This is a genomic window from Streptomyces phaeofaciens (assembly GCF_014648915.1).
GTDB lineage: Bacteria > Actinomycetota > Actinomycetes > Streptomycetales > Streptomycetaceae > Streptomyces > Streptomyces phaeofaciens.
Genome location: NZ_BMSA01000007.1, coordinates 57,552 through 111,095, shown reverse-complemented (window position 1 = coordinate 111,095; position 53,544 = coordinate 57,552). Strand labels below are relative to the sequence as shown.

Genomic DNA, 53,544 nt, shown 5'->3' with positions numbered 1-53,544 from the left:
ATCCTGCTGCCCGCCGAGCACCTGACCCCCGAGACCGCCGCCCTCCTCCAGAGCCACATCGACCGCATCCAGTCCCGGATCGACTGCCTGGCCCGCAACCGCGACCGGCTGACCGCGTATCTGGCGGCGGTCCGTCCGGGGACGTAATTCCGTTGTGGGGGCGGGGCCGGGATGCTGGAGTGGCCTCCATGGATCTTGCCGCTGTACTCGCCCTGTACGACCGGGACATGCGCGAAGGCGCCCGTCCGGAGAGCCCCGACGCCCGGATCGAACGGACCGGGGGAGTGGTCCGGCACATCGGCGGCGAGGGCGGCTGGAACGGCGTCCTGTGGTCCGACCTGGACCCCGGGAACGCCGACGCGGCGATCGCCGAGCAGGTCGCCCACTTCACCGGTCTCGGCCGTGAGTTCGAGTGGAAGCTGCACGGGCACGACCGGCCCTCCGACCTAGGACGACGGCTGGTCGCGGCCGGCTTCACGGCCGACCCGGAGGAGACCCTGATGATCGGGGAGACGGCCGACCAGCTTCTCGACGCCGAGCCGCCCGACGGCGTCCGTATCGTGCCCGTCACCGACCGGGCGGGCGTCGACCTCATGGTCGAGGCGAACGAGAGGGCGTTCGGCCGCGACGGCGGCTGGCTGCGGGACCTGGTGCTCGCCCGGCTCGCGACCGACCCGGACGGCATCGTCGCCCTGGTCGCCCTGGCCGGGGACGTGCCGGTCAGCTCCGCGCGGATGGAGATGATCCCCGGGACCCGGTTCGCGGGCCTGTGGGGCGGCGGCACCGCCCAGGAGTGGCGCGGCCGTGGCGTCTACCGTGCCCTGATCGCGTACCGCGCCCGGGTCGCCGCCGAGCGCGGCTACCGCTATCTCCAGGTCGACGCCTCCGACCAGAGCCGGCCCATCCTGGAACGACTCGGCTTCGCCGCGCTGACCACGACGACGCCGTACGTCCACGGGGTGTAGCGCCCGTCCCCCTCAGTCCAGCCCGAAGGAGTCCGCCAGGGCGTCGATCTGGGCCGCGAGCAGGGTGTCCCCGGTGTGGCCCATGCCCTCGAACTGGCCGGACACCTCCAGGCCGACGGCACCGTGCAGGGAGGTCCAGCCCAGTACGCCGCCGGCCAGGGCGGCTCCCTCCGCGCCCGCCGGGACGTGCGCGCGGGCCCACTCCGCCACCACCGGGTCCTTCGCCGCCCACTCCGTCATCTGCGCCACCATCGGGCGCACCGACTCCGACGGCTCGGCCGCCGCGAACGCGGGCAGGAACGGGCCGAGCACCGCCCGGGCGCTGTCCAGTGTGTCCGGCGGCGCGGTGTATCCCGGCACCGGCGTGCCCTGGATCAGCAGATAGCGGTGCGGCTGGGCCACGGCCCAGCTCCGGCAGGCCCCCGCCAGCGCGTGGAGCCGCGCGCGCGGCCGCGACTCGTCGAGTGCCCCCGCGGCCCGCCCGACGGCCGCCGCCAGATCGGCGTACGCGTCCCGGATGAGGTCCGTGAGCAGGGCGTCACGACTGTCGAAGTACCGGTACAGAGCGGGCCCCGACAGGCCGACCTCCTTGGCGATCCGCGTCAGGGCCACCGCCGCCGTACCGCCCTCGGCGAGCTGCCTCAGCGCGATGTCCTTGATCTCCGCGCGGGTCTGCTCGCGATACCTGGCCCTGGGGCTCTGCGCACCGGCCGTCATGGACGGCTCCTCTCGTTCGACGGGCTGTGACACACCCTAACGAACCACTGACCGGCCCACTGTTGCTACACCCAATCGAAAGAGTTACAGTCTCTAACTGTTGCGACTGGACATCAGGAACCTGATGTCCAGGCCGCCGGGAAACCCAGTGACCAGTGAGAGGACACCGTCATGTCTGCCGTCACCCCCTCCACCGCCCCTTCCGCCGCTTCCGGCCGGCAGGTTCTGCACGCCGTGCTGGGCGCCGGCCCCGCGGGGACCGCGCTCGCCCGTGAACTCGTCCGCCGGGGGCACGCCGTCCGGCTGGTCGACCGCAAGGGGGAGGGGCCCGGGATCGACGGCGTCGAGCGCTGCGCCGCCGACGTCGCCACCGCCGAGGGCGCGCGGGCCGCCGTGGCCGGCGCGGCGGTCGTGTACCACTGCGTCAACGTCGGCTACCACCTCCAGGTCGAGGTGATGCCCCGCATCCAGGACGCCGTCCTCGGGGCCGTCGAGGCGTCCGGTGCCCGGCTGGTCGTCCTCGACACGCTCTACCCGTACGGCGAGACCGGGGGAGCGGTGATGACGGAGGACAGCCCGTGGAAGGCGACCAGCCGCAAGGGCCGGATGCGGGCCGAGCTGGACGAGAAGTACCTCGCCGCGCACCGCGAGGGCCGGGCCCGGGTGGTCCTCGGCCGGTCCGCCGACTTCGTCGGCCCCGGTGTGCTCAACTCCTCCCTCGGCGGGGCGGTGTTCCCGGCCGCGCTGACCGGGGGCCAGGTGGTGGGCCTCGGCGACATCGATCTGCCGCACAGCTACACCGGCATCCAGGACGTGGCCGCCGGGCTGGCCACCCTCGGCGAGCGCCCGGAGGGCGACGGCCGGGTCTGGCATCTGCCCACCGCGCCGGCCGTCAGCACGCGCGCGGTCCACGCGATGATCGAGCGCCGGACGGGCCGGTCGCTGAACGTGCTGGTGGTCGAGGAGCCCCGCCCGTTCGGCGCGTTCGACGAGCAGTTCATGGCGGAGTACGCCGAGATGTTCTACCAGCACACCGAGCCCCAGATCGTGGACTCCTCCGCGTTCGAGAGGGCCTTCGGGGTGGCGGCGACCCCCCTGGAGGAGACGCTGGACGCCACGCTGGCCTGGTACGGGGAACTGCTCGCGGGGCAGTGAGCGGGGCGGCGGTCGGGGCGGTGGTCGGCGCGTCGACCTGGGTGGTGGCCGGAGCGCGGTCGGAGTGCGGTCGGGGCACGGTCGGGGTGCGGCCCCGCCCGGAGCCCGGCGCCCGGTCATATCCTGGTCATGTCAGGCGCGGAGCCCGGCCCGGTCGCACTCGGCGCCGGACCCCGCCCCGCTCCCGTTTCTGCCCCGCTCCCGCTTCTGCTCAGCTCCCGCTTCTGCTCAGCGCCGGGCCTTGACCCGGTCGAGTGCCGCGACGCCGACCGCCGCCAGGCCGATCTGTATGAGCCACTCGATCCAGTCGACCCCGTCGGTGTCGGCCACGCCGATGCCGGCGGCGAGCGCCGAACCGATCAGCGCGGCCACGATGCCGACGGCGATGGTCCACAGGACACCGATCCGCTGGCGGCCCGGAATGGCCAGCCGCCCCAGGACACCGATGACGATGCCGATGAAGATGGCACTGATGAGGCCGTCGATCTCCATCCTCGCCCCTCCTCTGTTTGACCCGATGTCCTGCGTGTGCCCGCCGGAGACCGGGACAGTCCGTTCCGGGGCCGGTTGTCGACGGTATGGCGGGCGATATTGCCGCCGCTTGATGTTCAACCTTCCGCTGTGCCATGTACATTTCAATAGTTCCACGCGTGTAGAACCCTCGAACGTGGCGTCTACGCGCGCAGATCGGCGCCCGCACCCGCCTCTTGTCCCCACCCCTCACGGAGGTAAGCCGGATGCTCGGATCGCAGAGATCCCGCCGCAAGGTCACCACCCTCCTGACCGGCCTCGGACTGCTCGTCACCGGAGCGGCCCTCCAGGTCTCCACCACCGCCACCCCCGCGCACGCGGCCACCCCCCACCGCGTCCTGTTCGACAACGCCCACGCGGAGACGGCCGGCAACGCCGACTGGATCATCTCCACCAGTCAGCCCGACCCCCTCGGCCAGGACTCCTCCCCGTCCGCCGAGACCGACTGGACCGGCGCCCTCTCCTCCTGGGGCGTCGATCTCCAGGCGACCGGCGACTACAGCCTCAAGACCCTGCCCTCGGGCTCCAGCCTCACCTACGGCGGGACGGCGACGACCGACCTGGCCAACTTCGACACCCTGGTCCTGCCGGAGCCCAACACGCTGTTCACCACTGCCGAGAAGACGGCGATCATGAACTTCGTGAAGAACGGCGGCGGTCTGTTCATGATCTCCGACCACACCGGAGCCGACCGCAACAACGACGGCGAGGACGCGGTCGAGATCCTCAACGACCTGATGACGAACAACAGCGTCGACTCCACCGACCCGTTCGGCTTCTCGATCGACTCCCTCAGTGTGAGCTCCGGCTACCCGGCCGCCATCAGCGACAGCACCGACCCCGTGCTGCACGGCTCCTTCGGCACCGTCACCAAGAGCCTGATCGCCAGCGGCACCACCGCCACCCTCAAGCCGGCCGACAACTCCAGCGTCAAGGGCCTGCTCTACCGCAGCGGCTACTCCGGCAACACCGGCGCCTTCTTCGCCACCAGCACCTTCGGCAGCGGCCGCGTCGCCTTCTGGGGTGACAGCTCGCCCGTCGACGACGGCACCGGCCAGTCCGGCAACACGCTCTACGACGGATGGAACGACACCGGCGCCACCAACGCCCCGCTCGCCCTGAACGCCACCGAGTGGCTCTCCGGCGCGAGCGGCGGCGACGACGGCGGTGACGACGGCGGCTCGGGCACCTGCACCGCCGCGCAGCTCCTCGGCAACAAGGGCTTCGAGTCCGGCGCCACCACCTGGAGCGCCACGAGCGGCGTCATCACCGACTCCGGCAGCCAGTCGGCCCGTACGGGCTCGTACTACGCCTGGCTCGACGGCTACGGCACCGCGACCACCGACACGCTCTCCCAGCCGGTGACGATCCCGTCGGGGTGCACCACCGCGACCCTCAGCTTCTACCTGCACATCGACACCGCCGAGACCACCACCAGCACGGCCTACGACACCCTGAAGGTCCAGGTCCTCAACAGCTCGGGGACCGTGCTGAGCACCCTGGCGACCTACTCGAACCTCAACGCCGCCGGCGGCTACACGCAGCGCTCCTTCGGTCTGGCGAGCTATGCCGGGCAGACGGTGACGCTCAAGTTCACCGGTACGGAAGGGTCCACCCTCCAGACCTCGTTCGTCATCGACGACACCGCGCTCGACGTCGGCTGACCACGACGTCGGCTGACCACGACGTCTGCTGACCACGGCGGCGGCCGGGTCCGGGAGCGGCCCCGGCCGTCGCCGTCGTGCGGTGACCGATTGACGTGCAGGCAATCACCTGCATAACGTGGAGTGTGCGATCGGGAGACGACCCGGGGACCGACCCGGGCATGGACATGGTCTTCAAGGCGCTGGCCGACGACACCCGCAGACGGCTTCTGGACCTGCTGCGTGAGCGCAACGGCCGGACGCTGGGCGAACTGTGCGCGCCCATCGACATGGCACGTCAGTCGGTGACGCAGCATCTGGCCGTCCTGGAGGCCGCCAACCTGGTCGTCACGGTGCGGCGGGGGCGGGAGAAGCTGCACTACCTGAACCCGGTCCCGCTCCACGAGATCGAGGAGCGGTGGATCGGCAGGTTCGAGCGCCCGCGGCTGCGCGTGCTCTCCGACGTCAAGCGACGAGCCGAGGAAGCCATGACCGACAAGCCGACATTCGTCTACGTCACCTACATCGCCAGTACGCCGGAGAAGGTCTGGGACGCCCTCACCGACGCCGACCTCACCGCCGTCTACTGGGGCCACAGCAATGTCTCCGACTGGCGGACCGGCTCGCGCTGGGAGCATGTGCGCATCGACGGCTCCGGCATCGCCGACGTCGTCGGCACCGTGGTGGAGAGCGAGCGCCCGACCCGGCTGGTGACCACCTGGACCGAGCCGGAGAACGAGGGGCGCGAGGACATGTACTCCCGGGTCACCTTCGACCTCCGGCCGCACGGCGACATCGTCCGGCTCACCGTGACCCACGAGGACCTGCGCACCGAGCGCGACGTCGCGGACGTGTCCCTGGGCTGGCCGGCCGTGCTGTCCAACCTCAAGTCGCTCCTGGAGACCGGCCGGCCGCTGCCGCAGGAGCCGTGGTCGGTGCCGGCGGAGTGAGGTACGGACGCGGGCCGGCCGGTCCGCGGGGACCGGCCGGCCCGTCTTCCCGGCCTCTCGGCCTTTCGGCCTCTGTCGGAACTACGGCTTCGGGACGCTCCTCACCGCGGTGAGGGCGCACATCGCACCGAGGATCAGTGCCAGCGCGCCGATGATGATGTTGTTCACCACGACACCGGCGTCAGGGCTGTCGCCGACGATCCAGGGCGCGATGATCATCCAGACGCCGAGCGCGCACATGGCCCAGCTCAGGCCGTACATGCGTGCCGGGGCCGCGGTGAACCCGAGGGCCAGCAGGCCGATCGCGATCCCCACGATCAGGTTGTGGGTCACGAGGTCGGGCTGGCTGGTGGTGTAGTGCAGGATCCACGGGGATACGGCGCAGTACAGACCGAGCAGGAACACCGGTCCGTCCACGAGCGCCACATCACGACCACCGAGCATGCGGTCGTACCGTGCCCGCATCTCGGAAACATCGGGGTGAGTCGACATGTCACCCCGGGTGGGCGAGACGTTGGCCATGACTCGTCTCCTTTGACTTGCAGGCCTGACCGCGTCTGGTGCGGTGTGCGGTAAGCGCCGCGCAGGTTCATTCTGCGCTTATTTGGCCTTTATGTGTAGAGGTGGGACGGGGTGCGCAGAGGCCCGCCCTCGGAGGGCACCGACACCCTCCGAGGGCGAGGGGAGCCCTGTCGGACTCCCGGCGGCCGCACCGAGGGGATGGGGCGGCCCAGGGGTACTTCCGGCGGTGGACGACCTTCGGATGCACGTGGACGCGCTCCCGGTGCGGAATATGCTCGGGCCGGGGATGCAGCGTTTGTGCGTCGAATGGGAGTTCGGTCGGAGCGGGGGGCGCTCAGCCGTACGCCACCGGTTCCAGGCGGCCGCGCAGTCGTTGCAGGCCGCGCCGGGCGTGGCTCTTGACCGTGCCGAGGGGCCAGCCCGTGCGCTCCGCGATCTGGGTCTGGGTGAGGTCCTCGTAGAAGGCCAGCCGCAGGACCCACTGCTGGGGTTCGGGGAGCCGGGCGAGTTCGCCGCGGATCAGAACGCGTTCGAGGGCGGCCTCGGGACGCTCCCGGTCGGGGTCGGCGAGCGCGAGCCTGGCCCCGGCCGAGACGACGAGGTACCGGCGGCGGGCCCGGGCGGCGAGCGCGTCGGCGATCCGGCGGCGGGTGATGCCCACGATCCAGCCGCCGAGCGAGCCGCGCTCGGGCCGGTAGCCCGCGCGTCCCCGCCACACGCCGAGGAACACCTGCTGGGTGACGTCCTCGGCCTCCTTGGCGTCCCCCAGCGAACGCCAGGCCAGCGTGTGCACCATGGTCGACCAGCGGTGGTACACGGCGGCCAGGCAGGCCTCGTCGCCCGCCAGCAGGCCCCGGGCGAGTTCCTCGTCGGAGGGCGGCACCTCGGCCGCGGGCCCCTCGGTGGACGGGGCGGCGGACACGGTGGCGGACGGGGCGGCGGACACGGTGGCGGTCGGCTGCGGGCTCATGACGACGGCTCCTCATGTCGGGCGGGCTGTCCTCGGGCCGGTGCGGCCATCCTGCGAGCCGTACGGCCACTGCCTCAACATGCGTCGTTTCTGCGTCGTATCGCCGATATCGTCGCCCCATGAGCAAGTCCCCGAGCCGCGACAAGACCACCGGCAGTACCGACAGCGCCGACGACGACCACACCGGTGAGGCCGATGAGGGCGGTGGGCCCGGTGAGGGCGGCGCCACCGGGCTGACCACCGGCTCCCTGGCCCGCCGGCTCGGCGTGGCGCCCACCACCCTGCGGTCCTGGGACCGGCGTTACGGCATCGGGCCGGCCGTCCGCGCGGACGGCCGGCACCGGCGCTGGCGGCCGTCCGACGTGGCCGTCCTGGAGGCGATGTGCCGGCTGACGTCGTCCGGGGTGCCGCCCGCCGAAGCGGCCCGCGCCGCGAAGGAGGGCGCCGGCCGGCCCGTCGGGGACGCGCCGGGCGCGGTGCGCGAACGGACCCGGGCGGCCGGTGCGCTGCCGCTGGGCGGCGATGTCCGCCAGGAGTGCCGGGGCCTGGCCCGGGCCGCCGTACGGCTGGACGCGCCGGCCATGGCGGAGCAGCTGGACGAGGCTGTCGAACGGCACGGGCTCACTGTCGCCTGGCAGGAGGTGATGGTGCCGACCCTGCACGCGGTGGGGCGCAAGTGGGCGTCGTCCGGGGACCGTTACGTCGAGGTCGAGCACCTGCTGTCCTGGCATGTCTCCACGACCCTGCGCCGCGCCACCCGCCCGGCGGTACCGGGGAGCGCGGCGGGTGCGCCGGGGCCCGTGGTGCTGGCCTGCGTACCGGGGGAGCAGCACACCCTGCCGCTGGAGGCGCTCAACGCGGGACTCGGCCGACTGGGCGTCCCCACCCGGATGTTCGGCGCGGCCGTACCCGCCGAGGCGCTGACCGCGGCCGTGCAGCGGCTGGGCCCGGTCGCCGTCGTCCTGTGGGCCCAGGCCCGCTCCACCGCGAGCCCGGCCCTCGCCCGGCATCTCGCCGGAACCCGCTGGGGCGTCAGCGGGGCCCGGCGCACGCCGGCCGTGGTGATCGGCGGGCCCGGCTGGGCGGGCCGTTCGGCGGCGGGACTGTCACGGCCCACCGGGCTGCACGACGCGCTGGAGACGCTGGCCGGGGTGTACCGGACGGCGTGAGGCGCGCCCTGTGTGACGCCCCCGCCGTCCGGGGTCAGCCCAGCTTCTTCAGCAGCTCCGCCGCCAGCGGGACCGAGGAGGCCGGGTTCTGGCCGGTGATCAGGTTGCGGTCGACCACCACGTGCGGCGCCCACGGCTCGCCGACCTCGACCTCGACGCCGGCTTCGGTCAGACGGTCCTGGAGAAGCCACTCGGCCTTCTCGCCGAGGCCGGCCGCCAGCTCCTCGGCGTTGGTGAAGGCGGCCACCCGGTAGCCCGCGAAGGCGTTGGTGCCGTCCTCGGTCACCGCGGCCAGCAGCGCGGCCGGGCCGTGGCAGACGACGGCGAGCGGCCTGCCGGAGGCCAGGGCCCCGGCGAGGAGGCGGCCGGAGGCCGCGTCGACGGCCAGGTCCTCCATCGGACCGTGCCCGCCGGGGTAGAAGACGGCCGCGTAGTCGCCGAGGTCCACGTCCTCCAGCCGGACCGGCCGCTCCAGCTCCGTCATCGCGGCGAGCCCGGCGGAGATCCGGTCGGCGTTCTCCTGCCCGCCGTTGACCTCGGCCGCGAGGCTGCCCTTGTCCACCGGCGGGACGACACCGCCGGGCGTGGCCACGACGATCTCGTGACCGGCCGCCCGGAACGCCGTGTAGGGGGCGACGGCCTCCTCCGCCCAGAAGCCGGTGGGATGCAGGGTGCCGTCGGCGAGGGTCCAGTGGTCGGCGCCGGTCATCACAAAAAGGATCTTGGCCATGGGGAGTCTCCGGAAGAATCGGGTCCGAGGCTCCGGCAGCGGAGCGTCGGCGGGTGCGGACACCATCGAACCTAGGCCGCCGAGACATAGGGATCCAATGAGGATTCCAATCTCGGCCATAGGGTTTTCTATGGGTCGTGCCGGAATACTGGGAGCCGTGGAACACACCGACCACCTGGACCTCAATCTCCTGCGCACCTTCCTGGCCGTCTACCGCTCGGGCTCGTTCACCGGTGCCGCGCAACTGCTCGGACTGTCGCAGCCGACCGTGACGACACAGATGCGCACCTTGGAGCGGCAGGCCGGCCGGGAACTGTTCGAGCGGCGCCCGCGCGGCGTCGTCCCGACGCCCGTCGCCGACGAACTCGCCGCCCGGATCGCCCCGCCCCTCGACGAACTCGCCTCCGTGGCGGGCCCGCACCCCGCGACCGCCGGCCGGGCCGACCCCGTGCACCTGGCCGGGCCGGCCGAGCTGCTGTGCAGTCGTGTGCTGCCCGCCCTCGCGCCGTTGGTGGCCGAGGGCGTCCGGCTCCGCGTCGCGACCGGCCTCACCGACCACCTGCTGGAGGAACTGCGGGCCGGACGGCACGACCTGGTCATCGCCACCACCCGCCCGCGCGGCCGCACCCTGACCGCCGCACCGCTGATGGACGAGGAGTTCGTGCTGGTCGCCGCCCCGGTGTGGGCCGGGCGGCTCCGGGAGCGGCTGGCCGCCGAGGGGCCCTCGGTGCTCCACCCCGTGCCGCTGGTGACGTACGCCGAGGATCTGCCGATCGCCCGCCGCTACTGGCGGCACGTGTTCGGCCGCCGGCTGTCCTGCCCGGCCGCGGTGACCGTGCCCGATCTGCGAGGGGTGCTCGCCGCGGTCGTCGCGGGCGCCGGCCTCACCGTGCTGCCCCGCTATCTCTGCCTCGACGAACTGGCCTCCGGCGCGCTCGTCCCGCTCCACGAGCCGGAGGACCCGCCGATCAACACCGGCTTCCTGGTCCAGCGCCCCGGCTCCCTGGAGAACCCCGATGTGCGGCGGGTCCGGGAGCGGCTGCTGAGCGTCGCCCGCACCTGGTGAGGGTCCCGTTCCGCCGAGGACACCTATCTGACTAGTCAAAAAAGTGAGTAGGGTGGGCGCGGAGAGACACTCAGCGAACGGGGGCCCGCCCATGGCCGGTACGGAGACGACGCGAACCTCGCAGAGCGCGGGGGGCGAGGAGAGCACGCGAGGCGAGGACAGCGGCGACACCACGGCCCCGCCGTACGCGCGCTACGTCGCCCTCGGCGACAGCCAGACCGAGGGGCTCGGGGACGGCGACGACACCGTCGGCCTGCGCGGCTGGGCGGACCGTCTCGCCGAACTGCTCGCCCTGCACCACCCCGGCCTGCGGTACGCCAACCTGGCCGTACGCGGGCGGACCGCGGGCGAGATCCACGCCCAGCAGCTCGCCCCGGCGCTCGCCCTGCGCCCCGACCTCGTCACCGTGGTCGCCGGGATGAACGACCTGCTGCGCCCCCGCTTCGACGCCGACGAGGTCGCAGGCCACCTCCGGGCGATGTTCGCCGCGCTCACCGGGCAGGGCGCCCGGGTCGCCACGCTCACCTTCCCCGACCTCGCCCGCATCACCCCGCTGGCCCGCCCGCTCGCGCCACGGGTCGACGCCCTCAACACCCGTGTCCGGCAGGCGGCGCAGGAGTACGGCGTCGTCGTCGCCGAGACCGCGCACCACCCCGTGGTCACCGACCCCCGGCTGTGGAGCACGGACCGGCTGCACGCCTCCCCGCTGGGCCATGAACGGATCGCCGCCGCCATGGCGTACACCCTCGGGCTGCCCGGCAGCGACGACACCTGGAACCGCCCGTTCCCGACCCCGTACCCGGCGCCGGCCGGCTGGCGGGCCGCCCGCGCCGAACTCCGCTGGGCCGGCGGCTTCCTGGGCCCCTGGCTCGGCCGCCGCCTGCGCGGCCGCTCCTCCGGCGACGGCCGCACCGCCAGACGCCCGGACCTCCTGCCCTGGGCTCCTTAGGGAGCGGCCCTGTTCTCGTCCCGTTCGCGCGCCCGCCGGAAGCGGGCGAGGCCTTCGGAGAGGTCGACGAGCGGGTCCGGATAGTCGAGCGCCGCCCGGTCCAGCCCCGGCAGCTTCCACGGCTCGTGCACGGCCGGCCCCGCCACCTCCGCCAGTTCGGGCACCCAGCGCCGTACGTACGCCCCGTCCGGGTCGTACCGCTTCGCCTGGGTGACGGGGTTGAGGACCCGGTTGGGGCGGGAGTCGGTGCCCGTGCCGGCCATCCACTGCCAGTTGAGCTGGTTGTTCGCCATGTCCCCGTCGACCAGCAGGTCCAGGAAGTGCCGGGCGCCGACCCGCCAGTCGACGTACAGCGTCTTCGTGAGGAAACTCGCGGTCAGCAGCCGGCCCCGGTTGTGCATCCAGCCCTCGTGGCGCAGCTGGCGCATCGCCGCGTCCACGACCGGGTAGCCGGTGCGGCCCTCCCGCCACGCCTCGATGTCCTCGGACGCCGTCCGCTCCGTACGCCAACGGTCGCGCTTGGTGCGGTAGTCGGCGGCCGCCGCGTCCGGCCGGGCGGCCAGCACCTGGCGGTGGAAGTCGCGCCAGGCGACCTGCCGGACGAACGCCTCGGCGCCCGGACCACCCGCCGCGCGCGCCCGGTGCACCAGCTCGACGGGGGAGAGGGTGCCGAAGTGCAGATGCGGCGACAGCCGGGAGGTCGCGTCGCCGAACAGGTCGTCGTGCCCGTCCTCGTAGCCGGCGATGCCCGAACGCAGCCAGGCGGCGAGCCGCTTGCGGCCCTCCGTCTCGCCCCCGGCCGCCAGCCCCGGCGACAGACCGGACAGCCCCCGGCGCGAGGGCACCGGCTCCGAGCCGATCCCGTCCGGCACCCGTACCTTCCGGGGCGCGCCCAGCGTGTCGCGCTGCCGCCACCGCGACCAGTGCCCGAAGTACGGCGTGAACACCGCGAAGTGGTCCGAGGAGGCCGGGGCCACCGCGCCCGGGTCCACGGCGGAAGTCACCGTGTCGTGGACGTGCAGCCGCACCCCCTCCGCCTCCAGCGCCCGCCGCAGCCGCACCTCGCGCAGCTGGGCGTACGCGCTCACGTCGGCCGCCAGATGGACCTCGTCGGCGTCCGCCTCGGCCGCCACCCGGCACACCTCCGCCACCACGTCCCCGGAGCGCACCACCAGCCGCCCGCCCCGCTCGCGCAGCCCTTCGTCGAGGTCGTGCAGGCAGTCGGCGAGGAACGCCAGCCGGTTCGGGGCCGCGAACCCGGCACCGGTCACCGCCCGGTCGCGCACGAACAGCGGAACCACCTCCCGCGCACCCTCCAGGGCGGCGCGCAGCGGCGGATGGTCGTGCAGCCGCAGGTCGGAGGTGAACAGGACGACCGAGACGTTCATCGACGGGCTCCGGGAGAGGAGGGACGGGCCATGCGCTTCTTCCGGGGAGCGGCGCCCCGCGGATGCGCCGGGCGCCGGCCGGTGCCGGTGGTCACCCCGCGGGCGCCGGCTCCCGCGCCGTCGCGTCCGCCACCGCCGCCCGGGCGATGTTGCGGGCCATCCCGCCGAACACGACCGCGTGGAAGGGCGACACGCTCCACCAGTAGGCGTGCCCGAGCAGCCCGTGCGGATGGAACAGGGCGCGCTGGCGGAACCGGGTGCGCCCGGTGTCGTCGGTCTCCGCGTACATCTCCAGCCAGGCCAGGCCCGGCAGCCGCATCTCCGCCCGCAGCCGCAGCAGCCGCCCCGGCTCGATCTCCTCGACCCGCCAGAAGTCCAGCGAGTCGCCCACCCGCAGCCGGGCGGCGTCCCGGCGCCCCCGGCGCAGGCCCACCCCGCCCGCCAGCCGGTCCAGCCACCCGCGTACGGCCCAGGCGAGCGGGAAGGAGTACCAGCCGTTGTCCCCGCCGATACCCTCGATGACCCGCCACAGCGAGGCGCGCGGGGCGGCGACGCACAGCTCGCGGCGGTCGGTGTAGAGGCTGCCGCCGGCCCAGTCGGGATCGGTCGGCAGCGGGTCGCTGGGAGCGCCGGGCAGGGAGGCGGACGACCAGCGGGTGGCGACCTTCGCCTCGCGCACCCGCCGCAGGGCGAGCCGTACCGCCTCGTCGAAGCCGACCGGATGGCCGGGCGGATCCGGCACGTACCGCGCGATGTCGTGCTCGTGGCAGACCACCTCGTGCCGCAGCGACTCGGTGAGCGGCCGGGCGATCGACGCGGGCACCGGTGTGACCAGGCCGACCCAGTGGCTGGACAGGCCCGGCGAGAGCATCGGCACGGGCAGGATGATCCGCTTCGGCAGCTCCGCGACGGCGGCGTAACGGATCATCATCTCGCGGTACGTCAGGACGTCCGGGCCGCCGATGTCGAAGGTCCGGTTGACGTCCCCGGGCAGCCGGGCGCCGCCGACCAGCGCGCGCAGCACGTCCCGGACCGCGACCGGCTGGATCCGGGTGTGCACCCAGCTCGGGGTGACCATCACCGGCAGCCGTTCGGTGAGGTAGCGCAGCATCTCGAAGGAGGCCGAACCCGAGCCGATCACCACCGCCGCCCGCAGCACGGCCGTCGGCACACCGGACGCCAGCAGGATCCGGCCGACCTCGGCGCGCGAGCGCAGATGCGCCGACAGCTCCCGCTCCGGGACACCCCGCGGGGTGAGTCCGCCCAGATAGACGAGGCGGCCCAGGCCCGCCTCCCGGGCCCGCTCCCCGAAGATCCGCGCGGCCCGCCGGTCGGTCTCCTCGAAGTCCCCGCCGGTGCCCAGCGCGTGCACCAGGTAGTAGGCGACATCGGTGCCCCGCATCGCCCGGGCGACCGATCCGGCGTCCGTGACGTCGCCCTGGACCACCTCGACGTCATCGGCCCAGGGGTGGTCCCGCAACCGTTCCGGGGAGCGGACGAGACAGCGCACGCGCACCCCCGCCGCCAGCAGTTCGGGGACGAGCCGGCCGCCGATGTAGCCCGTGGCACCGGTCACCAGACAGAGCGGCCCGGTGCCGCGGTCGTCTTCCGCCATCGCTCCTCGGCCCTTCGCGTCGGTGTTCCCCCACCGATCACTTCCCCCCGGAGAGCGGTCATGGATGCGCCGACCGGCACGTCACCGCGCGATCGGGTGAACAGCGACGGGCGACTACGCTGACGGCGTGGCCACAGCGAACGACCAGGAACAACAGACGGGGCACGGGGGGTCCGGCGCGTCCGCGCCCCGGACCGACCTGCACGCCTTCGCCGTCGCACTGCGCCGGATGAACGGCGAGATCAACCGCCTGGTGTACGCGTTCGCGGGTGACCAGGGACTGCACGCGACGGACGTCCAGGCGCTCGCGGCGATCCTGGACGCGGAGACGCCCATGACGCCCAAGGGCCTGCGCGAGCACCTCGGGCTGACCTCCGGGGCCGTCACCGCCTGTGTGGACCGGCTGGAGCGTGCCGGGCATGTGCGCCGGGTGCGGGAGAGCGCCGACCGCCGTGTGGTCCACCTGTACTACGCGGCCGACGCGCGGTCGGCCGCCCGCACCCACTTCCGGCCGCTCGCCGAGGCGGCCGAAGCGGCCCGCGCCCGGTTCACCGACGACGAGCTGGCCGTGGTGGTGCGCTTCCTCGCGGCGATGAACGAGGAACTGACGAACGAGGGCCCGGGGACCGGCACGTCCGGCCCACGCTGACGGACCCACGCGTCCGGCGCGGCCCGCATCCGGGGGCCGCGTTCCGGCGGAAGAGTACGTACCCCCTATGATCACGCACATTGACAATGTCAATCATTGAGATTGTTTTTCATCGAGGAGCCTGGAGCACCATGTCCACCACCCCTCGACGCGCCCGCCGGCTCGTCCCCCTTCTGCTGATCGCCGTATGGCTCGTCGTCGGAGGCGTCCTCGGACCCTTCGCCGGACGCCTCGGTGAGGTCGCCACCAACGACCAGGCGGCGTTCCTGCCGCGCAGTGCCGAGTCCACCGAGGTCGTCGCCGCCCAGCGGGCCTTCCGGCAGGACGAGACACTGCCGGCGATCGTGGTGTGGACCGGCACCGGCCTGGCGGAGCGGCGTGCCGAGGCCGGCCGGGTCCTCGCCTCCCTGACGGGCACCGACGGGGTCACGGGACAGGTCTCGCCCGCGGTGCTCTCCGAGGACGGCGAGGCGCTCGAAGGCGTGGTGCCCCTGCGCCCCGACCTGGGGGACGGCCTCGCGGGCACCCTCGACCGGATCCGCTCGGCCGCCGAGACCGTCCCCGGCACCACCGTGCACCTGGCGGGCCCCGCCGCCGGCCAGGCGGACCTGGCCGACGCCTTCGCCGGCATCGACGGCCTGCTCCTCGTCGTCGCGCTGCTCACCGTGCTGGTGATCCTGCTGCTCGTCTACCGCAGCGTCCTGCTCCCGCTGGTCATCATCGTCGCCGCGGTGCTCGCCCTCGGCCTCGCCTGCGCGATCGTGTACGCGCTCGCCGACCACGACGTCGTGCGCGTCGACGGACAGGTCCAGGGCATCCTGTCGATCCTCGTCATCGGCGCCGCCACCGACTACGCGCTCCTGCTCACCGCCCGCTACCGGGAGGAACTCGCCACCCGCGCGGACCGCGCCGAGGCCATGCGGGCAGCGCTGAAGCAGTCCTGGGGCGCCATCGTGGCCAGTGCCGCGACCGTCGCCCTGGGACTGCTCGCCCTGCTGTTCAGCGACCTCACCAACAACCGCGCGCTCGGCCCCGTCGGCGCCATCGGCATCGGCTGTGCCGTCGTCACCACCCTGACGTTCCTGCCCGCCGTCCTCGTCGTGCTGGGCCGCGCCGCCTACTGGCCCGCCAGGCCCGGTGCCCGGCCCGCGTCCGAGGGGGCCGGCGAGGGTGTGTGGCGGCGCGTCGCGGACCTCGTCGACCGGGCCCCGCGCCGGGTGTGGGCGATCACCCTCGCCGTACTGCTGGCCGGTGCCGCCTTCGCGCCCGCGCTCACCTCCAAGGGCGTCCCCCTCGACGAGACCTTCGTGAACGACGCCCCGTCCGTCGCCGCCCAGCGGACACTGGGCGAGCACTTCCCCGGCGGCTCGGGCAACCCCGCCGTGGTCGTGGCGAACGCCGACCGGCTGGAGCGCGTGCTCGCCGTGGCCCGGGACACCGAAGGTGTCGCCGCGGCGGCCGGCGTGACCGGGTCAGGACGCCCCGGCGGCGATCCGCTGGTCGTCGACGGACGCGTCCGCGTCGACGTCACCTTCGCCGCCGCCGCGGACAGCGACGCCGCCAAGCGGACGGTGGCACGGCTGCGGACCGCCCTGCACGCCGTCCCCGGCGCCGACGCCCTCGTCGGCGGCTACACGGCCCAGCAGTACGACACCCTGCGCACCGCCGAACGCGACCGCACGCTGATCGTCCCCGTCGTCCTCGCCGTCATTTTCCTCATCCTGACCGGGCTGCTGCGCTCCCTGCTGCTGCCCGCCCTGCTGGTCGCCACGGTGGCGCTGAACTTCCTCGCCACGCTGGGAGTGTCCGCGGTCGTCTTCCGGCAGGTGTTCGGGTTCACCGGCACCGACCCGTCCGTGCCCCTCTACGGGTTCGTGTTCCTGGTCGCGCTGGGCGTCGACTACAACATCTTCCTCATGTCCCGGGTCCGCGAGGAGTCCCTGCGGCACGGCGTGCGCCAGGGCGTCCTGCGCGGGCTGGTCACCACGGGCGGGGTCATCACCTCCGCGGGCGTGGTGCTCGCCGCGACGTTCGCCGCGCTGGGCGTGATCCCGCTGGCCTTCCTCGCCCAGATCGCCTTCATCGTGGCGTTCGGCGTCCTCCTCGACACGCTCGTGGTGCGCTCGCTGCTCGTACCGGCCCTGGTACGGGACCTCGGAGCGCGCGCCTGGTGGCCGGGCCGCCTCGGTCACGCCGGCACCCCCGCCCACGAGGACGGTCCGGCCGACGGGACCGTCGGCGACGACGGGCGCGGTCCGGCCGGCGGAAGCGGTCGCGTCGACGCCGGTGCCCCGGCCGGCGGGAGCGGGCCGCGCTCGGCGTGAACATGCTCGCGCCGATCCGGGGCAAGCGGTCCTTACGACGGGTTGTCCGCCGCGAGGGTGGAGGTGCTGCGGCCATGGGCGCGAAAGTACTGGAACGGTTTCCCGCGGGGGCCCCGCGCGGTTCGTGGCCGGCGGAGGAGTACGCGGCCCGCCGCCGCGCCGAGGGCCTCCCCGCGACCGTGGTCATGGATCTGAGATCCGATGCCTTTCTCGTCGTGGTCCCCGCGGTGGAAGAGGACTGAGCGGCGCCGGTGAAATCCCGGGGTCCGCGATACGAGACCTGTCCGCTCTTTCCTTGACTGCCGCGACCGGCGACTGTCACGATCAACGGCATGAAGATGCGACTGGACCTCACGCGGCGACGCCATGTCGACCTCGCGCGCGTCTCCAGCGCCTCCTGTTGCGCCGCGGCCTGATCCCCTCCGCAGCTCCGCCGCGCCTTCCCGCGTGTCGCCCCCGCGTTTCACCTCCTGCTTTCCCTTTCCTTTCACCCCTCCTTTTCCGTCGCCTTTCCCTCGCCTTTCCCCCGGTGTGTTCCCGCCCGAATTCACCGTGACCGCGCACCGGTGAGCCCTTCGGTGCCGCGTGCATTCGGTGTGCCCGGAAACGTTCCGCACCAGGAGCCCGCACCACTCGAAAGAGGACCCATGGCCACCGTCCTGTCCGTCTCCGGCAGCCCCTCCGCCTCCTCCCGCACCGGTCGGCTGCTGCGCCACCTCGACCAGCGGCTCACCGCCCTGGGCCACCAGGTCGTCCCGCTCGACGTCCGTACGATCCCGGCCGAGGCCCTGCTCGGCGCGGACTTCCGGCACCCCGCGATCGTCGAGGCCACCGAACTGTTCGCGCGCGCCGACGGCGTCGTCGTGGGCACCCCCGTCTACAAGGCGTCCTACTCCGGAGTCCTCAAGGCGCTCCTCGATCTGCTCCCGCAGTACGCGCTCACCGGCAAGACCGTGCTGCCCCTGGCCACCGGCGGCTCCACCGCCCACGTCCTGGCCATCGACTACGCCCTGCGGCCCGTCCTGAACTCCATGGGCGCCGCCCACATCGTGCAGGGCTGGTTCACCCTCGACAAGGACATCACCGCCCACGACGACGGCACGATCACCGTCGCCCCGGCCGCCACCGAGGCGCTCACCCAGGTCGTCGACCAGTTCTCGGCCGCTCTCGTGCGCACGCCCTACCTGGCGGCGGCGAGCTGAGCGCGACGGCCGACCCCGCCATCGCCGACGACGCCCTCGACGGGAGACCCCGGATGTCCCTCACCTTCCACTGGTTCCTGCCCACCAACGGCGACAGCCGCCATGTCGTCGGCGGCGGCCACGGCACCCCGGCCACCGCCTCCGGACGGGACCGGCCGCCCACGGTCGCCTATCTGAGCCAGATCGCCCGCGCCGCGGAGGACCTCGGCTTCCTGGGCGCGCTCACCCCGACCGGGGCCTGGTGCGAGGACGCCTGGCTGACCACCGCCATGGTCAGCCGGCACACCGAGCGGCTGAAGTTCCTCGTCGCCTTCCGGCCCGGGTTCCTCTCGCCGACGCTCGCCGCGCAGATGGCGTCCACCTTCCAGCGGCAGACCGGCGGACGGCTGCTCCTCAATGTGGTCACCGGCGGCGAGAGCCACGAGCAGCGGGCCTACGGCGACTTCCTCGACAAGGACGACCGGTATCGCCGTACCGGTGAATTCCTGGAGATCGTCCGGGAGTTGTGGCAGGGCAGGACGGTCGGTCTGAAGGGCGAGCACCTCCGGGTCGAGGACGCCGCGCTGGCCCGGGTGCCGGACCCGGTGCCCGAGGTGTACTTCGGCGGGTCCTCGCCGATCGCCGGGGAGATCGCCGCACGGCACGCCGACGTCTACCTCACCTGGGGCGAGCCGCCCGCCCAGGTCGCCGGGAAGATCGCCTGGATCCGGGGACTCGCCGCCCGGCAGGGCCGCATCCTGCGGTTCGGGATCCGGCTGCACGTGATCACCCGGGACACGTCCGAGGAGGCGTGGGCGGAGGCGGGCCGGCTGCTCGACGGGTTCGACCCCGAGACCGTGCGGTCGGTGCAGGCCGGGCTGGCGCGCAGCGAGTCCGAGGGCCAGCGGCGGATGCTCGCGCTGCACGGCGGCGGCCGGGACGGTCTGGAGATCCACCCCAACCTCTGGGCGGGCATCGGGCTGGTGCGGGGTGGCGCGGGCACCGCCCTGGTGGGGAGCCACGAGGAGGTGGCCGAACGGATCAAGGAGTACGCGGCGCTGGGGATCTCCGAGTTCGTGCTGTCCGGCTATCCGCATCTGGAGGAGGCGTACCGGTTCGGCGAGGGGGTGCTGCCGCGGCTCGCCGGAGAGGGGCTGTGGAGCCATCCCGACGACAGGCGGGACACGTCCGTGCGGGTGCCGTTCGCCGGATGAGCGGGGCCGACCGGTGGCACGGGGTCCGGGTCCGCGGACCGGACGCGACCGGTGGCACCCGCGTCGCTACGGGGCCAGGGCGTTCAGATGCGCACGGCGTGACTCCCGCGTCTGGCCCTGGACCAGGAGGAACAGGGCCTCCCGCGCCAGGCGCTGGGCCCGGTGCGTCAGCAGCATCGTGCGGCCCCCGCCCGTCACCACCGCGGCCGTCGTCGCCGCCTGGAGGACCTCGTACGCCTGCGTCCTGAGGGCCAGGCGGTCCTTCACGTGCTCGTGGGGTGCCGCCTCGTCGGCCAGGGCGTAGGCCTCGCGGCGCACCCGCTCCAGCCGGGAACCCAGGGCGGTCGCCGTCTCCTCGTCCAGGAGGGTCAGGGCCGCCCGCGCGATCCCGAAGACGGCCGGGTTGGCGTTCACCGTCTTCTCCCGGTCCGCCGCCGCCCAGCGCTCGTACGGGACGCGCAGGACCACCGCCTCCTCCGGGAGCCGCAGGCCGTCCAGGCCAAGGGACACCGTACGGGCCGCGGTGAGGGCGGCCAGGCGCATCGGGGCCGACGCCCGCAGGCCCGGCTGCTCCCGCGCCTCGGTGAAGGCGAACAGGGCCTCGCCCTCGTCCGTCACCCCGGCGAGCAGCATCACGTCGTTCAGGCCCCACCCCGTGTACCAGGGCACCGTGCCGTCGAAGCGCAGGCCGCCCCGGTCCCGGGTCACCCGGACCGGGGTGCGCGGGTACGACCGCAGATGGGCGTAGGCCACCCCGGACAGCAGCTCGCCGCTCGCCAGCCGGCCCAGCAGGCGCTCGCGCACCGGGCTCTCGCTCCGCGCCAGGGTCAGCACCGGGGTGTGGTGCTGGGTCTGCACGAACCAGGTCGAGCAGCAGGCCCCCGCGAGGATCTCCGTCGTCTCGCGGAACACCGCGCCGGACGCCGCGGCCCCGCCGTACTCGCGCGGCGCCTGTAGCCCGAGCAGGCCCGAGCGCCGGATCTCGCCCAGATGGCTCACCGGCACCTCCGTCCGGTCGACCTCCTCGGCGTGCGGGGCGAGCAGGTCGTCGGCGAGGCTGCGGGCGCGGGTGACGAGAGGGTGCGGTGCGGTCATGAGCAAGATTCTTTCCCGTTTTCCCGTTCTCCACGGCGCGGGGTGTCGATCCGGGGGAACGCCGTTCGTGTAGGAGGTGAGAGAACGGCACGACGCCCGAGAGGACGTCACGCACCAAGGAGGACGTCATGCAGCACTACCTGCTCAGCGTGGTCCAGCCGGCCGGCGGAGAGCCGCCCGCCCCCGACGAGCTGGCCGAGATCATGCGCCGGGTCGAGGCCTACAACGACGAACTGCGCGCCGCCGGCGCCTGGGTCTTCGCGGGCGGGCTGCACGGCCCGGAGACCGCCACCGTACTGCGGCCGAGGGACGGCGACGTGCTCGTCACCGACGGGCCGTACGCCGAGGGCAAGGAGTACCTCGGCGGGCTCTGCCTGATCCGGGCCGCCGACCTGGACGAGGCCCTGGAGTGGGGCAGGAAGGCCGCCCTCGCCACCACCCTCCCGATCGAGGTGCGTCCCTTCGCGGGCGAGCACTGATGGCGGACCCCGTGGACGTCGAGGCCGTCTTCCGCGCCGAGTACGGGCGCGCGGTCTCCGTCCTCGTCCGTCTCCTCGGCGACATCGGCCTCGCCGAGGAGGCGGTCCAGGACGCCTTCACCACGGCCGTCCGGCGCTGGCCGGAGACCGGCGTGCCGCCCAGTCCCGCCGGATGGATCGTCACCACCGCCCGCAACCGGGCGCTCGACCGGCTGCGCCGCGAGTCCACCCGCGACGCCCGGCACGCCGAGGCCGCCCGGCTGTACGCCCCCGACCCGCCCGTGGAGGAGGGCCCCGTGCGCGACGACCGGCTCCGGCTGATCTTCACCTGCTGCCATCCCGCGCTCGCCCCGCAGGCACAGGTCGCCCTGACCCTGCGGCTCCTCGGCGGGCTCGGCACCGCCCAGATCGCCCGCGCCTTCCTCGTCCCCGAGCCGACCATGGCCCAGCGGCTGGTCCGCGCCAAGGCGAAGATCCGCGACGCCCGCATCCCGTACCGCGTCCCGCGCGACGCCGACCTGCCCGACCGCCTGCACGGTGTCCTCGCCGTCGTCTACCTGATCTTCAACCAGGGATACGAGGGGGACGCGGACCTGTGCGCGGAGGCCGTACGGCTCGGCCGGCTGCTCACCGGCCTGATGCCGGACGAGCCCGAGGCCACCGGCCTGCTGGCGCTGATGCTGCTCGTCGAGTCCCGCCGGGCCGCCCGCGAGGACGCCGACGGCACGCTCGTACCGCTGCCCGAGCAGGACCGCGACCTGTGGGACCGGGACCTGGTCACCGAGGGGCAGGATCTCGTCCGGCGCTGCCTGCGCCGGGGCAGCCCGGGCCCGTACCAGATCCAGGCCGCCGTCCAGGCCGTGCACAGCGACGCGCCGCGCGCCGACGCCACCGACTGGGGCCAGATCCTGCGGCTGTACGACCAGCTCATGGCGGTGGCCCCGAGCCCGGTCGTCGCGCTCAACCGCGCGGTCGCGGTCGCCGAGGCCGAGGGCCCGGAGCCGGCACTGGCCCTCCTGGACGGCCTCGGCCTCGACGGCTACCACGTCTTCCACGCGGTCCGCGCCGACCTGCTGCGCCGCACGGGCCGTACGGACGACGCCGTACGGGCCTACGGAGCCGCCCTGGCGCTCGCCGAGAGCCCGGCCGAACGGGCCTATCTCGACGGGCGGCTGCGCGCGCTCACACGCTGAGCGCCTCCCGTACCGACCGCTCCGCGTCCCCGCCGCCCTCCCCGGACGAGGTGACCCGGCCGGCCTCAAGGACGTAGTACCGCTGGGCGGCCCGCATCGCGAAGCCCACGTGCTGCTCCACCAGCAGCACCGAGAGCCCGCCCCGGGCCGCCAGGGCGAGGACGGTTTCCTCGATCTCGGCGACCACCGACGGCTGGATGCCCTCGGTCGGCTCGTCCAGCAGCAGGATCCTCGGCTCCGTCACCAGGGCCCGCGCGAGGGCGAGTTGCTGGCGCTGTCCGCCCGAGAGCAGTCCCGCCCGCCGCCCGGAGAGCGCCCTGAGCGCCGGGAACAGGTCCAGTGCCTCGGCGACCGCCTCCCGGCCGCGCCGGCGGCCGTCCGCGACCAGCTGGAGGTTCTCGGCGGTGGTGAGGTGCGGGAAGGCCTGCTGGCCCTGCGGTACGTACGCCATGCCGCGCGCCACCCGCTCGTGCGGCCTGCGCCGGGTGATGTCCTCGCCGTCGAGCCGGACCGTGCCGCCGGTGGGCGTGAGCAGTCCGACGGCGGCCCGCAGCAGGGTGCTCTTGCCCGCGCCGTTGTGTCCGAGCACCGCCGCGACCCCGTTCGCCGGCACCTCCACGGAGACGCCGTGCAGCACCGTGCTGCGGTGGTAGCCGACCCGGACGTCCTCGATCTCCAGCATCACGCCTCCCGTACGGCCAGGTCACCGGCGTCCTCGGTGGCCGCGTGCCCGAGGTACACCTCCTGCACCTTCGGGTCGGCCTGCACCTCGGCCACCGTGCCCTCACTGAGCACCCGGCCCGCGTGCAGCACGCTGACGCTGCGCGCGAAGGACCGCATGAAGTCCATGTCGTGCTCGATGACGACGACCGTGCGCTCCTCGCTGATCCGCCGGAGCAGTTCGCCGGTGGCCTGCCGCTCGTCGTGGCTCATACCGGCCACGGGCTCGTCGAGCAGCAGCAGCCGCACGTCCTGCACGAGCAGCATGCCGATCTCCAGCCACTGTTTCTGGCCGTGTGCGAGGGTCCCGGCGGGGGAGTCGGCCAGCTCGGCCAGCCCGACCGTGTCCAGCGCCGTCGCGACCTCCTCCGGGACGGACGTACGGCGCCGGAGCATGGTCCAGGCCCCGCGGCCCGCGCCGGCCGCGATGTCCAGGTTCTGAAGGACCGTCAGCTCCTCGAACACGGTGGCCGTCTGGAACGTCCGTCCGACACCCGACCGGGCGATCCGGTGCACACTGCGCCCCAGCAGCTCCTCGTCGCCGAACCGCACCGAGCCCCGGGCCTTCACCAGACCGGTGACGGCGTCCACCAGGGTCGTCTTGCCGGCGCCGTTGGGCCCGATCAGGAACCGCAGATCGCCCGCGCGCACATCGAGGTCGACCCCGTCCACGGCCGTGAAGCCGTCGAAGGACACCCGCAGCCCGCGTATCTCCAGCCCGCTCATGCCGCCTCCCCCACCGTGACGACGGCCGCCTTCGCCGGGGCCGTGGCCCCGCGCCGCCGCAGAACCTTCGCGAGCGAGGCGAGACCGCCCGGCAGGAAGGCCAGCGCCACGACGAACAGCAGCCCCTGGAAGTACGTCCACCCCGCCGGGAACTCCTCCGACAGCGCGGTCTTCGCCCAGGCGACCGCGATCGCCCCCAGCACGGCCCCGACCAGGCTGGCGCGCCCGCCGACCGCCGCGCCGATCACGAACTCGATGGACGGGACGATCCCGATCAGCGCCGGCGAGATGATGCCGACGGCCGGCACGAACAGCGCGCCCGCCAGGCCCGCCATGCCTGCGGCGACGACGTACGCGACGAGTTTGACGTTCGCCGGGTCGTACCCGAGGAAGCGGACCCGCTCCTCCGAGTCCCGTACGGCGACCAGGAGTTCGCCGTACCGGCTGTGGATCAGCTGGCGGGCGAGGGCGATCAGCAGGAGCAGGGCGGCGGCGATGACGAAGTACACCATCCGCTGGTTGACCGGATCGTCGAGGGCGTAGCCGAAGAAGCCCTGGATGTCGGTGAGTCCGTTGGTGCCGCCGGTGGTGGCCTGCTGGCCGACCAGCCAGATCGCGAAGGCCGAGGCGAGCGCCTGGGAGAGGATCGCGAAGTAGGCGCCCTTGACCCTGCGGCGGAAGACGAACAGACCGAGCAGCGCGGCGACCGCCATCGGCAGCAGGACCGTGGCCGCCAGCGCGAACACGGGGTTGCCGAACGGGCGCCACCACCAGGGGAGTTCGGTGGCCGTGCCGTAGAGCTGCATGAAGTCGGGCAGGTTGCCGGGGCCCGCGTCGGCGATCTTCAGATGCATCGCCATGGCGTAGCCGCCGAGCCCGAAGAACACGCCCTGGCCGAGCGTGAGCAGCCCGCCCCGGCCCCAGGCGAGGCAGATGCCGACGGCGACCATGGCCATGCACAGGTACTTGGCGAGCAGTCCGAGCCGGAAGTCGGAGAGGGCCGCGGGGGCGACGGCGAACAGTGCCACGGCCGCGCCCGCGAACCCCGTCCAGGCCCGCGCGGACCGTCCTTTCAGCAGGTTCATACGAGACTCCTCGTGCGCAGCGTGTACAGCCCCTGGGGCCGCCACTGGAGGAACGCGACGATGGCGACCAGGACCAGCACCTTGGCGACGGAGACGGTGGTGGAGTACTCCAGCACCGCCTGGAGCACACCCAGCACGAAGGCGACGATCACACTGCCCCTGAGCCGGCCGATCCCGCCGACCACGATCACCAGGAAGGCGTCGATGATCACGTTGGTGCCCATCGTCGGCCCGATCGGACCGACCAGGGTGAGCGCCACCCCGGCGACGCCCGCGAGCCCCGAGCCGATGAAGAACGCGGTGCGGTCGACCCGGGCGGTGGAGATGCCGGAGACCTCCGCCAGGTCCCGGTTCTGCACGACCGCCCGGATCCGGCGGCCCAGCGGGGTCAGCCGCAGCGTCAGCGAGAGCGCGACCACGGCCGCGATCGCCAGGCCCAGGATGAACAGCCGGCTGGTGGCGAAGGTGAGCGGATCCGCGCCGCCGATCACGGTGATGTTCCCGGTGAGCGCGTCCGGTGCCCGGGTCTGCACGTTCGGTGCGCCGAAAATGTCCCGGGCGAGTTGCTGGAGCATCAGGGAGACGCCCCATGTGACGAGAAGAGTGTCCAGCGGACGGAGATACAGCCGGCGAATCAGCAGCCATTCCAGCAGTGCGCCGAGCGCCCCCGACACGAGAAAAGCGACGGGAAGAGCGACGATCAGCGAAATTCCCGCGCTCGAAATGGACTTCTGAAGGACGTATGTGGTGTAGGCGCCCGCCATGATGAACTCGCCGTGGGCCATGTTGATGACGTTCATCTGGCCGAAGGTGAGCGACAGGCCGAGCGCGATGAGCAGCAGGACGGCACCGATCGAGATGCCGGTGAAGGTCTGACCGAGGATCACGGTCATACGGCGGCTCCGGGGGAGGCGGGGGACCCGCGGCGGGCCGCGGGTCCCCGGTGCGACGGGCGGTCAGGACAGGCCGGAGGCCCAGGAGTAGCCCTTGAGGAACGGATCCGGCTTGACGGGCTCGCCGGAGTTCCACACCTCGGTGATCAGGCCGTCGGTGCCGATCTTCCCGATCCGCGCGGTCTTGTGGATGTGCTGCGAGGCGCCGTCCACGGTGACCTTGCCCTCGGGCGCGTCGAAGGTGATGCCGTCGGAGGCCGCCTTCACCTTCTCCGGGTCGAAGGACTTCGCCTTCTCGACCATCGCCTTCCACAGGTAGACCGAGGTGTACGCGGCCTCCATCGGGTCACTGGTCGGCTTGTCCTCGCCGTACTTCGCCTTGTACGCCTTCACGAACTTCTCGTTCGCCGCGCCCGGGGTGGTCTGGTAGTAGTTCCACGCCGTCAGCTGGCCCGCCAGGTACTGCGGTCCGATCGACTTGACCTCCTCCTCGGCGATCGACACCGAGACGACCGGCATGCTCTTCGCGGTCAGGCCGGCGGACTTGTACTCCTTGAAGAAGGCCACGTTGGAGTCGCCGTTGAGGGTGTTGAAGACGGCGTCCGCCTTCGACGCCTTCACCTTGTTGGCGATCGTGCTGAACTCCGTGGAGCCCAGCGGCGCGTAGTCCTCGCCGAGGACCGTCATGCCGTTGGCCTTCGCGTACGCCTTGATCTCCTTGTTGGCGGTGCGCGGGAAGACGTAGTCGCTGCCGACCAGGTAGATCTTCTTCCGGCCCTGGCTCTTGAGGTAGTCGAGCGCCGGGACGATCTGCTGGTTGGTGGTCGCGCCCGTGTAGAAGATGTACGGCGACTCCTCCAGGCCCTCGTACTGCACGGGATAGAAGAGCAGCGACTTGTTCTTCTCGAACACCGGCTTGACGGCCTTGCGGCTGGCCGAGGTCCAGCAGCCGAAGGTGGCCGCGACCTGGTCCTCCTTGATGAGCTTGGTCGCCTTCTCGGCGAAGGTCGGCCAGTCGGAGGCGCCGTCCTCGGAGATCGGCTCGATCTTCTTGCCGAGCACCCCGCCGGAGGCGTTGATCTCGCCGACGGCCAGCAGCAGCGAATTGCGTACGGTCACCTCGCTGATCGCCATGGTGCCGGAGAGCGAGTTGAGCAGACCGACCTTGACCGAGTCACCGCTGACGTCGATCTTCGCGGCCCGGTCGGAGGACGAGCCGGCCGCGTCGGTCTTCGCGCCGCACGCGGAGAGCGCGACGACGGCCGTGAGCGCGGCGCCGGCGGCCAGGAAGCGGCGGCGGAGAATGGGTGAACCGCTGGACAAGACAACCCCCTCGGGTGTGGAGGGGAGAACCTCCCCAAGTGCGGTCCACAGCCTCAAGTCGCCCTGTTTCCACGGTGTTTCACCGGACTTTCCCGGAGGCAACAAAAAACGCCCCGAGGTGTTGTGACGTGCTTTCGAACCAAGTCGAAGGCCTGAATTCACAATTCGCCCGAGGCATTCTAATTACTTTCCGTGGGAAGTATCTTGGCGGCCCCGGAGACTGTCAAGGGCGGGAGTCGTGGAGGTCCAGCTCCGTGAGTACGTCGAAGTCCAGCCCGTCCGCACGGGCCAGGTAGATGCGCTGGCGCACATGACCGCCCCGCAGCCGCAGCAGGCCGCGCGGCCCCTCGTAGGACACCGTGTCGGCCGTCGCGCCGATCGCCGCCACGTCCAGCGTCCCCGCCTGCCGCAGCAGGGCCGCGAGCAACAGGACGCCCTCGTAACAGGATTCGCCGAGACTGCCCGGGGCCGGCGCCTCGATCCCGAACCGGCGGGCGTACCGCCCGTGGAAGTCGAGCGTGTCCGCCGTGGCCAGCGAGGCGAAGAAACCGGCCGCGCTGTAGAGGTCGACGGTCGCCGAAGGACCGCTCGCCAGCAGCATGTTCTCGTCCATCAGGGTGCTCAGCCGCAGACAGCGGGCGTCCAGCCCGTAGGCGGCGAACGCCCGGTTGAAGCGCACCGCGTCGCTGCCGACCAGCAGCAGGAGCACCGCGTCCGCGTCGGAGCGCTCGATGCGGCGCAGCACCGGCTCGAAGTCGTGCGTGCCCAGCGGCAGATACACCTCGCCGCCGATCCGGCCGCCCGCCTCACGGGCATAGCGTTGCGCCGCCCGGGCCGTCCGCCGGGGCCACACGTAGTCGTTGCCCACCACGAACCACCGGCGCACCCGCCGCTCGTGCGCCAGCAGCGCCATCGCCGGCCGGAGCTGGTCGCGCGGTGTCTCACTCGTCAGGAACACCCCGGCGGTGTGCTCGCCGCCCTCGTACAACGCCGTGTAGACGTACGGCACCCGGTGGGCGATCCTCGGCGCCAGCGCCTGCCGCACCGAGGAGATGTGCCAGCCCGTGACGCCCTGGACGACCCCCAGGTCCACCAGTGCCTCGACGTGGTCCGCGACCTCGCGCGGCGGCGCGCCCCCGTCGACCGGCACCAGCCGCAGTTCCCGGCCGAGCACCCCGCCCGCCCGGTTGGCCTCCTCCACCGCCAGCCGCGCGCACAGTTCGCAGGCCGGCCCGAAGAGCCCCGCCGGCCCCTGAAGGGGAAAGACCAGGGCCACGCCGAGCACCGACTCGTCGGCCGTGAACCAGTCGGAGGAGGGGGAGTCGTGCCGGACCATGGCGTCATGCTTGCGGGTCCGCCCGGCGAACTCCAGTACGTCTCCTACGATGTACGCACCCCGTGACCTACGGCCTGTCGTACCGATCGGGCCGGCCGGGTGCGGGGTGCCTCGCGACGCACGGCATGATCCGGACCACAGGACCTAGGAGCGGATGCCCGGATGCCCACCTCCTCGACTCCTCGCAGACCGCACGACCTGATGCGGCTCCTCACCCGGGCCGAGCGGCTGGCCGCGCGCCGGCTCCAGTCCGCCCTCGACGAAGAGGGCTGCTCGCTCGACGCCTGGCGGGTGCTCGCGCTGCTCTCCGACGGCACCGGACACCACATGACGGCGATCGCCGAGGCCGCGTTCCTGCCGGCGCCCACCCTGACCAAGCTGGTCGACCAGCTCGTCGACCAGAACCTCGTCCACCGCCGGGTCGACCCGCTCGACCGGCGCCGCATCCTCGTCCATCTCACCCCGCGCGGCCAGGACCACTGGCGCCGCGTCGACCGTGCGGTACGGGCCGCGTGGCCGGCCGGGGGAGAGTCCGAGGAGGAACTGCTCGGCGCCCTGCTGGACCGCCTCGCCCAGACCCTGGACGCCTCCACCAGGGTGTGACCGCGCGCTCGCGGAAAGTCGTCACGGCCTGCGGGAATGCGGACCGGCGCCAGAATGGTTGGCATATACACCGAGCCGACCGCTCGCCGACGAACCCCAGGGCCGCGAGGCCCGCGCACCACAGCGAGGCACCGTGACCACCGCCGCCACCCCCGAGCAGCCCGCCGACGCCGTCGCCCGGCTGCGCGCCACCTTCCGCACCGGCCGCACCAAGCCCCTCGCCTGGCGCACGGGCCAGCTGCGCCGGCTGCGCGCACTCCTCACCGAGCGGGGCGCGGACCTCGCCACCGCGCTCCACGCCGACCTGGGCAAGAGCGACACGGAGGCCCGCCGCACCGAGATCGACTTCACCGTCCGCGAGATCGACCACACCCTCGACCACCTCGAGGAGTGGCTGCGCCCCGAGAGCGCCCCGGTCCCGGCCCACCTCGGCGCGGACGCGAGCGCCTGGACGCAAGTCGACCCCCTCGGCGTCGTCCTCGTCATCGCGCCCTGGAACTACCCCGCGCAGCTGCTGCTCGCCCCGCTGGTCGGCGCCCTCGCGGCCGGCAACGCGGTGGTCGTGAAGCCCAGCGAGCTGGCGCCCGCCACCTCCGCCGCCCTGGCCCGGCTGCTGCCGGCGTACCTGGACACCGACGCGGTCGCCGTCGTCGAGGGCGGGGTGCCCGAGACCACGGCGCTGCTGGCCGAGCGGTTCGACCACATCTTCTACACCGGCAACGGCACCGTCGGCCGCATCGTGATGCGCGCCGCCGCCGAACACCTCACCCCGGTCACCCTCGAACTCGGCGGCAAGTCACCGGCGTTCGTCGACCGCGACACCGATCTCGCCGTCGTCGCCGACCGGCTGGTCCGCGGCAAGTTCCTCAACGCCGGCCAGACCTGCGTGGCCCCCGACTACGTCCTCACCGACCCGGAGACCGCCGCCGCCCTCGAACCCCTCCTCAAGGACGCGGTCGAGGCGGTCTACGGCCCCGACCCGCAGGCCTTCGCCGGGTACAGCCGGATCGTCGACGAGCGCCACTTCGACCGGCTCGCCGGCCTGCTCGGCTCCGGCCGGACCGTGGTCGGCGGCGGCCACGACCGCGCCGACAGGTATCTCGCGCCGACCGTCCTCGCCGACGTCGACCCGGACTCGCCCGTGATGCGGGAGGAGATCTTCGGCCCGATCCTGCCGATCGTGACCGTGGCCGGCCTCGACGAGGCCATCGACTTCGTCAACGACCGCGACAAGCCGCTCGCCCTGTACGTCTTCTCCGAGTCCGACGGCACCCGGGCCCGGATCGCCGCCGAGACGTCCTCCGGCGGCCTCGGGTACGGCCTGCCGCTCGCCCACCTCACCGTCTCCGACCTGCCGTTCGGCGGGGTGGGGGAGAGCGGTATGGGCAGCTACCACGGCCGCTGGTCGATCGAGACGTTCAGCCACCGCAAGGCGGTCCTGGCCAAGCCCCTGGGCTGACCCCCGGGGTGGACGGAAGGTCCCCTCCCGGTCATCGGCGGTGTGGCAGACTCCGCCGATGACCCCCGAAACGATCACCGCGGACGCCGCGGGCAGCCGGCGACTCGGCGACCTGACCGTCCACCGCATCGGCTTCGGCACGATGCGGCTGACGGGCAGCGCCCCCTTCGACCTCGGCACCCCGAGCGACCGCGGACGCTCGATCGCCGTCCTGCGCCGGGCGATCGACCTCGGCGTGAACCACATCGACACGGCCGCCTTCTACTTCTCGGCGCTGCGCTCCGCCAACGAACTCGTCAACAGCGCGCTCGCCCCGTACCCGGACGACCTGCTCATCGCCACCAAGGTCGGCCCCTTCCGGGACCACGCGGGCCGGTGGGGTACCCCCGCCCGCCCCGAGGATCTGCGCGGCCATGTCGAGGAGAACCTGCGCCAGCTCGGCCGCGACCACCTGGACCTCGTCCATCTGCGCCGGATGCGCCAGGACTCGATCGCCGAGCACTTCGGCGCCCTGGCCGAGCTGCGGCAGGCGGGTCTGATCCGGCACCTCGGCATCTCGGACGTCGAACCCCGCCACCTCGCCGAGGCGCAGGACATCGCCCCCGTGGTGAGCGTGCAGAACCGCTTCGGGCTCGGCCACCACAGCCCCGGGACCGAGGAACTCCTGAGGACCTGCGGCGAGCAGGGCATCGCCTTCGTCCCGTTCTTCGCCATCGCCGGCGAGGGTGGCGCCCATGGTGCGACTTCCGCCCACGACGAGGAACTGCGCGCCGTCGCCCACGCCCACCGGACGACCCCGGCCGCGATCCGGCTCGCCTGGACCCTGGCCCAGGGCCGGCACGTCCTGGCCATCCCCGGCACCGGCAACCCCGAACACCTGACGGAGAACGTGGCGGCGGGCGCGCTGCGGCTCACGGAGGACGAGCTGACACGGCTCGATGCGGTCCATCGGAAGGCCGTTTGAGGCGCTCGTCGGGCGAAGGCCGGCCGGGGTGACCGCGGGCCTCGGGAAGGGATTGGCGCCGCGCACGTTTTACGTATAACCTCTCCCGTCAATCGCCCCTGCCGCAAGGCACCCCGCAGGCTTCCGAAAGGCCCCGATGTCACGCATCGCCCTGGTCACCCTCGTCGTCGACGACTACGACGAGGCGATCCGCTTCTACACCGAGGCGCTCGGCTTCGGGCTCGTCGAGGACGAGCCGCGGCCCGACGGATCCCGGTGGGTCGTCGTACGGCCCGGCGCCCATCAGGGGGGCACCGGTCTGCTGCTCGCCCGCGCCAAGGACGACGTCCAGCGCGCCCGGATCGGCGACCAGACCGGCGGCCGGGTCGGTTTCTTCCTGCACACCGAGGATTTCGCCGGCGACCACACCCGGATGCTCGCCGCCGGCGTGACCTTCCTGGAGGAGCCCCGCCACGAGGCGTACGGCTCCGTCGCCGTCTTCCAGGACCTGTACGGAAACCGCTGGGACCTGCTCCAGCCCGCCGGCGCCTGAGCCCACCGCCCGAGAACGACCGCCGGGGACCGGTGCCCGACAAGGGCCGTCCGGACCCGGCGCCTGCGAACGACCGCCAGGGACCGGTGCCGGCAAGGGCCGTCCGGACCCGGCGCCCGAACCACCGCCTGCGAACCACCGCCTGAGAACCACTGCCGAGGAACACGCACATGACCGCGCCCCGTATCGACACCGACACCCTCCGCCGGCTCCCCAAGGCCGTCCTGCACGATCACCTCGACGGCGGCCTGCGCCCCGCCACCGTCGTCGAGCTGGCGGAGTCGGTCGGCCACACCCTGCCCACCACCGACCCCGACGAGCTGGCCGCCTGGTACTTCGAGGCCGCCAACTCGGGCGACCTGGTGCGCTACATAGCCACCTTCGAGCACACCCTCGCCGTGATGCAGAGCCGTGAGGGCCTGCTGCGCACGGCCGAGGAGTACGTGCTCGACCTCGCGGGCGACGGCGTGGTCTACGGCGAGGTGCGCTACGCCCCCGAGCTGATGCTGAACGGCGGGCTCACCCTGGCCGAGGTCGTCGAGACCGTCCAGGAGGGCCTCGCGGCCGGCATGGCCAAGGCCGCCGCCGCGGGCACGCCCGTCCGGGTCGGCACCCTGCTCTGCGGCATGCGGATGTTCGACCGCACCCGCGCGACCGCCGACCTCGCGGTGGCCTTCCGGGACGCGGGCGTCGTCGGCTTCGACATCGCCGGCGCCGAGGACGGCTTCCCGCCCGCCGACCACCTCGACGCGTTCGCGCACCTGCGGCGCGAGAACGTGCCCTTCACCATCCACGCCGGCGAGGCCCACGGCCTGCCCAGCATCCACCAGGCCCTCCAGGTGTGCGGCGCCCAGCGCATCGGCCACGGCGTGCGCATCACCGACGACATCGTCGACGGCAAGCTCGGCCGGCTGGCCGGCTGGGTGCGCGACCGCCGGATCGCGCTGGAGATGTGCCCCACCTCCAACCTCCAGACCGGTGCCGCCACCTCCATCGCCGAGCACCCGATCACCGCGCTGAAGGACCTCGGTTTCCGGGTCACCCTCAACACCGACAACCGTCTGGTGTCGGGCACCACGATGACCCGCGAGATGGCCCTGCTCGTCGAGGAGGCCGGCTGGACCGCCGAGGACCTGCGCACGGTCACCGTGAACGCCGTGAAGAGCGCGTTCCTCCCCTTCGACGAGCGCAAGGCCCTCATCGAGGACGTCGTCCTGCCGGGTTACGCGTCCGCGCTCTGAAGCAGCCCGCGCAGATAGGCGGCCTGTCCGGCGTGCTGGAGATCGTCGGACAGGACGCTGACCAGCCGTACGCCCAGGGTGACCGGCGGATCCCAGCGCACGTCCACGACGCGCTCCAGGTCCGCCGCGGCCAGCCCGCGCAGCGCCGTCAGGCTCTGGGTGTGCACGGCGTCGTAGTAGCCGGTCAGCAGGCCGCCGTCGGGGACCCGCACCTTGGCGACCTTCGCCGGGGTGTGCCCGTAGCCGGTGTCGTGCCGCGGCAGGTCGAGGCCGAAGCGCTTCTCCCAGTCCTGGGTCAGCCACACCTGGTCGAGCCCGAAGGCGTCCGCGATGTGGTCGTCCTGGACCCGGGTGAGGTGCCAGACCAGCCAGGCGACGGAGTTGACGTCGGTGGCGGGGCGGGCGTGCAGGTCGTCGGGGCCCAGGCCCTCGACGACGGCGTGGACCTCGTCCTGGATGCGGCTGAAACCGTCGATGAGGATGTCCTTCGCATGCATGGGTCCACCATCGCGCAGCCGCCGCCGTCCCGCCGCTTCTTTCGCCCACGTCCCTCCGAAGGCACGGCGGCACGGCCGTGCCCGGCAGACCCGATCCCGCACGGCGGGCCCTACGCCTCCCCGGCCTCCAGCAGGGCCATCAGGGCGCGGGCGGCCGGGGATGTGGACCGGGCGGGCGGCAGCAGGGCGACCGTCTCGTAGGCCATCTCGCCGGTGCCCTTCAGGGGCAGCGCGGTGAGCGCCTCGCGCTTGTGCCGGAAGTGGCGCGGCACGACCGCGACGCCGAGGTTCTCGCCCACCAGGTCCAGCAGGCTGTGTACGTCGTTGACCTCCAGGGCGACCGTCCGGTGGACGTCCGCCGCCGCGAAGGCCGCGTCCGTGGCCCGGCGCGGACCCCAGTCCGGGTGGAAGTCGACGAACACCTCGCCGGCGACGTCGGCCGGCGTCAGCGCGGCCGCCGCCCCGGCCAGCCGGTGCCCGGGATGGCACAGCACGTACATCGGCTCGCCGGCCAGCGGCACACAGCGCAGCTGGTCGGTGTCCGCCTGGGTGCGGTAGGCGAAGGCCAGGTCGAGCCGGCCGGCCGCCACCTCCTCGCCGAGCGCGCCCGAGCCGGTCTGCCGCAGCCGGATCTCCACGTCCGGATGACGCCGCCGGAACGCGGCCAGCAGCCCCGCCACGTTCACCCCGGCGATGCACTGCTCGGTGCCCACGGACAGCGTGCCGCGCACCACGCCCTGCACGGCGGCCACCGCCTCGTGCGCGGCCCGCACCTGGGCGAGGATCCGCTCCGCCTCCGCCAGCAGCGCCCGGCCCGCCTCGGTCAGCGTCACCCGCCGGGTCGTCCGGACGAACAGCGGCGCCCGCAGCTCCCGCTCCAGCGCCCGGATGGACGCGGACAGACCGGACTGGGACACCATCAGGCGTTCCGCCGCCCGGGTGAAATGCTGGTCCTCGGCGACGGCGACGAAGTGCTGGAGATGGCGCAGTTCCATGATTGAGAAGCGTATCCGCTGAATTCCATCGGATTCTTCTGTTGGACCACTACCCGCAGGTCGGGCCAGAGTGGGTAACGGTTCCCAGAGCCGATCCTCCGTGCCAACCCCTCCTGGAGTCGCGTTGTACACCGCACACCCCGACCGTTACGCGGACATGCCCTACCGGCGCACCGGACGCAGCGGGCTGAAGCTCCCCGCGCTGTCGCTCGGACTGTGGCACAACTTCGGGCCGGACCGTTCGGTCGAGACACAGCGGGCGATCCTGCGCCGCGCCTTCGACCTCGGCATCACCCACTTCGACCTGGCCAACAACTACGGCCCGCCGCCCGGCGCCGCCGAGTCCGCGCTCGGTGAGTTCCTGAAGACGGACTTCGCGCGCTACCGCGACGAACTGGTCGTCTCCACGAAGGCCGGCTACCTGATGTGGCCCGGCCCGTACGGGGAGTGGGGCTCGCGCAAGTCCGTGCTGTCGTCGCTGGACCAGAGCCTGAAGCGGATGGGCCTGGACTACGTCGACATCTTCTACTCGCACCGCCCCGACCCGGAGACGCCGCTGGAGGAGACGATGGGTGCCCTGCACTCCGCCGTCCAGCAGGGCAAGGCGCTGTACGTCGGTGTCTCCAACTACTCGGCCGAGCAGACCCGGGAGGCCGCCCGGATCCTCGGCGAGCTGGGCACCCCGCTGCTGATCCACCAGCCGCGCTACTCGATGCTGGACCGCCGCCCCGAGAGCGAGGGACTGCTCGACGCGCTGGACGAGCTGCGGGCCGGGTCGATCGTCTACTCGCCGCTGGAGCAGGGCGTGCTCACCTCCCGCTACCTCGACGGCATCCCGGAGGGTTCCCGCGCGGCGAGCGACAGCCCGTTCCTGAACTCCGACGCGCTCACCGGGGAACTGGTCGCCAAGCTGCGCGCGCTCGACGACATCGCCAAGACCCGCGGCCAGTCCCTCGCCCAGCTCGCCCTGGCCTGGGTGCTGCGCGGCGGCCGGGTCACCTCCGCGCTGGTCGGCGCGAGCAGCGCCCGGCAGATCGAGGACAGCGTCGGCGCTCTGGCCAACCTGGACTTCGAGCAGGAGGAGCTGGCCCGGATCGACGCGGTGATCAACGGCTGAGCGGCCCGGCTCGACGGGCGCCGGGTCGGCGGACCTCGCCGCACCGGGCGCCCGGTCAGCGCCCCAGCCGCTCCGTCAGACGGACGGTGACGGCGTCGCCCTCCCCCTTGCCGATGGCCCGGCGCACATCGGCCCGCAGGGGGAGCTTGTGGGTGCCGTCCCCGAGCGCCATGAAGGAACTCTCGAACGGATACCCGTCGACCGTCCCGCGGATCTTGACCAGTCCGCGGGTCCCGAAGAACGCGGCGGACTGCGGCCAGACCACGTAGGTCCAGCCGCCCTTCGCCGGGCTCCTGCGCAGGACGGCGGTGAATTCCGCGTCCACTGCTCCGCCGGTGCTCATGACGTCCTCCGCTCGCGATGGTCTCCCGAAAGACAGGCTCTGGCCGGGTAGACCGCCGCGGGCGGAGGAACTCATCGCCGGGCCGGCCTCAGGCTCCTGCGGGCACCCGGTCCAGGAAGCCGAGGACGGACGTGATCCGGTCCTGCGCGTCCAGGGTGACGACGTCGGACCCGGCCACCGGCGCCGACCGGTCCGCCTCGTTCACCAGCTCCCAGGAGAAGCGGGCGGTGTCGTGGTGCCCGTCGACCCGGCCGGTGAGCCGGAAGACGAAGCCGGGGAACTGCGCGTGCGCCGCCGTCACCACGGCCGCGATCCGCTCATGGCCCCGGACGTCGGCCAGCGGGTCGGTGTAGCCGCCGTCCACCGCCCACGCGGCGGCCACAGCCTTGGTCAAAGCCTCGGGCTCGCGAGCGTTCCAAGCCTCGAAGTAACGGGCGACGGCGTTCTCGTAACGGTCGGTGGTCGCGGACATCGGGAATCAGCCCCCAAAGAGGTTGTCGACACTGGTCAGGACCCGGATCCCGCTCTTCGCCGATCCGGTGGGACCACCCTGCCCGTCCCCGTGACGCGGGTCGATTACCCCTCAGGTCATGACGGCGGGACACGGACCTCGCCGTATTCCGGCCATGAACAGCCATGAATATGCCAAGAGACTGGCCGGAAAGTCATGGTGACAGTGTTTCAGCAGTGAACATACTCGAACGTCAGGGGCAGTTCGTCCCACAGGAGCCGCACGGAAAGCGAGGCCCAGCCGGCAAACGAGCACCGGGGGAGAGGGACGTGCACGACGAATTCCTGTGCCATGTCACCGCGTACGGCGTCTGCGACGGCCGGCGTATCGGCGTACCGCTCGGCACCTATCGCGCGCCGACCCTGGCGCTGGCCCTGTGGTGGCTGCGGGACCGGGCCTCCTGGATGGCCGAACGGCTCGACCCGCGGCCCGAAGGCGAGAACATCCCGCCGAACGCCCTCGTACCGGTCGGCGATACCGTACCGGACGTCCCCGCCCTGCTGCGGGCCTGGTGTGCCGACATGGAGCAACAGGAGCTGGTGGCCGACGAGTTGGCGGGCGGCCGACTGGTCCGGATCGCGCTCAGCGACGACACCACCGAGTACGAGCTGCTCGCCGAGTCCGTGGACGCGCTGCGCATGCAGCGGACCCTGCCGGCGCTCGTTCTCCCCGTCGGCTGACGGTCGTTCCGTCGGACGCCGGCGCAGCGGCGAATACGTCTCCTTCCGTAGGGCGGTCAAACAGGTGAATCTATAGAATTCGGCGCATGGTGGAGCGGCCTCTCGCCTCGACGGCGCCCGAACTCGTGCTGGAGACCGAGACGGGCTCCACGGTGATGAGTCCCGCCCGCGCCTACCACGTCGGCCGGGATCCGCTCAGCGACATCGTCATCGACGACGCCCGCGTCAGCTGGCACCACGCGGTGCTGCGGCCCGACGGCGACCACTGGATCCTCGAGGACCGGCACAGCACCAACGGCACCTGGGTCGACGCCCACCGGGTCCGTGAATGGGCCGTCGGCCCCGGCAGCGTGATCCGCTTCGGCAGTGAGGCGGACGGCCCGTGCGCCGTCCTGGCCGACCGCCCCCCGCCCGCACCCCCGCGCCCCTCGTCCGTGTCGATGCCCGGTCACACCGGCACCTTCCGTTCACCGGCGACCGTCCATCCGCTGCCGACCCGGACCGTCCGCATCGGGCGGGCCGCCGACAACGACCTCGTCGTCGACGACCTGGTGATCTCGCGCCGGCACGCCGAACTGCGCGCGCTGCCCGGGGGCGGCTACGAGATCGTCGACCTCGGCAGCCACAACGGCACCTACCTCAACGGCCTGCCCGTCTCCCGCGCCCCCGTCGGCCCCGGGGACATCGTCGGCATCGGCCACTCGGCGTTCTGCCTGGTCGGCGACGAGCTCCAGGAGTATGTCGACACCGGCGAGGTCTCCCTCGACGTCCAGGACCTCACCGTCGCGGTGGACCGCGGCCGCAAGGTCCTGCTCGACCACGTGTCCTTCCCGGTGGGCGAGAAGTGCCTGCTCGCCGTCGTCGGACCCAGCGGCGCCGGAAAGTCCACCCTGCTCGGCGCCCTCACCGGCCAGCGCCCCGCCGACCACGGCACGGTCGTGTACGACGGCCGCGACCTGTACCACGACTACGCCGAACTGCGTCAGCGCATCGGACTGGTCCCGCAGGACGACATCCTGCACGCCCAGCTGACCGTGCGCGCCGCCCTCGGCTACGCCGCCGAACTGCGCTTCCCGCAGGACACCGCGAACGCCGAGCGCCGTGAACGGGTCGACGAGGTCATCCGCGAACTGGGCCTGGAGCAGCGCGCCGACCAGCCCGTGCACAGCCTCTCCGGCGGCCAGCGCAAACGAGTCAGCGTCGCCCTGGAGCTGCTCACCAAACCCTCGCTGCTCTTCCTCGACGAGCCGACGTCCGGCCTCGACCCCGGCATGGACCGCTCGGTGATGCACATGCTGCGCGGCCTCGCCGACGACGGCCGCACGGTCGTCGTCGTCACCCACAGCGTCCTCAGCCTCGACGTCTGCGACCGCCTCCTCGTCCTCGCGCCCGGCGGCCGGGTCGCCTACTACGGCCCGCCCGGCGACGCCCTCGCCTTCTTCGGCTGCGAACAGTGGCCCGAGGCGTTCGAGGCCTTCGAACGCGACCAGGACCGGGACTGGGCGGGCGAGTTTCTCCGGTCACCCCTGCACCGCCGGTACGTCCTCGACGCCGACGCACAGCCCAGGATGCCCCGCTCCGGTCCGGTGATCATGCTGCCGCCGGCCCGGCCCCGCAGCCGGGGCGCCCAGCTCTTCACCCTGGTCCGCCGCTACACGGCCGCGCTCGCCGCCGACCGCACCTTCCTCGCCGTCATGATCGCGCTGCCGTTCGTGATGGGTGCCATGGCCCGCGCCCTCGCCGGCGGCACGCTCACCCGCGACACCGCGCTCAACGCGCTGCTCATCCTGTGCGTCGGCGGAGTCCTCACCGGCGCGGCCAACGCCGTGCGCGAACTCGTCAAGGAACGGGTGATCTACCAGCGCGAGCGGGCCGTCGGCCTCTCCCGGTCGGCGTACCTGATGTCCAAGGTCGTCGTCCTCGGCACGGTCACCGTCGTCCAGGCGGTGGTGCTGACCCTCGTCGCCCTGCTCGGCGTCGATCTCGGCGCCCCCGGCGGAGAAGGAGTCCTGCTGCCACCGCTGGTCGAGATCGCCGTGGCCGTGGCCCTGCTCGGCTTCACCGCGATGATGCTCGGCCTGGTGATCTCCGCGCTCGTCCGCAAGGAGGAGGTGACGATGCCGCTGCTGGTGCTGCTCGCCATCGTCCAGGTGGTGTTCTGCGGTGCCCTGCTGAAGCTGGACGGGGTGCCCGGCCTGGCGCAGCTGTCCTGGCTCGTGCCCTCCCGCTGGGCGCTCGGCGCGATGGCCGGCACCATCGAGCTGTCCCGGACCGTCCCCGGGGACATCACCGCGGATCCCCTGTTCGAGCACACGGTGGGCGTGTGGCTGCTCGACGTGGCGATGCTCGTGGTCCTCTCGGCGGTGTTCGGGTTCGCCGTCTCCCGGCTGCTGCGCCGCAGGGAACCCGCCGTGATGCGCCGATCGTGACGGGGGACGCCGTGCGGCGCGGGGCCCCTCAGGGCGCTCGTGCCTGTCCCCGCCGGTGCACCGGCCGCGCCAGCAGTCCGCCCAGGAACCCGGTGACCAGCCCCCACAGCGCGGCGAGACCGAGCGCCTGCCACACCCGCGGGCGCAGGACCAGCTCACCCGAGAGCCCGCCGACATCGCCGATACCGAGCACGGTCAGGCCGTAGTGCGCGGAGACCCGGCCGGTCAGGCAGATCATCAGGACCGTGAGCACCAGCGCCACCGCCATGTGCGCGGCGTGCTGCCAGGCACGCATCCGCGCCGGTGAGCGGGCCGCCATCACGAACGCGGCCGCCAGCAGCAGTACGGCGTCCACGGCGACCAGCCACCACACCCGGCCGTCCTGCTCGGCGAGCGTGCCCAGGTTCAGCGCGGCGGTGTCCTCGCCGCGCAGCACCTCGTCCAGCACGTGCGGCACGGGCAGCCCGAACGGCCCCTCCACCCTGCCGTTCCAGGTGGCGCCGAGCCCGACCGTGAACGTCAGCCACACCAGGTTGGGCAGCCCCAGCAGGACGACCGCCAGGGTCTCCCGCGGACGGCCGCGGGTCGCCGCGACCACCAGAGCGATGACGACCCCCAGCACGACACAGGCGAGCAGCAGCGCGACCATCGCGTACGCGGCCGGCCGCACCGACTCCTGGAAGCGCAGGAGCCGGGCCGGCAGCGGAGCCCCGCGCGCGACGAGCAGCGCGATCAGCAGCACGGAGGCCAGCCACAGCAGCCCGGACAGCAGGGTGAGCGGCACGTCCGTGGCGAAGCCGACCTGCGGGCTGACCCCGAACAGTTCACCGATGTCGTTCAGCGTGTCGTCGCCGAGGGAGACCGCGAAGGTCTGGCGGGCCGCGAGGGCCAGGGCGAGCAGGCCGAGCAGCCACAGCACGCCGATCCGGGCCGCCCAGCCGGCCAGCTCCCGGGCCCCGGCCACCGCCCGGTGCCGTAGCGGCCGAAGGAACCCGGCGGCGGTCACGAGCGCCCCGGCGAGGGTGACGGAGAGCGGCACCACGGTCAGCCCGGCGTCCGTGCCGGCGAGGTCTCCGGCGGTCCCGGACAGCTCCACCGTGCCGCCGACGGCCGTGACGACGGTCGCCGCGACCACCCGGGGGAACGCGCTTTCGGGCAGGTCCGCGGCACCGGCGGCCCACAGGCCCAGGGCGGCCACGGCCAGCATGGCGACCAGCCCGGCGAGGGCCGTGCCGAACGCCGCGACCCAGCCGTGGCGGGCGATTCGTGCCTGGTCGGAGGGGTTGTGGGCGCTCACCCTGCCACGCTAAGCAGCACCGGGGCCGCTCGCCCGCCGGGAGGGGCCGTCCGCGTCGGCGCGCGGGCGTCACCCGACCGGAGCACCGGAGTCCGCTCGCTCGCGGGACCCGCCGCGCACGGGGTGAAGGAGACGGGGACTGTCGAGCGCGGCACGGGGTACGAGCACAGATGCAGCAGCGTCCGGCCAGCCCGGCCTCCGAGAGAGAACAGCATGACCGAATTCCTGGACGGGGCAGTGATACCGACTGGTTTCGACGTACCCGTGGAACCGCTACGGCGGGCGGCGCACTTCACCGGTGAACCCGGTTGTATCGCCGAGGCACGTACCTTCGCCGCCCACTTTGTCGACCAGCTCAGGACAGAGTGGTGCGCGCGCATCGACGAGCGCGCGAGCGGCGCGGTGCTGCTCGTGGTCAGCGAGCTGGTCACCAACGCCGACCGGCACAGCAACGGCCCGTACATCCTGGAGATGGAGGGCACGGACGCCTCGGTCACGGTGTGCGTCTACGACAGCAGCGACGCGCTGCCCCTGCGGTTCCCGAAGGATCCCGAGCGCATCGGACGGCACGGGCTGGAGATCGTGCACGCGCTGGCCGCGGAGGTCACCGCCGAACGCGTACCGGTCGGCAAGCGGGTTCGTGCCCTGCTGCGGCTGACGGATTGATCACCGGGCATGCCGACGCCCCCTGCTCCGGGGGCGTCGGTCTCAGGCCTCAGGCGCAGCCCAGCTCACCCAGCATTCCCTCCCGGAGCCGGGTGATGATCCGCTTGATCAGGCGGGACACATGCATCTGGGAGCAGCCGAGCCGCTCGCCGATCTCCGCCTGCGTGGCCTCCTCGACGAACCGCAGATGCAGGATCCGCCGGTCGCGTTCGCTCAGCTCGGCCATCAGGGGCGCGAGCGCGTGGAAGTCCTCCACGAGCCGCAGCCCGTTCTCCTCCACCCCGATGAAGTCGGCGAGGACCGCCTCGCCGCTCTCGGCCCCGTCGCCGGTGAGCGCGGCGTCGAGCGAGGAGGAGTTGTAGCCGTTGGCGGCGATCTGCGCCTCCACGACCTCGTTCTCCGCGATGTTCATCAGTGTGGCCAGCTCCGTCACCGTCGGCTCCCGGTCCAGCCGGCCGGCCAGCTCGTCGCGCGCCTTGGCCAGCTCCACGCGCAGCTCCTGGAGCCGGCGCGGCACGTGCACGGCCCAGGTGGTGTCCCGGAAGAACCGCTTGATCTCGCCGACGATGTACGGCAGGGCGAAGGACGTGAACTCCACCTCGCGCGAGATCTCGAACCGGTCGATGGCCTTGATCAGGCCGATCATCCCGGTCTGGACGATGTCCTCCATGTCGTCCCCGCGGTTGCGGAACCGGCCGGCCGCGAACCGCACCAGGGACATGTTCATCTCGATGAGCGTGTTGCGCGCGTACTGGTAGTCATGGGTGCCCTCTTCCAGCACGGACAGCCGCTTGAAGAACTGGCGGGACAACTCCCGGGCATCGCGCGGCGCCACACTCCGCGGGTCCTCGACTCCCGGCAGGGGTGCGCCGTCCGTGCTGGTCCTGGCTGTGTCCTCGATGACCTGTGCCTCTGACCGGATCACGGCGGTGTGCATTGCCTCTCCCAAGGAAGTCACGGTTCGACGTCTGCTGCTCTCGGTCCGTGAGCGGAAACGCACAGGCGCACCCGCTCAAGGGGGCGGGTACCCCGCCTCGGCCGAGGCATGCGTGCCGATGTCGTGAAGACGGTGTCGGAGGACGGCGCGGGGAGGACGCCGCAGGCCCGATTCCACCGAGAGCGCAACGCCGGACACTTCCCGTGACGGGCCGCGCTCCTAGGCTGGAGAGGTGACCGATCAGATGCCGAACGCCGCCCGAGTGATCCCGCTGCGCCCGCCCGCCGCGCGCCCCACCCCCGGGCAGGACGCCCCCAGGGAGCCGCTCTGGCGCGACCTGGTCGGAGACGTCCTGCGCCGCGAGCGCCAGGCACAGGAGCGCACGCTGAAGGACGTCGCCGACGAGGCCCGGATCTCCATGCCCTACCTGTCGGAGGTGGAGCGGGGCCGGAAGGAGGCCTCCTCGGAGGTCCTCGCGGCCGCCGCCCACGCCCTCGGCCTGAGCCTCGGCGACCTGCTCGCGCGGGCGCACGGCGAACTGGTGCGCGCCCCCGGCCGACGGCCCGCCCGCATCCCTACGACGACCACCGCGCCGTACAACGGCCTCTGCCTGGCCGCCTGACACCGGCCCGGGTGCCCCGGGCGCCGGAATCAGGAAGTTCCGGCGCCCTCCGGCGCCCGGCTCAGCCCTCGACGACGCGTCGGCTCACGACCTCGTCGGCCAGCCCGTACGCCACCGCCTCCTGCGCCGTGAACACCTTGTCGCGGTCCATGTCCGCACGCAGTGTGGCGATGTCGTGGTGCGTGTGCCGGGCCAGCACCTCCTCCACCTGCGCGCGGATCCGGATCATCTCCTGGGCCTGGAGCGCGAGATCGGAGACCGTGCCCCGGCTGCCGCCACTGGCCGGCTGCCCCAGCAGCACCCGCGCGTGCTCCAGCACGAACCGCCGCCCCGGGTCGCCGCCCGCGAGCAGCACGGCAGCCGTGGACGCCGCCTGCCCCACGCAGAACGTCGAGATCGGCGCCCGTACGTACGTCATCGTGTCGTAGATCGCCATCAGCGAAGTGAACGAGCCGCCGGGGGAGTTGAGGTAGATCGCGATCTCCTGCTCCGGCGCCGCCGATTCCAGATGGAGGAGTTGCGCGATGACGACGTTGGCGACGCCGTCGTCGATCTCCGTGCCGAGGAAGATGATCCGCTCCGACAGCAGCCGGCTGAACACGTCGTAGGACCGCTCGCCCTGCGGGGTCCGCTCGACGACGTTCGGAATCGTGTACGTCCCCATGTCACAGCCCTGCCCGTCGTCGCGTCGAGGCCGGGCGGACGTCGGCGAGCGACTCCACCACCCGGTCCACCATGCCGTACTCCTTGGCCTCCTCGGCCGTGAACCAGCGGTCGCGGTCCCCGTCCGCGGAGATGGTCTGCGGGGACTGGCCGGTGTGCTCCGCGGTGATCCGCTCGATGGTGCGCTTGGTGAAGTCCAGGTTCTCCGCCTGGATCTCGATGTCCGCGGTGGTGCCGCCGATCCCGGCCGACGGCTGATGCATCATGATCCGCGCGTTCGGCAGCGCGAACCGCTTGCCGGGGGTGCCGACGCTGAGCAGGAACTGGCCCATGCTGGCCGCGAACCCCATGGCGAGCGTCGAGACGTCGTTGGGGACCAGCCGCATCGTGTCGTAGATGGCCAGCCCCGCGTGCACCGAACCGCCCGGGCTGTTGATGTACAGGGCGATGTCGGTGCGCGGGTCCTCCGCCGACAGGATGAGCAGCTGCGCGCAGACCCGGTTCGCGGAGACCTCGTCGACCTGGGTGCCGAGGAGGACGATGCGCTGGGCCAGCAGCTGGGCGGCGAGATGGTCGTCGAACCGGGTGGGCGGGGTGTCGCCCTCCTCGGCCCGTGGAGCGAGCAGGGTGCGCGGGGTCATCGGGTCTCCTCGTCGTCGCGGGACATGCCGTCGACTCCACTCTTGGCCCAACCCGACGCCCGCACGCGGTTTCTCTGCCCGCGGCAGATTCGCCCAGGGCAGAGCACCCGGCCCGGCTCCTCGGGCGCGGCGGCCGGAGGAACGCCGCGGCCCGACCGATGAGTTCCGGGGCGGGCGGGGGTCGACACTGAAGACCGCGTTCCCCACCGCAGGAGGTACTCATGACCACCGACGGATTCACCACGTGTCTCTGGTTCGACGGCCAGGCCGAGGAAGCCGCCCACCACTACGTGTCGATCTTCAAGAACTCCGGGCTCGGGAACGTGACGCACTACACCGACGCCGGGCCGGGCACCGCCGGGGCCGTGCTCACCGTGGAATTCACGGCGAACGGCCAGAAGTTCGTCGCGCTGAACGGCGGCCCCCAGTTCACGTTCAACGAGGCGATCTCGTTCCAGATCGACTGCGCCGACCAGGCGGAGGTCGACTTCTACTGGGACAAGCTCCTCGAAGGCGGCGGCGAGCCCGGCCCCTGCGGCTGGCTCAAGGACAAGTACGGCGTGTCCTGGCAGGTCGTCCCGGCCGCGCTCATGGACATGATCACCGGCGGCGACCAGGAGAAGTCCGCCCGGGCCATGAAGGCCATGCTCGCCATGGGCAAGCTCGACGTCGCCGCCCTCCAGAAGGCCTACGACGGCGTGTAGGCACCGCGGTGCCCGGGCGCGCTAACGGGACCCGGTCTCGGCCAGGATCTCCCCGATCACATGCCGGGAGTTCGCCGCCAGCGGCGGATTGGTCCGCCAGTAGTACGGCAGCTGGATCAGCGAGATCGACAGAGCCCACCCCCGGCCGCGCGCCCACTCGTCGTCGTCCGCGCCGACCGCCTCCCGGAAGGTGCCGCGGGCCGACGCGGGCAGCAGGTTCCAGGCCACGATCAGGTCGACCGCCGGATCGCCCACCCCCGCCGTGCCGAAGTCGATCACCCCGGCCAGCCGGCCGTCCGCGACCAGCACGTTTCCCGGTGACAGGTCACCGTGCGCCCACACCGGCGGCCCGGCGCGCCCCGCTACCTCCAGCGCCTGCCCCCACAGCGCGGTGACCGCGTCGGTGTCGATCCGCCCCGCCAGCGCGGCGATGGCGTCCCGTGTGGGCGCGTCCCGCTCGGCCAGCGGCACCCCGCGGGGGTTCGGCGGTCCGTCCGCCGCGTCGACGGCGCGCAGCCCGGCCACGAACGCCCCCAGGTCCGCGGCGAGCCGCTCCGGCCGCTCGACGGCGCCGGCGACCGGGTTGTGGCCGTCCAGCCACGCGTACACGGACCACGGCCACGCGAAGCCCTCGCCCGGGCCGCCGAGCCCCAGCGGCACCGGCGCGGCGACCCCCAGCAGCGGGCCCAGCCGGGGCAGCCAACGCTGCTCGTGCGCCACGCTCTCCACGGCGCCGGGATGCCGGGGGAGCCGTACGACCTTGTCGGTGCCCAGCCGGAACATGGCGTTCTCGGTTCCCGAGGACGCCAGCCGCGCCACCGGCAGCCCCGCCCACCGCGGAAACCGGGCGGCGACCAGCCGGGCCACCAGTGGGGCGTCGATGTCCACCTCGTCCGCACGCATCCTCATGGCAGCCATGCGGCACATTCCAGGTGACCGATGCTCACGCTGTCCAGCGAATTGCGGGCCGGGGGACTCGGCGGAGGGTGGTGCTCCCGCCCCTCCCGGAGCCGGGAGCACCACCACGGAGACGGGCCCCGCCCCCTTCGGAGGCGGGAGCACCACCCGGTCTCAGACCCGGTCCGCCGCGATCATCAGATACTGGAAGCTGCCGTTCTTGTAAGCGGTCAGGAACGTTTCCTCGATGCCGGTGACCAGATGCTCGGCCTCGCTCCGCAGCTCCCAGTACGGGATGGTCGCCTCGGTGAGGTCCTCCACATGGACCGGCACCAGCCGGTTGCGGGCCATCGCCCGGAAGTACTCCGAACGCGGGTGGATGTCGCAGATGTAGTGGGCGTTGATGAGCGACACCTCCCGCGAGGCCTGTCCGTAGGTGTCGTTGTAGCAGCCGGTGATGACGACGTACCGCCCGCCGCGGCGCAGCAGCCGGGCGTGCTCGGCGAAGAGCAGGTCCAGCTCGACGTACATGCTCGACTCGTTGTTCCACGAGGCCGCGTACGCGCCCGTCTCCAGGCCGGTGTCCAGCATGTTGCGGTGGTGGTAGCGCACCTTGTCGTCGATGCCCCGCTTACGGGCCTGTTCGTTCGCGAACGCGGCCTGCTTGGCGGAGATGGTCACGCCGTCCGCGTGGCAGCCGTGGCGCAGATGGGCCGTCACACTGCCGCCGCCGCGCCCGCAGCCCGCGTCGAAGACCCGGTCGTCGGGGGTGAGCGGGCCGAGCCGGGAGGCGAGCACCTCGGCCTGGGCGTGCTCCAGCCGGTGCAGCTCGGCGGTGACCCGCTCCTTGCGCAGGCCGGGGTCGGGCTCGTCGAGCACCGTCCGGTCGGCGGCGCCGATGCCGTAATGATGGTGGTAGAGGTCGTCGATCCGCCCCAGCTCGAGGTTGACCGCGTTCTCCTCGGCGTTCCAGTAGTCCGCGACGCGGCCCTGGTAGACGGACTGGGTCGGCAGCTGCACGGTCGCGGCGAGGGCGTCGGTGGTCATGGTCAACGGTGACTCCTTGCGATGCTGTATATGACGTGGCGTCAAAGACGCGCTGTTCACCAGTAGTTCGGAAGGTGGTAGCGGTGGGTGTTGGTCGAGTGCCACGCGTGGTTGCCGGCCACCCAGTCCGACAGCCCTTGGAGGTAGCGCTCGACGAGCGGTGAGGTGGCGGCGAGCAGGGCGGACTCCTCCTCGAACGCCTCCATGATCTGGTTGTGGAGCTCGACCGACTTCAGATAGGCGGCCTTCAGACCGCACCGGTCGTTGGCGGCGACGACCTGCGGCAGATTGAGGTGGGTCGGATCGGACGCCAGCTCCTTGGTGAAGGAGTACAGGTCGTTGACGATCGTGGTGGCGTTGCAGGCGAGCGCCGTGACCCGCTGGATCTCCGGGCGCGCGTACAGCGGCTCGGGCAGTTCGTACCCGTCGATCGCGTCGACGATCGACAGACACGGCCGGAAGTTGTTGAACTGCCGCATCACCAGGTACTCCCAGATCCGCGGCACGTATCCCGCCTCCCCCCAGGCCGCCTCGCCGAGGTAGCCGAGGTGGAGCCGGGCGATGTCGTGCACGAAGCGGTCGGTCTGACTGGGGGTGGCCAGTGCCCCGAAGTCCTTCAGCGCCCAGTGGTACGAGCGCAGCGGTCCGTCGGCCTGCACTCCGCGTGCCCACTCCTCCTGGAGGCCGGGCGGGCCGTGGTAGGGGTCGAGCGCCGACTGGGCGATGATCAGCCGGCCGCCCAGGCCACTGCGCGAACCGCCCTTGTCCTCGTCCTCCTCGCAGTAGCAGTTGTCGACGATGTTCTCCGCAAGCAGCAGCTTTCCGGCGACGGTGAGGCGCTCCGGATCGGCCGCGCCGGGATGCTGGAGCACCACGGCACGGCCGAACTGGAACCCCGCGAAGTCCCCGTTCCAGGCCTTCGGGAACAGCTCCAGGGCCTGGGCCCACTCCTCCAGCCGGCGGTCCACCTCCGCCGCCTTCTCCGGGTCGGCGGGGGCGACCTCCCGGTACCGCAGTCCGGGGATCGCGCCGCCGCGCCGGGCCCGCAGGGAGGCGGCGAGGTTCGGCGGGCCGGGCAGCGCGCTCGCGGTGCTCGGGGGCGTGCTCATCGCGTACTCCCCGTCCTCACTCGGCCGCCCGGCCGACCTGGACGTTCTCCAGAACTCCGGCCGCGTCGGGCACCAGCAGCGCCATCGAGTAGTACGCCGTGACGAGGTAGCGGATGATCGAGTTGGGGTCGATCCCCATGAACCGCACGTTCAGGCCGGGCTGGAACTCCTCGGGGAGCCCCGTCTGGTACAGGCCCACGGCCCCCTGGTCGCCCTCACCGGTGCGCAGCGCGATGATGCTGCTGGTGTGCTGCTCGGTGATCGGGATCTTGTTGCACGGGAAGATCGGCACCCCGCGCCAGGCCGGGATCTCGTGCCCCTCGACGTTCGCCGTGCCCGGGACCAGACCGCGCCGGTTGCACTGCCGGAAGAAGGCCGCGATCGCCTTGGGATGAGCCAGGAACAGCTTGGTCTTGCGCCGCATCGACAGCAGTTCGTCCATGTCGTCCGGGGTCGGCGGCCCGGTGAAGGAACTCACCCGCTGCCCGTAGTCGATGTTGTTCAGCAGCCCGAACTCCCGGTTGTTCACCAGCTCCCACTCCTGGCGCTCACGGATCTCCTCGACCGTGAGGCGGAGCTGCTGCTGGGTCTGGTTCATCGGGCTGTTGTAGAGGTCGGCGACCCGGGTGTGGACCTTCAGCACGGTCTGGGTCAGCGACAGCTCGTACTCGCGCGGCGAGAGGTCGTAGTCGACGAAGCCGGCCGACAGCGTGGGCTCGCCGACATGGCCGGCCTGGAGCGGCAGGTCCGCCTCGCCCTTGCGGTTCATGGGGCGCCGCTGCCGCTCGGCGTAGGCCTCCAGGTGTGCCGCGAGGGACGGCACCCGGCCGACGAACTCGCGCAGCACGTCCCAGGGCAGCGCCAGCAGTACACCCGCGGTGTCCGCGCGGACCGAGGTCAGCCACAGCGGATCGTCCTGGCCGACCGCCTCCTCGCCCAGATGGTCGCCCCCGGAGACGACGCCGACGACCTCCTCCTCGCCGTACTTGCCGGCGGCGAAGCGGGTGAACCGGCCGTGCACGACGAGATAGGCCTCCGTGACCGGCTGCCCCGCCTCGACGATCACCTGGCCGGCCCGGACCTCCCGGGGCTGGAAGCGGGAGGCGAGCTCGCCCAGCGTGCCGTTGTCGGAATAGCCGCGCAGGGTGGGCAGCTCGGTGAGCGTCTGCGGGATGACCCGGATGTCGTTCCCGCCGTTCTGCTCGAACTGCACCCGGCCCCGGCCCACCTTCAGCTGGAGCCGCCGGTTGACCCGGTACGTGCCGCCCTTGACGTCCACCCAGGGCAGCATGCGCAGCAGCCAGCGCGAGCTGATGGCCTGCATCTGGGGCTCGGACTTGTGGGTGGTGGCGAGCTGGCGGGCGGCCTGGGTGCTGAGGCTGGTGAGCTGCCCGTCGGCGGAGGGTTCGGGGGCGTGTTCGTCGAGGGCGGGACCGGTGGCGCTGTCCGGTGTGGACACATTCCCTCCAGGAAGGTGCACGGAGATGAGCGGATGGGGGGTGAAGATCGGTTCGGTGATCCGCGGCACCAGCCAAGCACTCTGTGTGACGGAGGGGTACGGCGTGAAAGGGGCGGGTTCGTGCGCCACGGGGTGCGGACCGTGCCGCACGGGGCGGGCGGTGCCCCATGGGCACAACCCCGTGTCCTGCGCGCTTCCGCACGCCCGCGATCACAGGCGTGGAACGGGTCGTTCACCGGATCGAGGGACGGAGCCGGGAACGGTCGACGCCGGTCGGTCACGTCCCGTCACGTCCGGGCCCGCTCCTGCCCGGGACCGGCCCTGAGGGGCGGTTCGGCGCGCGAGCCGCCGGGTGGGTGGATAGCGTGAGGAACCGGACAGAGTCATCTCAGCGGAAGGCTGCGGTCATGGCCGTACAACCAGAGGGAACCCCTTGTTGGGCCGACGCGATGTTCAGCGACGTCGAGGGCGCCAAGAGCTTCTACGGAGACGTCCTCGGCTGGACCTTCGGCGAGTCGTCGTCGGAGTACGGCAACTACACCCAGGCCTACGCCGACGGCAAGGCGGCCGCCGCCGTCGTCCCGCCCATGCCCGGCCAGGAGGGGCAGTCGCAGTGGTGCCTGTACTTCGCCTCCCCGGACGCCGCCGCGACCGCCGCGAAGATCCGTGCCGCCGGCGGCGAGGTGCTGATGGAACCGATGCAGGTCGGCGACTTCGGCACGATGTGCCTGGGCCGTGAGCCCAGCGGCGCGGTCTTCGGCGTCTGGCAGGCCGGCACCCACGAGGGCTTCGAGGCGCAGGGCGTCCCGGGCGGCTACGGCTGGGCCGAGGTCTTCACCCGCGAACCCGAGAAGGCGGACCGGTTCTTCACCACGGTCTTCCCCTACACGGCGCAGCAGATGGAGGACGACGCGATCGACTTCCGTCTCTTCAACGTCGGCGACGACACGGTACTGGGCCGGATGAAGATGACGGACGACTTCCCGCCCGAGGTGCCGTCGTACGTCAACGTCTACTTCGTGGTCCCCGACTGCGACGACGCCGTCGCCAAGGCGACGAAGCTCGGCGGTGTCCTGCGCTTCGGGCCGATGAGCAGCCCCTTCGGGCGCTTCGCGGCGCTCACCGACCCGCAGGGCGCGAACTTCTCCGTGATCGACCTCGGGACGACGGAGGGCGAGGTCCCGAGGACCACGCCCGTGTGAGGCCGGGCGGCCGGAGCCCTCGCGCGGCCATGGCATGATCGTGCCCATGCGTGAACGTGTTGTGGCCGCGTGCGACGGGGCTTCCAAGGGGAACCCGGGACCGGCCGGCTGGGCCTGGGTGGTCGCCGACGACTCGGAGGCACCGGACCGCTGGGAGGCGGGGCCGCTGGGCCGGGCCACCAACAACGTCGCCGAACTCACCGCCCTGGAACAGCTGCTGGCGGCGACCGACCCGGACGTACCGCTCGAGGTCAGGATGGACTCGCAGTACGCCATGAAGGCCGTCACCACCTGGCTGCCCGGCTGGAAGCGCAACGGCTGGAAGACCTCCGCCGGCAAGCCGGTCGCCAACCAGGAACTGGTCGTCCGTATCGACGAGCTGCTCGACGGCCGCTCGGTCGACTTCCGCTACGTCCCCGCCCACCAGGTCGACGGCGATCCGCTGAACGACTTCGCCGACCGGGCCGCGAGCCAGGCGGCCGTCGTGCAGCAGGCGGCCGGCAGCGCGCAGGGCTCCCCCGTGCCGCCGCCCTCGCCGGACACCCCGAAGCCGAAGGCGGGCCGTTCCGCCGGGGCCAAGTCGCCCCGGCGAAGCGGCGGTTCGTCCGCGCGCACGATCAAGGCCAAGTTCCCCGGCCGCTGTATGTGCGGCCGTTCCTACGCGGCCGGTGAGCCGATCGCCAAGAACGCCGAGGGCTGGGGCCACCCGGAGTGCCGGACGGCCTAGGCCGTGTCGGGCGTCGCGAGCCGGACGGGACCTTGCGGACACGACCTGGGCCGTGTCCGGGCGCCGCGATCCGGGCGGGACTTCGCGAACACGGCCCAAGGCCTGATCGATCAGGCGTCGAAGGTGTAGTGGGCGGTGTGGTCGAGCAGGGCCGCCGGGGTGGTGTCGTTCCACGGCTTCATCGTCTCGCCGAGGTCGACGACGTTCGGCGTACCGCCGCCCGGCAGGTACGGGGACCCGGGGTGCCGGCGCTGCCACTCCGCCCACAGCTTGTCGATGTAGGCGTGGTGCATCCAGAACACCGGGTCGTTGGGGGAGACCCCGGTCGCCATCTGCCCGCCGACCCAGACATGCACCCGGTTGTGCAGATTGACCCCGCGCCACCCCTCCAGATGGTTGCGGAAGCCGTCGGAGGCGCTGTTCCAGGGCGCCATGTCGTACGTCGCCATCGCCAGCACCGAGTCGACCTCGGCGGGGGTGGGCAGTTCGCGGACGCCCGCTCCCAGCGCCCGCCGCAGATAGGTGCGGCCGTCCACCCGGACGTTGATCGGCCAGTTGCCCTTCGACGCGGCGAACGGCCCGTCCATCACCTGACCGTCCCGGCTGCGCCCGGTGCCGCCGAGGAAGTCCGGCGCCCACAGGGAGGAACGCGTCGAACGGTCGGTGGACCAGTCCCAGTAGGGCAGCGCCACCGACGCGTCCACCGACTGGAGCGCCCGCTCGAACTCCAGCAGGAATCTGCGGTGCCAGGGCAGGAAGGACGGTGAACGGTGGCCGGTGCGCTCGCCGTTGTCGGTGTCTCCCATGATGAACGCGTTGTGCGTGGTGACGAAGGCGTCGTAGCGGCCGTTGCGCTTGAGTTCGAGGAGGGCGGCGACGAAGCGGCGCTTCTCCTCGGCGGTCAGGGACGCCTGGTTCTTGCGGACGGTCATGTGCGGGTGCTCCAAGTGTGCGGGGGAGTGGGTCAGTTGGCGGGGAAGGGGAGGAGCGGGGCGCCCTGGAGCTCGTCGACCGCGGCCCGGGCGGCGGCCCGCGGGGTGGTCACCGGGTCGTAGTGGCTGATCACGCTGATCCACGAGCCGTCGGCGTTGCGCATCACGTGCAGTTCGACCCCGTCCACGAATACGCCGTAGCCGCCGTCGCCGTGGTGGTGGTGGCCGCCCCCGGAGGCCGGCCGGCCCTGTATCCGGCGGCCCTTGTAGATCTCGTCGAAGGCGGCCGGGGAGCCGGGGGTGCCGCCGTGGTGGTGGCCGTCGTCGTCGGCGCGGGCGGCGGGGACGGCGGCGAGCGGGGCGGCGGCGGTGAGGGCGGCCGCGACGGCGAGCGCGTGACGACGGGTGAGTTCCGGCATACGGGATCTCCTGGAGTGCGTTGGGTTGACGACTCCGCATGCCTATCGACCGGTCCGAGAGGGGGAGAAATCGGCCGTGACCGGTTGGGTCCGATCCGGACAATTAATGATGTGTCGTGCAATGTTGAACGAAGATGATCTTGCTCGGGCCGGACCTCGCCGCCGGGCGGAAGGGGCAATTCCTTTCCGTGGGGACGCCTGTTCCGGTGGTCTTTCGCTCGAGTGCGCGCCCGCGGTGGTGTGGCTCACGTGCGGAAAGTGAC

57 protein-coding genes (1 of these 57 cut by a window edge) are annotated in these 53,544 nt (G+C 72.4%); 29 read left to right on the top strand and 28 right to left on the bottom strand.

Features of this window, described 5'->3' with window-relative positions:
- Both IE275_RS14940 and IE275_RS14935 read left to right on the top strand, forming a co-directional pair.
- Nucleotides 1-147: the 3' end of a MerR family transcriptional regulator gene (locus tag IE275_RS14940; protein ID WP_189711888.1), read on the top strand. The gene continues 222 nt to the left of window position 1, outside the view; 147 of the gene's 369 nt are visible here — the last part of the coding sequence; the start codon falls outside the window, past its left edge; it ends in the stop codon at nt 145-147.
- Between the two features lie 41 nt (nt 148-188).
- Complete coding sequence (locus IE275_RS14935) at nt 189-965, top strand: GNAT family N-acetyltransferase (RefSeq protein WP_189711748.1); 777 nt, start codon at nt 189-191, stop codon at nt 963-965.
- 12 nt (nt 966-977) lie between these two features.
- Here the strand turns inward: IE275_RS14935 and IE275_RS14930 are convergent, their stop codons facing one another.
- Nucleotides 978-1,682 carry a TetR/AcrR family transcriptional regulator gene (locus tag IE275_RS14930; protein ID WP_189711747.1) on the bottom strand — a complete coding sequence of 235 codons (705 nt, stop codon included), beginning with the start codon at nt 1,680-1,682 and terminating at the stop codon, nt 978-980.
- A gap of 171 nt (nt 1,683-1,853) precedes the next feature.
- Here IE275_RS14930 and IE275_RS14925 point away from each other — a divergent pair, with 171 nt between their 5' ends.
- Entirely contained in the window at nt 1,854-2,837 is a 984-nt protein-coding gene (locus IE275_RS14925) for an NAD-dependent epimerase/dehydratase family protein (protein WP_189711746.1), read from the top strand.
- Nucleotides 2,838-3,065: 228 nt separating this feature from the next.
- Here the strand turns inward: IE275_RS14925 and IE275_RS14920 are convergent, their stop codons facing one another.
- Nucleotides 3,066-3,329 carry a GlsB/YeaQ/YmgE family stress response membrane protein gene (locus IE275_RS14920; protein WP_189711745.1) on the bottom strand — a complete coding sequence of 88 codons (264 nt, stop codon included), beginning with the start codon at nt 3,327-3,329 and terminating at the stop codon, nt 3,066-3,068.
- Nucleotides 3,330-3,574: 245 nt separating this feature from the next.
- Here IE275_RS14920 and IE275_RS14915 point away from each other — a divergent pair, with 245 nt between their 5' ends.
- Together IE275_RS14915 and IE275_RS14910 are read left to right on the top strand one after the other, a co-directional pair.
- The gene (locus IE275_RS14915; protein WP_189711744.1) at nt 3,575-5,032 is read left to right on the top strand and encodes a M6 family metallopeptidase; all 1,458 of its coding nucleotides are present in this window, start codon (nt 3,575-3,577) and stop codon (nt 5,030-5,032) included.
- A 161-nt stretch (nt 5,033-5,193) separates the two neighbouring features.
- Nucleotides 5,194-5,961, top strand: a complete 768-nt coding sequence (locus tag IE275_RS14910) for an ArsR/SmtB family transcription factor (RefSeq protein WP_189711887.1) — start codon at nt 5,194-5,196, stop codon at nt 5,959-5,961.
- Between the two features lie 81 nt (nt 5,962-6,042).
- Here IE275_RS14910 and IE275_RS14905 read toward each other — a convergent pair whose 3' ends face one another.
- Together IE275_RS14905 and IE275_RS14900 are read right to left on the bottom strand one after the other, a co-directional pair.
- Nucleotides 6,043-6,483: an SPW repeat protein gene (locus tag IE275_RS14905; protein ID WP_189711743.1), complete on the bottom strand. Its 441-nt coding sequence runs from the start codon at nt 6,481-6,483 to the stop codon at nt 6,043-6,045.
- 334 nt (nt 6,484-6,817) lie between these two features.
- Nucleotides 6,818-7,453 carry a sigma-70 family RNA polymerase sigma factor gene (locus IE275_RS14900; protein WP_189711742.1) on the bottom strand — a complete coding sequence of 212 codons (636 nt, stop codon included), beginning with the start codon at nt 7,451-7,453 and terminating at the stop codon, nt 6,818-6,820.
- Nucleotides 7,454-7,572: 119 nt separating this feature from the next.
- Between IE275_RS14900 and IE275_RS14895 the strand changes: the two genes are divergently transcribed.
- Nucleotides 7,573-8,622: a MerR family transcriptional regulator gene (locus IE275_RS14895; RefSeq protein ID WP_189711741.1), complete on the top strand. Its 1,050-nt coding sequence runs from the start codon at nt 7,573-7,575 to the stop codon at nt 8,620-8,622.
- A gap of 34 nt (nt 8,623-8,656) precedes the next feature.
- Here the strand turns inward: IE275_RS14895 and IE275_RS14890 are convergent, their stop codons facing one another.
- A complete protein-coding gene (locus tag IE275_RS14890) occupies nt 8,657-9,352 on the bottom strand; it encodes a type 1 glutamine amidotransferase domain-containing protein (protein WP_189711740.1) in 696 nt (231 codons plus the stop codon).
- 130 nt (nt 9,353-9,482) lie between these two features.
- On the opposite strand from IE275_RS14890, the gene IE275_RS14885 reads away from it, so the two are divergent.
- Together IE275_RS14885 and IE275_RS14880 are read left to right on the top strand one after the other, a co-directional pair.
- Entirely contained in the window at nt 9,483-10,418 is a 936-nt protein-coding gene (locus IE275_RS14885; RefSeq protein ID WP_189711739.1) for a LysR family transcriptional regulator, read from the top strand.
- Nucleotides 10,419-10,509: 91 nt separating this feature from the next.
- On the top strand, nt 10,510-11,367 hold the full coding sequence (locus IE275_RS14880) for an SGNH/GDSL hydrolase family protein (RefSeq protein ID WP_189711738.1): 858 nt from the start codon (nt 10,510-10,512) through the stop codon (nt 11,365-11,367).
- On the opposite strand, the gene IE275_RS14875 is transcribed toward IE275_RS14880, so the two are convergent.
- Together IE275_RS14875 and IE275_RS14870 are read right to left on the bottom strand one after the other, a co-directional pair.
- Nucleotides 11,364-12,755: a cryptochrome/photolyase family protein gene (locus IE275_RS14875; RefSeq protein WP_189711737.1), complete on the bottom strand. Its 1,392-nt coding sequence runs from the start codon at nt 12,753-12,755 to the stop codon at nt 11,364-11,366. The genes IE275_RS14880 and IE275_RS14875 overlap by 4 nt on opposite strands.
- A gap of 91 nt (nt 12,756-12,846) precedes the next feature.
- Nucleotides 12,847-14,370 (bottom strand): SDR family oxidoreductase, encoded by a 1,524-nt coding sequence (locus tag IE275_RS14870; RefSeq protein ID WP_189711736.1) that lies wholly within the window; start codon nt 14,368-14,370, stop codon nt 12,847-12,849.
- Nucleotides 14,371-14,497: 127 nt separating this feature from the next.
- Here IE275_RS14870 and IE275_RS14865 point away from each other — a divergent pair, with 127 nt between their 5' ends.
- The 6 genes from IE275_RS14865 (at nt 14,498) to IE275_RS14845 (ending at nt 19,738) form a co-directional block, all read left to right on the top strand.
- Complete coding sequence (locus IE275_RS14865) at nt 14,498-15,019, top strand: MarR family winged helix-turn-helix transcriptional regulator (RefSeq protein ID WP_189711735.1); 522 nt, start codon at nt 14,498-14,500, stop codon at nt 15,017-15,019.
- A gap of 131 nt (nt 15,020-15,150) precedes the next feature.
- Nucleotides 15,151-17,343, top strand: a complete 2,193-nt coding sequence (locus IE275_RS14860) for an MMPL family transporter (protein WP_189711734.1) — start codon at nt 15,151-15,153, stop codon at nt 17,341-17,343.
- A 74-nt stretch (nt 17,344-17,417) separates the two neighbouring features.
- Nucleotides 17,418-17,585: a DUF8839 family protein gene (locus IE275_RS14855; RefSeq protein WP_189711733.1), complete on the top strand. Its 168-nt coding sequence runs from the start codon at nt 17,418-17,420 to the stop codon at nt 17,583-17,585.
- A 90-nt stretch (nt 17,586-17,675) separates the two neighbouring features.
- Nucleotides 17,676-17,759: a putative leader peptide gene (locus IE275_RS47225; RefSeq protein WP_350760414.1), complete on the top strand. Its 84-nt coding sequence runs from the start codon at nt 17,676-17,678 to the stop codon at nt 17,757-17,759.
- Between the two features lie 231 nt (nt 17,760-17,990).
- Nucleotides 17,991-18,545 carry an NADPH-dependent FMN reductase gene (ssuE, locus tag IE275_RS14850; protein WP_189711732.1) on the top strand — a complete coding sequence of 185 codons (555 nt, stop codon included), beginning with the start codon at nt 17,991-17,993 and terminating at the stop codon, nt 18,543-18,545.
- Nucleotides 18,546-18,598: 53 nt separating this feature from the next.
- The gene (locus IE275_RS14845; RefSeq protein ID WP_189711731.1) at nt 18,599-19,738 is read left to right on the top strand and encodes an LLM class flavin-dependent oxidoreductase; all 1,140 of its coding nucleotides are present in this window, start codon (nt 18,599-18,601) and stop codon (nt 19,736-19,738) included.
- 66 nt (nt 19,739-19,804) lie between these two features.
- Here the strand turns inward: IE275_RS14845 and IE275_RS14840 are convergent, their stop codons facing one another.
- On the bottom strand, nt 19,805-20,833 hold the full coding sequence (locus tag IE275_RS14840) for an acyl-CoA dehydrogenase family protein (protein WP_189711730.1): 1,029 nt from the start codon (nt 20,831-20,833) through the stop codon (nt 19,805-19,807).
- Nucleotides 20,834-20,961: 128 nt separating this feature from the next.
- On the opposite strand from IE275_RS14840, the gene IE275_RS14835 reads away from it, so the two are divergent.
- Together IE275_RS14835 and IE275_RS14830 are read left to right on the top strand one after the other, a co-directional pair.
- Complete coding sequence (locus tag IE275_RS14835; RefSeq protein WP_189711729.1) at nt 20,962-21,312, top strand: YciI family protein; 351 nt, start codon at nt 20,962-20,964, stop codon at nt 21,310-21,312.
- Nucleotides 21,312-22,505 carry an RNA polymerase sigma factor gene (locus tag IE275_RS14830; protein WP_189711728.1) on the top strand — a complete coding sequence of 398 codons (1,194 nt, stop codon included), beginning with the start codon at nt 21,312-21,314 and terminating at the stop codon, nt 22,503-22,505. The genes IE275_RS14835 and IE275_RS14830 overlap by 1 nt, the downstream gene beginning before the upstream one ends.
- Here IE275_RS14830 and urtE read toward each other — a convergent pair.
- From urtE to IE275_RS14800, 6 genes are all read right to left on the bottom strand, one after another.
- Nucleotides 22,495-23,187 (bottom strand): urea ABC transporter ATP-binding subunit UrtE, encoded by a 693-nt coding sequence (urtE, locus tag IE275_RS14825; protein WP_189711727.1) that lies wholly within the window; start codon nt 23,185-23,187, stop codon nt 22,495-22,497. The genes IE275_RS14830 and urtE overlap by 11 nt on opposite strands.
- A complete protein-coding gene (gene urtD, locus IE275_RS14820; protein WP_189711726.1) occupies nt 23,187-23,951 on the bottom strand; it encodes an urea ABC transporter ATP-binding protein UrtD in 765 nt (254 codons plus the stop codon). The genes urtE and urtD overlap by 1 nt, the downstream gene beginning before the upstream one ends.
- Nucleotides 23,948-25,036: an urea ABC transporter permease subunit UrtC gene (urtC, locus tag IE275_RS14815; protein ID WP_189711725.1), complete on the bottom strand. Its 1,089-nt coding sequence runs from the start codon at nt 25,034-25,036 to the stop codon at nt 23,948-23,950. Before urtC ends, urtD begins: the two co-directional genes overlap by 4 nt.
- Entirely contained in the window at nt 25,033-25,929 is an 897-nt protein-coding gene (gene urtB / locus IE275_RS14810) for an urea ABC transporter permease subunit UrtB (protein WP_189711724.1), read from the bottom strand. Before urtB ends, urtC begins: the two co-directional genes overlap by 4 nt.
- Nucleotides 25,930-25,992: 63 nt before the next feature.
- A complete protein-coding gene (urtA, locus tag IE275_RS14805) occupies nt 25,993-27,252 on the bottom strand; it encodes an urea ABC transporter substrate-binding protein (RefSeq protein WP_373299226.1) in 1,260 nt (419 codons plus the stop codon).
- A 223-nt stretch (nt 27,253-27,475) separates the two neighbouring features.
- The gene (locus IE275_RS14800) at nt 27,476-28,588 is read right to left on the bottom strand and encodes a substrate-binding domain-containing protein (protein WP_189711723.1); all 1,113 of its coding nucleotides are present in this window, start codon (nt 28,586-28,588) and stop codon (nt 27,476-27,478) included.
- Nucleotides 28,589-28,750: 162 nt separating this feature from the next.
- Here IE275_RS14800 and IE275_RS14795 point away from each other — a divergent pair, with 162 nt between their 5' ends.
- The 5 genes from IE275_RS14795 (at nt 28,751) to IE275_RS14775 (ending at nt 33,387) form a co-directional block, all read left to right on the top strand.
- Nucleotides 28,751-29,191 carry a MarR family winged helix-turn-helix transcriptional regulator gene (locus IE275_RS14795; RefSeq protein WP_189711722.1) on the top strand — a complete coding sequence of 147 codons (441 nt, stop codon included), beginning with the start codon at nt 28,751-28,753 and terminating at the stop codon, nt 29,189-29,191.
- Between the two features lie 133 nt (nt 29,192-29,324).
- The gene (locus tag IE275_RS14790) at nt 29,325-30,650 is read left to right on the top strand and encodes an aldehyde dehydrogenase family protein (RefSeq protein ID WP_189711721.1); all 1,326 of its coding nucleotides are present in this window, start codon (nt 29,325-29,327) and stop codon (nt 30,648-30,650) included.
- A gap of 58 nt (nt 30,651-30,708) precedes the next feature.
- Nucleotides 30,709-31,614: an aldo/keto reductase gene (locus IE275_RS14785; protein WP_189711720.1), complete on the top strand. Its 906-nt coding sequence runs from the start codon at nt 30,709-30,711 to the stop codon at nt 31,612-31,614.
- A gap of 136 nt (nt 31,615-31,750) precedes the next feature.
- Nucleotides 31,751-32,146, top strand: coding sequence for a VOC family protein (locus tag IE275_RS14780; RefSeq protein ID WP_189711719.1), 396 nt, complete (start codon nt 31,751-31,753; stop codon nt 32,144-32,146).
- Between the two features lie 170 nt (nt 32,147-32,316).
- Nucleotides 32,317-33,387, top strand: a complete 1,071-nt coding sequence (locus tag IE275_RS14775) for an adenosine deaminase (protein ID WP_189711718.1) — start codon at nt 32,317-32,319, stop codon at nt 33,385-33,387.
- Here IE275_RS14775 and IE275_RS14770 read toward each other — a convergent pair.
- Nucleotides 33,369-33,884 carry a mycothiol transferase gene (locus IE275_RS14770; protein ID WP_189711717.1) on the bottom strand — a complete coding sequence of 172 codons (516 nt, stop codon included), beginning with the start codon at nt 33,882-33,884 and terminating at the stop codon, nt 33,369-33,371. The two genes, IE275_RS14775 and IE275_RS14770, sit on opposite strands and share 19 nt — an antisense overlap.
- A gap of 110 nt (nt 33,885-33,994) precedes the next feature.
- Nucleotides 33,995-34,879, bottom strand: a complete 885-nt coding sequence (locus IE275_RS14765; RefSeq protein WP_189711716.1) for a LysR family transcriptional regulator — start codon at nt 34,877-34,879, stop codon at nt 33,995-33,997.
- A gap of 124 nt (nt 34,880-35,003) precedes the next feature.
- On the opposite strand from IE275_RS14765, the gene mgrA reads away from it, so the two are divergent.
- Nucleotides 35,004-35,996 carry an L-glyceraldehyde 3-phosphate reductase gene (gene mgrA, locus IE275_RS14760; protein WP_189711715.1) on the top strand — a complete coding sequence of 331 codons (993 nt, stop codon included), beginning with the start codon at nt 35,004-35,006 and terminating at the stop codon, nt 35,994-35,996.
- A 55-nt stretch (nt 35,997-36,051) separates the two neighbouring features.
- Here the strand turns inward: mgrA and IE275_RS14755 are convergent, their stop codons facing one another.
- Nucleotides 36,052-36,339 (bottom strand): DUF1905 domain-containing protein, encoded by a 288-nt coding sequence (locus IE275_RS14755; protein WP_189711714.1) that lies wholly within the window; start codon nt 36,337-36,339, stop codon nt 36,052-36,054.
- 88 nt (nt 36,340-36,427) lie between these two features.
- Nucleotides 36,428-36,811 carry a nuclear transport factor 2 family protein gene (locus tag IE275_RS14750; protein WP_189711713.1) on the bottom strand — a complete coding sequence of 128 codons (384 nt, stop codon included), beginning with the start codon at nt 36,809-36,811 and terminating at the stop codon, nt 36,428-36,430.
- 308 nt (nt 36,812-37,119) lie between these two features.
- Here IE275_RS14750 and IE275_RS14745 point away from each other — a divergent pair, with 308 nt between their 5' ends.
- Both IE275_RS14745 and IE275_RS14740 read left to right on the top strand, forming a co-directional pair.
- Nucleotides 37,120-37,530: a hypothetical protein gene (locus tag IE275_RS14745; RefSeq protein ID WP_189711712.1), complete on the top strand. Its 411-nt coding sequence runs from the start codon at nt 37,120-37,122 to the stop codon at nt 37,528-37,530.
- Nucleotides 37,531-37,616: 86 nt separating this feature from the next.
- Nucleotides 37,617-39,959 carry an FHA domain-containing protein gene (locus IE275_RS14740; RefSeq protein ID WP_189711711.1) on the top strand — a complete coding sequence of 781 codons (2,343 nt, stop codon included), beginning with the start codon at nt 37,617-37,619 and terminating at the stop codon, nt 39,957-39,959.
- 28 nt (nt 39,960-39,987) lie between these two features.
- Here the strand turns inward: IE275_RS14740 and IE275_RS14735 are convergent, their stop codons facing one another.
- Nucleotides 39,988-41,256, bottom strand: a complete 1,269-nt coding sequence (locus IE275_RS14735) for a streptophobe family protein (RefSeq protein WP_189711710.1) — start codon at nt 41,254-41,256, stop codon at nt 39,988-39,990.
- 213 nt (nt 41,257-41,469) lie between these two features.
- Between IE275_RS14735 and IE275_RS14730 the strand changes: the two genes are divergently transcribed.
- Nucleotides 41,470-41,922: an ATP-binding protein gene (locus IE275_RS14730; protein ID WP_189711709.1), complete on the top strand. Its 453-nt coding sequence runs from the start codon at nt 41,470-41,472 to the stop codon at nt 41,920-41,922.
- 49 nt (nt 41,923-41,971) lie between these two features.
- Here IE275_RS14730 and IE275_RS14725 read toward each other — a convergent pair whose 3' ends face one another.
- Nucleotides 41,972-42,859, bottom strand: a complete 888-nt coding sequence (locus IE275_RS14725) for an RNA polymerase sigma factor SigF (protein ID WP_189711708.1) — start codon at nt 42,857-42,859, stop codon at nt 41,972-41,974.
- Nucleotides 42,860-43,091: 232 nt separating this feature from the next.
- On the opposite strand from IE275_RS14725, the gene IE275_RS14720 reads away from it, so the two are divergent.
- Complete coding sequence (locus tag IE275_RS14720) at nt 43,092-43,481, top strand: helix-turn-helix domain-containing protein (RefSeq protein ID WP_229870241.1); 390 nt, start codon at nt 43,092-43,094, stop codon at nt 43,479-43,481.
- Nucleotides 43,482-43,542: 61 nt separating this feature from the next.
- Here the strand turns inward: IE275_RS14720 and IE275_RS14715 are convergent, their stop codons facing one another.
- Together IE275_RS14715 and IE275_RS14710 are read right to left on the bottom strand one after the other, a co-directional pair.
- Nucleotides 43,543-44,145: a ClpP family protease gene (locus IE275_RS14715; RefSeq protein WP_189711707.1), complete on the bottom strand. Its 603-nt coding sequence runs from the start codon at nt 44,143-44,145 to the stop codon at nt 43,543-43,545.
- Nucleotide 44,146: 1 nt separating this feature from the next.
- Complete coding sequence (locus IE275_RS14710; RefSeq protein WP_189711706.1) at nt 44,147-44,785, bottom strand: ATP-dependent Clp protease proteolytic subunit; 639 nt, start codon at nt 44,783-44,785, stop codon at nt 44,147-44,149.
- Nucleotides 44,786-45,006: 221 nt separating this feature from the next.
- Between IE275_RS14710 and IE275_RS14705 the strand changes: the two genes are divergently transcribed.
- The gene (locus tag IE275_RS14705) at nt 45,007-45,489 is read left to right on the top strand and encodes a VOC family protein (RefSeq protein ID WP_189711705.1); all 483 of its coding nucleotides are present in this window, start codon (nt 45,007-45,009) and stop codon (nt 45,487-45,489) included.
- Nucleotides 45,490-45,510: 21 nt separating this feature from the next.
- Here IE275_RS14705 and IE275_RS14700 read toward each other — a convergent pair whose 3' ends face one another.
- The 4 genes from IE275_RS14700 to IE275_RS14685 form a co-directional block, all read right to left on the bottom strand.
- Nucleotides 45,511-46,407, bottom strand: coding sequence for an aminoglycoside phosphotransferase family protein (locus IE275_RS14700; RefSeq protein WP_229870240.1), 897 nt, complete (start codon nt 46,405-46,407; stop codon nt 45,511-45,513).
- A gap of 153 nt (nt 46,408-46,560) precedes the next feature.
- Entirely contained in the window at nt 46,561-47,433 is an 873-nt protein-coding gene (locus IE275_RS14695; protein ID WP_189711704.1) for a geranyl diphosphate 2-C-methyltransferase, read from the bottom strand.
- Between the two features lie 56 nt (nt 47,434-47,489).
- Nucleotides 47,490-48,542, bottom strand: coding sequence for a family 2 encapsulin nanocompartment cargo protein terpene cyclase (locus IE275_RS14690; protein WP_189711703.1), 1,053 nt, complete (start codon nt 48,540-48,542; stop codon nt 47,490-47,492).
- A gap of 16 nt (nt 48,543-48,558) precedes the next feature.
- Nucleotides 48,559-50,001, bottom strand: coding sequence for a family 2B encapsulin nanocompartment shell protein (locus tag IE275_RS14685; RefSeq protein WP_189711702.1), 1,443 nt, complete (start codon nt 49,999-50,001; stop codon nt 48,559-48,561).
- Between the two features lie 407 nt (nt 50,002-50,408).
- Between IE275_RS14685 and IE275_RS14680 the strand changes: the two genes are divergently transcribed.
- Entirely contained in the window at nt 50,409-51,203 is a 795-nt protein-coding gene (locus IE275_RS14680) for a VOC family protein (protein ID WP_189711701.1), read from the top strand.
- A 34-nt stretch (nt 51,204-51,237) separates the two neighbouring features.
- Nucleotides 51,238-51,930 (top strand): ribonuclease H family protein, encoded by a 693-nt coding sequence (locus IE275_RS14675; protein ID WP_189711700.1) that lies wholly within the window; start codon nt 51,238-51,240, stop codon nt 51,928-51,930.
- Nucleotides 51,931-52,040: 110 nt separating this feature from the next.
- Here the strand turns inward: IE275_RS14675 and melC2 are convergent, their stop codons facing one another.
- The gene (gene melC2, locus IE275_RS14670; protein WP_189711699.1) at nt 52,041-52,862 is read right to left on the bottom strand and encodes a tyrosinase MelC2; all 822 of its coding nucleotides are present in this window, start codon (nt 52,860-52,862) and stop codon (nt 52,041-52,043) included.
- A 32-nt stretch (nt 52,863-52,894) separates the two neighbouring features.
- Nucleotides 52,895-53,281, bottom strand: a complete 387-nt coding sequence (melC1, locus tag IE275_RS14665; protein ID WP_189711698.1) for an apotyrosinase chaperone MelC1 — start codon at nt 53,279-53,281, stop codon at nt 52,895-52,897.
- Between the last annotated feature and the right edge of the window lie 263 nt (nt 53,282-53,544).

What these genes read in the sequence shown, in the direction of transcription:
- IE275_RS14935 (WP_189711748.1), top strand. Translation starts at nt 189, where the DNA reads ATGGATCTTGCCGCTGTACTCGCCCTGTACGACCGGGACATGCGCGAA.
- IE275_RS14930 (WP_189711747.1), bottom strand. Translation starts at nt 1,682, where the DNA reads ATGACGGCCGGTGCGCAGAGCCCCAGGGCCAGGTATCGCGAGCAGACC.
- IE275_RS14925 (WP_189711746.1), top strand. Translation starts at nt 1,854, where the DNA reads ATGTCTGCCGTCACCCCCTCCACCGCCCCTTCCGCCGCTTCCGGCCGG.
- IE275_RS14920 (WP_189711745.1), bottom strand. Translation starts at nt 3,329, where the DNA reads ATGGAGATCGACGGCCTCATCAGTGCCATCTTCATCGGCATCGTCATC.
- IE275_RS14915 (WP_189711744.1), top strand. Translation starts at nt 3,575, where the DNA reads ATGCTCGGATCGCAGAGATCCCGCCGCAAGGTCACCACCCTCCTGACC.
- IE275_RS14910 (WP_189711887.1), top strand. Translation starts at nt 5,194, where the DNA reads ATGGACATGGTCTTCAAGGCGCTGGCCGACGACACCCGCAGACGGCTT.
- IE275_RS14905 (WP_189711743.1), bottom strand. Translation starts at nt 6,483, where the DNA reads ATGGCCAACGTCTCGCCCACCCGGGGTGACATGTCGACTCACCCCGAT.
- IE275_RS14900 (WP_189711742.1), bottom strand. Translation starts at nt 7,453, where the DNA reads ATGAGCCCGCAGCCGACCGCCACCGTGTCCGCCGCCCCGTCCGCCACC.
- IE275_RS14895 (WP_189711741.1), top strand. Translation starts at nt 7,573, where the DNA reads ATGAGCAAGTCCCCGAGCCGCGACAAGACCACCGGCAGTACCGACAGC.
- IE275_RS14890 (WP_189711740.1), bottom strand. Translation starts at nt 9,352, where the DNA reads ATGGCCAAGATCCTTTTTGTGATGACCGGCGCCGACCACTGGACCCTC.
- IE275_RS14885 (WP_189711739.1), top strand. Translation starts at nt 9,483, where the DNA reads ATGGGTCGTGCCGGAATACTGGGAGCCGTGGAACACACCGACCACCTG.
- IE275_RS14880 (WP_189711738.1), top strand. Translation starts at nt 10,510, where the DNA reads ATGGCCGGTACGGAGACGACGCGAACCTCGCAGAGCGCGGGGGGCGAG.
- IE275_RS14875 (WP_189711737.1), bottom strand. Translation starts at nt 12,755, where the DNA reads ATGAACGTCTCGGTCGTCCTGTTCACCTCCGACCTGCGGCTGCACGAC.
- IE275_RS14870 (WP_189711736.1), bottom strand. Translation starts at nt 14,370, where the DNA reads ATGGCGGAAGACGACCGCGGCACCGGGCCGCTCTGTCTGGTGACCGGT.
- IE275_RS14860 (WP_189711734.1), top strand. Translation starts at nt 15,151, where the DNA reads ATGTCCACCACCCCTCGACGCGCCCGCCGGCTCGTCCCCCTTCTGCTG.
- IE275_RS14855 (WP_189711733.1), top strand. Translation starts at nt 17,418, where the DNA reads ATGGGCGCGAAAGTACTGGAACGGTTTCCCGCGGGGGCCCCGCGCGGT.
- IE275_RS47225 (WP_350760414.1), top strand. Translation starts at nt 17,676, where the DNA reads ATGAAGATGCGACTGGACCTCACGCGGCGACGCCATGTCGACCTCGCG.
- ssuE (WP_189711732.1), top strand. Translation starts at nt 17,991, where the DNA reads ATGGCCACCGTCCTGTCCGTCTCCGGCAGCCCCTCCGCCTCCTCCCGC.
- IE275_RS14845 (WP_189711731.1), top strand. Translation starts at nt 18,599, where the DNA reads ATGTCCCTCACCTTCCACTGGTTCCTGCCCACCAACGGCGACAGCCGC.
- IE275_RS14840 (WP_189711730.1), bottom strand. Translation starts at nt 20,833, where the DNA reads ATGACCGCACCGCACCCTCTCGTCACCCGCGCCCGCAGCCTCGCCGAC.
- IE275_RS14835 (WP_189711729.1), top strand. Translation starts at nt 20,962, where the DNA reads ATGCAGCACTACCTGCTCAGCGTGGTCCAGCCGGCCGGCGGAGAGCCG.
- IE275_RS14830 (WP_189711728.1), top strand. Translation starts at nt 21,312, where the DNA reads ATGGCGGACCCCGTGGACGTCGAGGCCGTCTTCCGCGCCGAGTACGGG.
- urtE (WP_189711727.1), bottom strand. Translation starts at nt 23,187, where the DNA reads ATGCTGGAGATCGAGGACGTCCGGGTCGGCTACCACCGCAGCACGGTG.
- urtD (WP_189711726.1), bottom strand. Translation starts at nt 23,951, where the DNA reads ATGAGCGGGCTGGAGATACGCGGGCTGCGGGTGTCCTTCGACGGCTTC.
- urtC (WP_189711725.1), bottom strand. Translation starts at nt 25,036, where the DNA reads ATGAACCTGCTGAAAGGACGGTCCGCGCGGGCCTGGACGGGGTTCGCG.
- urtB (WP_189711724.1), bottom strand. Translation starts at nt 25,929, where the DNA reads ATGACCGTGATCCTCGGTCAGACCTTCACCGGCATCTCGATCGGTGCC.
- IE275_RS14800 (WP_189711723.1), bottom strand. Translation starts at nt 28,588, where the DNA reads ATGGTCCGGCACGACTCCCCCTCCTCCGACTGGTTCACGGCCGACGAG.
- IE275_RS14795 (WP_189711722.1), top strand. Translation starts at nt 28,751, where the DNA reads ATGCCCACCTCCTCGACTCCTCGCAGACCGCACGACCTGATGCGGCTC.
- IE275_RS14785 (WP_189711720.1), top strand. Translation starts at nt 30,709, where the DNA reads ATGACCCCCGAAACGATCACCGCGGACGCCGCGGGCAGCCGGCGACTC.
- IE275_RS14780 (WP_189711719.1), top strand. Translation starts at nt 31,751, where the DNA reads ATGTCACGCATCGCCCTGGTCACCCTCGTCGTCGACGACTACGACGAG.
- IE275_RS14775 (WP_189711718.1), top strand. Translation starts at nt 32,317, where the DNA reads ATGACCGCGCCCCGTATCGACACCGACACCCTCCGCCGGCTCCCCAAG.
- IE275_RS14770 (WP_189711717.1), bottom strand. Translation starts at nt 33,884, where the DNA reads ATGCATGCGAAGGACATCCTCATCGACGGTTTCAGCCGCATCCAGGAC.
- IE275_RS14765 (WP_189711716.1), bottom strand. Translation starts at nt 34,879, where the DNA reads ATGGAACTGCGCCATCTCCAGCACTTCGTCGCCGTCGCCGAGGACCAG.
- IE275_RS14755 (WP_189711714.1), bottom strand. Translation starts at nt 36,339, where the DNA reads ATGAGCACCGGCGGAGCAGTGGACGCGGAATTCACCGCCGTCCTGCGC.
- IE275_RS14750 (WP_189711713.1), bottom strand. Translation starts at nt 36,811, where the DNA reads ATGTCCGCGACCACCGACCGTTACGAGAACGCCGTCGCCCGTTACTTC.
- IE275_RS14740 (WP_189711711.1), top strand. Translation starts at nt 37,617, where the DNA reads ATGGTGGAGCGGCCTCTCGCCTCGACGGCGCCCGAACTCGTGCTGGAG.
- IE275_RS14730 (WP_189711709.1), top strand. Translation starts at nt 41,470, where the DNA reads ATGACCGAATTCCTGGACGGGGCAGTGATACCGACTGGTTTCGACGTA.
- IE275_RS14725 (WP_189711708.1), bottom strand. Translation starts at nt 42,859, where the DNA reads ATGCACACCGCCGTGATCCGGTCAGAGGCACAGGTCATCGAGGACACA.
- IE275_RS14715 (WP_189711707.1), bottom strand. Translation starts at nt 44,145, where the DNA reads ATGGGGACGTACACGATTCCGAACGTCGTCGAGCGGACCCCGCAGGGC.
- IE275_RS14710 (WP_189711706.1), bottom strand. Translation starts at nt 44,785, where the DNA reads ATGACCCCGCGCACCCTGCTCGCTCCACGGGCCGAGGAGGGCGACACC.
- IE275_RS14705 (WP_189711705.1), top strand. Translation starts at nt 45,007, where the DNA reads ATGACCACCGACGGATTCACCACGTGTCTCTGGTTCGACGGCCAGGCC.
- IE275_RS14700 (WP_229870240.1), bottom strand. Translation starts at nt 46,407, where the DNA reads ATGGCTGCCATGAGGATGCGTGCGGACGAGGTGGACATCGACGCCCCA.
- IE275_RS14695 (WP_189711704.1), bottom strand. Translation starts at nt 47,433, where the DNA reads ATGACCACCGACGCCCTCGCCGCGACCGTGCAGCTGCCGACCCAGTCC.
- IE275_RS14690 (WP_189711703.1), bottom strand. Translation starts at nt 48,542, where the DNA reads ATGAGCACGCCCCCGAGCACCGCGAGCGCGCTGCCCGGCCCGCCGAAC.
- IE275_RS14680 (WP_189711701.1), top strand. Translation starts at nt 50,409, where the DNA reads ATGGCCGTACAACCAGAGGGAACCCCTTGTTGGGCCGACGCGATGTTC.
- IE275_RS14675 (WP_189711700.1), top strand. Translation starts at nt 51,238, where the DNA reads ATGATCGTGCCCATGCGTGAACGTGTTGTGGCCGCGTGCGACGGGGCT.
- melC2 (WP_189711699.1), bottom strand. Translation starts at nt 52,862, where the DNA reads ATGACCGTCCGCAAGAACCAGGCGTCCCTGACCGCCGAGGAGAAGCGC.
- melC1 (WP_189711698.1), bottom strand. Translation starts at nt 53,281, where the DNA reads ATGCCGGAACTCACCCGTCGTCACGCGCTCGCCGTCGCGGCCGCCCTC.